The 57,486-nt window shown below is 72.7% G+C and carries 52 protein-coding genes, 2 pseudogenes and 2 riboswitches (2 of these 56 cut by a window edge); of the genes and pseudogenes, 36 read left to right on the forward strand and 18 right to left on the reverse strand.

Features of this window, described 5'->3' with window-relative positions; genetic code table 11:
- The 11 genes from carB to ABD832_RS18585 form a co-directional block, all read left to right on the forward strand.
- On the forward strand, positions 1-2,591 hold the 3' portion of the coding sequence (carB, locus tag ABD832_RS18535; RefSeq protein WP_344896614.1) for a carbamoyl-phosphate synthase large subunit. The gene continues 706 nt to the left of window position 1, outside the view; only the last 2,591 of its 3,297 coding nucleotides appear in the window; its start codon lies off the left edge, out of view; the stop codon is at positions 2,589-2,591.
- A gap of 46 nt (positions 2,592-2,637) precedes the next feature.
- Positions 2,638-3,513: a dihydroorotate dehydrogenase electron transfer subunit gene (locus tag ABD832_RS18540; protein ID WP_399192265.1), complete on the forward strand. Its 876-nt coding sequence runs from the start codon at positions 2,638-2,640 to the stop codon at positions 3,511-3,513.
- Positions 3,503-4,477 carry a dihydroorotate dehydrogenase gene (locus ABD832_RS18545; protein WP_344896620.1) on the forward strand — a complete coding sequence of 325 codons (975 nt, stop codon included), beginning with the start codon at positions 3,503-3,505 and terminating at the stop codon, positions 4,475-4,477. Before ABD832_RS18540 ends, ABD832_RS18545 begins: the two co-directional genes overlap by 11 nt.
- Positions 4,474-5,187 (forward strand): orotidine-5'-phosphate decarboxylase, encoded by a 714-nt coding sequence (gene pyrF / locus ABD832_RS18550; RefSeq protein WP_344896623.1) that lies wholly within the window; start codon positions 4,474-4,476, stop codon positions 5,185-5,187. Before ABD832_RS18545 ends, pyrF begins: the two co-directional genes overlap by 4 nt.
- Before the next feature lie 185 nt (positions 5,188-5,372).
- On the forward strand, positions 5,373-5,696 hold the full coding sequence (gene mihF / locus ABD832_RS18555) for an integration host factor, actinobacterial type (RefSeq protein ID WP_344896626.1): 324 nt from the start codon (positions 5,373-5,375) through the stop codon (positions 5,694-5,696).
- Between the two features lie 173 nt (positions 5,697-5,869).
- Entirely contained in the window at positions 5,870-6,460 is a 591-nt protein-coding gene (gene gmk, locus ABD832_RS18560; protein ID WP_344896818.1) for a guanylate kinase, read from the forward strand.
- An 11-nt stretch (positions 6,461-6,471) separates the two neighbouring features.
- Positions 6,472-6,735, forward strand: a complete 264-nt coding sequence (gene rpoZ, locus ABD832_RS18565; RefSeq protein WP_344896629.1) for a DNA-directed RNA polymerase subunit omega — start codon at positions 6,472-6,474, stop codon at positions 6,733-6,735.
- Positions 6,736-6,745: 10 nt separating this feature from the next.
- Positions 6,746-7,978 carry a bifunctional phosphopantothenoylcysteine decarboxylase/phosphopantothenate--cysteine ligase CoaBC gene (gene coaBC, locus ABD832_RS18570; protein ID WP_344896632.1) on the forward strand — a complete coding sequence of 411 codons (1,233 nt, stop codon included), beginning with the start codon at positions 6,746-6,748 and terminating at the stop codon, positions 7,976-7,978.
- An 85-nt stretch (positions 7,979-8,063) separates the two neighbouring features.
- Positions 8,064-8,468 carry a hypothetical protein gene (locus ABD832_RS18575; RefSeq protein WP_344896635.1) on the forward strand — a complete coding sequence of 135 codons (405 nt, stop codon included), beginning with the start codon at positions 8,064-8,066 and terminating at the stop codon, positions 8,466-8,468.
- Positions 8,469-8,628: 160 nt separating this feature from the next.
- Complete coding sequence (gene metK, locus ABD832_RS18580) at positions 8,629-9,816, forward strand: methionine adenosyltransferase (protein WP_344896638.1); 1,188 nt, start codon at positions 8,629-8,631, stop codon at positions 9,814-9,816.
- A 175-nt stretch (positions 9,817-9,991) separates the two neighbouring features.
- Positions 9,992-10,870: a MerR family transcriptional regulator gene (locus ABD832_RS18585; RefSeq protein ID WP_344896641.1), complete on the forward strand. Its 879-nt coding sequence runs from the start codon at positions 9,992-9,994 to the stop codon at positions 10,868-10,870.
- Between the two features lie 45 nt (positions 10,871-10,915).
- Here the strand turns inward: ABD832_RS18585 and ABD832_RS18590 are convergent, their stop codons facing one another.
- From ABD832_RS18590 to ABD832_RS18620, 7 genes are all read right to left on the reverse strand, one after another.
- Positions 10,916-12,451: an FAD-dependent oxidoreductase gene (locus ABD832_RS18590; RefSeq protein ID WP_344896644.1), complete on the reverse strand. Its 1,536-nt coding sequence runs from the start codon at positions 12,449-12,451 to the stop codon at positions 10,916-10,918.
- Between the two features lies 1 nt (position 12,452).
- Positions 12,453-13,127, reverse strand: coding sequence for a PadR family transcriptional regulator (locus tag ABD832_RS18595; protein ID WP_344896647.1), 675 nt, complete (start codon positions 13,125-13,127; stop codon positions 12,453-12,455).
- Between the two features lie 82 nt (positions 13,128-13,209).
- Positions 13,210-13,758, reverse strand: a complete 549-nt coding sequence (locus ABD832_RS18600) for a dihydrofolate reductase family protein (RefSeq protein WP_344896650.1) — start codon at positions 13,756-13,758, stop codon at positions 13,210-13,212.
- The gene (locus ABD832_RS18605) at positions 13,755-14,375 is read right to left on the reverse strand and encodes a TetR/AcrR family transcriptional regulator (protein ID WP_344896653.1); all 621 of its coding nucleotides are present in this window, start codon (positions 14,373-14,375) and stop codon (positions 13,755-13,757) included. The genes ABD832_RS18600 and ABD832_RS18605 overlap by 4 nt, the downstream gene beginning before the upstream one ends.
- Before the next feature lie 278 nt (positions 14,376-14,653).
- Entirely contained in the window at positions 14,654-15,607 is a 954-nt protein-coding gene (locus ABD832_RS18610) for a hypothetical protein (protein ID WP_344896656.1), read from the reverse strand.
- Positions 15,604-16,455 (reverse strand): ABC transporter ATP-binding protein, encoded by an 852-nt coding sequence (locus ABD832_RS18615; RefSeq protein WP_344896659.1) that lies wholly within the window; start codon positions 16,453-16,455, stop codon positions 15,604-15,606. Before ABD832_RS18615 ends, ABD832_RS18610 begins: the two co-directional genes overlap by 4 nt.
- Positions 16,452-16,844, reverse strand: a complete 393-nt coding sequence (locus ABD832_RS18620; protein WP_344896662.1) for a GntR family transcriptional regulator — start codon at positions 16,842-16,844, stop codon at positions 16,452-16,454. The genes ABD832_RS18615 and ABD832_RS18620 overlap by 4 nt, the downstream gene beginning before the upstream one ends.
- A 207-nt stretch (positions 16,845-17,051) precedes the next feature.
- On the opposite strand from ABD832_RS18620, the gene ABD832_RS18625 reads away from it, so the two are divergent.
- The 8 genes from ABD832_RS18625 to rpe all read left to right on the forward strand — a co-directional run bounded on the left by ABD832_RS18625 (position 17,052) and on the right by rpe (position 27,115).
- The gene (locus ABD832_RS18625) at positions 17,052-19,355 is read left to right on the forward strand and encodes a primosomal protein N' (RefSeq protein ID WP_344896665.1); all 2,304 of its coding nucleotides are present in this window, start codon (positions 17,052-17,054) and stop codon (positions 19,353-19,355) included.
- A gap of 64 nt (positions 19,356-19,419) precedes the next feature.
- Positions 19,420-21,060: a hypothetical protein gene (locus tag ABD832_RS18630; protein ID WP_344896668.1), complete on the forward strand. Its 1,641-nt coding sequence runs from the start codon at positions 19,420-19,422 to the stop codon at positions 21,058-21,060.
- A 40-nt stretch (positions 21,061-21,100) separates the two neighbouring features.
- Positions 21,101-22,477: a hypothetical protein gene (locus ABD832_RS18635; protein WP_344896671.1), complete on the forward strand. Its 1,377-nt coding sequence runs from the start codon at positions 21,101-21,103 to the stop codon at positions 22,475-22,477.
- Between the two features lie 76 nt (positions 22,478-22,553).
- The gene (def, locus tag ABD832_RS18640; RefSeq protein ID WP_344896674.1) at positions 22,554-23,102 is read left to right on the forward strand and encodes a peptide deformylase; all 549 of its coding nucleotides are present in this window, start codon (positions 22,554-22,556) and stop codon (positions 23,100-23,102) included.
- 5 nt (positions 23,103-23,107) lie between these two features.
- Positions 23,108-24,037 (forward strand): methionyl-tRNA formyltransferase, encoded by a 930-nt coding sequence (gene fmt, locus ABD832_RS18645; RefSeq protein ID WP_344896677.1) that lies wholly within the window; start codon positions 23,108-23,110, stop codon positions 24,035-24,037.
- Between the two features lie 5 nt (positions 24,038-24,042).
- On the forward strand, positions 24,043-25,644 hold the full coding sequence (locus ABD832_RS18650) for an RsmB/NOP family class I SAM-dependent RNA methyltransferase (RefSeq protein ID WP_344896680.1): 1,602 nt from the start codon (positions 24,043-24,045) through the stop codon (positions 25,642-25,644).
- 189 nt (positions 25,645-25,833) lie between these two features.
- A riboswitch (guanidine-III (ykkC-III) riboswitch) is annotated at positions 25,834-25,899 on the forward strand.
- A gap of 19 nt (positions 25,900-25,918) precedes the next feature.
- Positions 25,919-26,242, forward strand: a complete 324-nt coding sequence (locus tag ABD832_RS18655) for a DMT family transporter (protein ID WP_344896683.1) — start codon at positions 25,919-25,921, stop codon at positions 26,240-26,242.
- Between the two features lie 216 nt (positions 26,243-26,458).
- Positions 26,459-27,115, forward strand: a complete 657-nt coding sequence (rpe, locus tag ABD832_RS18660) for a ribulose-phosphate 3-epimerase (protein ID WP_344896686.1) — start codon at positions 26,459-26,461, stop codon at positions 27,113-27,115.
- Between the two features lie 217 nt (positions 27,116-27,332).
- Here the strand turns inward: rpe and ABD832_RS18665 are convergent, their stop codons facing one another.
- From ABD832_RS18665 to ABD832_RS18685, 5 genes are all read right to left on the reverse strand, one after another.
- The gene (locus tag ABD832_RS18665; RefSeq protein ID WP_344896689.1) at positions 27,333-28,391 is read right to left on the reverse strand and encodes an ABC transporter ATP-binding protein; all 1,059 of its coding nucleotides are present in this window, start codon (positions 28,389-28,391) and stop codon (positions 27,333-27,335) included.
- The gene (locus ABD832_RS18670) at positions 28,388-29,389 is read right to left on the reverse strand and encodes an ABC transporter ATP-binding protein (RefSeq protein ID WP_344896692.1); all 1,002 of its coding nucleotides are present in this window, start codon (positions 29,387-29,389) and stop codon (positions 28,388-28,390) included. The genes ABD832_RS18665 and ABD832_RS18670 overlap by 4 nt, the downstream gene beginning before the upstream one ends.
- A 13-nt stretch (positions 29,390-29,402) precedes the next feature.
- A complete protein-coding gene (locus ABD832_RS18675) occupies positions 29,403-30,383 on the reverse strand; it encodes an ABC transporter permease (protein WP_344896695.1) in 981 nt (326 codons plus the stop codon).
- Positions 30,384-30,510: 127 nt separating this feature from the next.
- Positions 30,511-32,271: an ABC transporter substrate-binding protein gene (locus tag ABD832_RS18680; protein WP_344896698.1), complete on the reverse strand. Its 1,761-nt coding sequence runs from the start codon at positions 32,269-32,271 to the stop codon at positions 30,511-30,513.
- 41 nt (positions 32,272-32,312) lie between these two features.
- The gene (locus ABD832_RS18685; RefSeq protein ID WP_344896701.1) at positions 32,313-33,266 is read right to left on the reverse strand and encodes an ABC transporter permease; all 954 of its coding nucleotides are present in this window, start codon (positions 33,264-33,266) and stop codon (positions 32,313-32,315) included.
- A 373-nt stretch (positions 33,267-33,639) separates the two neighbouring features.
- Here ABD832_RS18685 and ABD832_RS18690 point away from each other — a divergent pair, with 373 nt between their 5' ends.
- From ABD832_RS18690 to ABD832_RS18720, 6 genes and pseudogenes are all read left to right on the forward strand, one after another.
- Entirely contained in the window at positions 33,640-34,455 is an 816-nt protein-coding gene (locus ABD832_RS18690; RefSeq protein ID WP_344896704.1) for an oxygenase MpaB family protein, read from the forward strand.
- Between the two features lie 125 nt (positions 34,456-34,580).
- Positions 34,581-34,711, forward strand: a riboswitch (FMN riboswitch).
- A gap of 383 nt (positions 34,712-35,094) precedes the next feature.
- Positions 35,095-35,679, forward strand: a pseudogene (locus ABD832_RS18695) (riboflavin synthase); the annotation flags it as partial.
- Between the two features lie 185 nt (positions 35,680-35,864).
- Positions 35,865-36,528: pseudogene (locus ABD832_RS42175) on the forward strand (nicotinamide mononucleotide transporter family protein).
- A complete protein-coding gene (locus ABD832_RS18710) occupies positions 36,525-37,739 on the forward strand; it encodes a bifunctional 3,4-dihydroxy-2-butanone-4-phosphate synthase/GTP cyclohydrolase II (protein ID WP_344896824.1) in 1,215 nt (404 codons plus the stop codon). The pseudogene ABD832_RS42175 and the gene ABD832_RS18710 overlap by 4 nt, the downstream one beginning before the upstream one ends.
- A complete protein-coding gene (gene ribH, locus ABD832_RS18715) occupies positions 37,736-38,230 on the forward strand; it encodes a 6,7-dimethyl-8-ribityllumazine synthase (protein ID WP_344896707.1) in 495 nt (164 codons plus the stop codon). Before ABD832_RS18710 ends, ribH begins: the two co-directional genes overlap by 4 nt.
- A 486-nt stretch (positions 38,231-38,716) precedes the next feature.
- Positions 38,717-39,175, forward strand: coding sequence for a PH domain-containing protein (locus tag ABD832_RS18720; protein ID WP_344896710.1), 459 nt, complete (start codon positions 38,717-38,719; stop codon positions 39,173-39,175).
- Between the two features lie 75 nt (positions 39,176-39,250).
- Here ABD832_RS18720 and ABD832_RS18725 read toward each other — a convergent pair whose 3' ends face one another.
- Positions 39,251-39,919 (reverse strand): potassium channel family protein, encoded by a 669-nt coding sequence (locus ABD832_RS18725; protein WP_344896713.1) that lies wholly within the window; start codon positions 39,917-39,919, stop codon positions 39,251-39,253.
- Positions 39,912-41,252, reverse strand: a complete 1,341-nt coding sequence (locus ABD832_RS18730) for a TrkH family potassium uptake protein (protein WP_344896716.1) — start codon at positions 41,250-41,252, stop codon at positions 39,912-39,914. Before ABD832_RS18730 ends, ABD832_RS18725 begins: the two co-directional genes overlap by 8 nt.
- 159 nt (positions 41,253-41,411) lie before the next feature.
- On the opposite strand from ABD832_RS18730, the gene ABD832_RS18735 reads away from it, so the two are divergent.
- From ABD832_RS18735 to ABD832_RS18750, 4 genes are all read left to right on the forward strand, one after another.
- On the forward strand, positions 41,412-42,317 hold the full coding sequence (locus ABD832_RS18735; protein WP_344896719.1) for an AAA family ATPase: 906 nt from the start codon (positions 41,412-41,414) through the stop codon (positions 42,315-42,317).
- A complete protein-coding gene (locus ABD832_RS18740; protein ID WP_344896722.1) occupies positions 42,301-43,452 on the forward strand; it encodes a vWA domain-containing protein in 1,152 nt (383 codons plus the stop codon). The genes ABD832_RS18735 and ABD832_RS18740 overlap by 17 nt, the downstream gene beginning before the upstream one ends.
- On the forward strand, positions 43,445-44,551 hold the full coding sequence (locus tag ABD832_RS18745) for an XdhC family protein (RefSeq protein WP_344896725.1): 1,107 nt from the start codon (positions 43,445-43,447) through the stop codon (positions 44,549-44,551). Before ABD832_RS18740 ends, ABD832_RS18745 begins: the two co-directional genes overlap by 8 nt.
- A gap of 143 nt (positions 44,552-44,694) precedes the next feature.
- On the forward strand, positions 44,695-45,273 hold the full coding sequence (locus ABD832_RS18750) for a nucleotidyltransferase family protein (protein ID WP_344896827.1): 579 nt from the start codon (positions 44,695-44,697) through the stop codon (positions 45,271-45,273).
- A 131-nt stretch (positions 45,274-45,404) separates the two neighbouring features.
- Here ABD832_RS18750 and ABD832_RS18755 read toward each other — a convergent pair whose 3' ends face one another.
- Positions 45,405-46,298: an endonuclease/exonuclease/phosphatase family protein gene (locus ABD832_RS18755; RefSeq protein WP_344896728.1), complete on the reverse strand. Its 894-nt coding sequence runs from the start codon at positions 46,296-46,298 to the stop codon at positions 45,405-45,407.
- A gap of 180 nt (positions 46,299-46,478) precedes the next feature.
- Between ABD832_RS18755 and ABD832_RS18760 the strand changes: the two genes are divergently transcribed.
- The 7 genes from ABD832_RS18760 to ABD832_RS18790 all read left to right on the forward strand — a co-directional run bounded on the left by ABD832_RS18760 (position 46,479) and on the right by ABD832_RS18790 (position 52,429).
- Positions 46,479-47,519 (forward strand): LLM class F420-dependent oxidoreductase, encoded by a 1,041-nt coding sequence (locus tag ABD832_RS18760; protein ID WP_344896731.1) that lies wholly within the window; start codon positions 46,479-46,481, stop codon positions 47,517-47,519.
- A gap of 133 nt (positions 47,520-47,652) precedes the next feature.
- Positions 47,653-48,729 (forward strand): M24 family metallopeptidase, encoded by a 1,077-nt coding sequence (locus ABD832_RS18765; protein WP_344896734.1) that lies wholly within the window; start codon positions 47,653-47,655, stop codon positions 48,727-48,729.
- A gap of 25 nt (positions 48,730-48,754) precedes the next feature.
- On the forward strand, positions 48,755-49,315 hold the full coding sequence (efp, locus tag ABD832_RS18770; RefSeq protein WP_344896737.1) for an elongation factor P: 561 nt from the start codon (positions 48,755-48,757) through the stop codon (positions 49,313-49,315).
- Complete coding sequence (gene nusB, locus ABD832_RS18775) at positions 49,315-49,725, forward strand: transcription antitermination factor NusB (RefSeq protein ID WP_344896740.1); 411 nt, start codon at positions 49,315-49,317, stop codon at positions 49,723-49,725. Before efp ends, nusB begins: the two co-directional genes overlap by 1 nt.
- A 99-nt stretch (positions 49,726-49,824) precedes the next feature.
- A complete protein-coding gene (locus ABD832_RS18780; RefSeq protein ID WP_344896743.1) occupies positions 49,825-50,583 on the forward strand; it encodes a class I SAM-dependent methyltransferase in 759 nt (252 codons plus the stop codon).
- A gap of 37 nt (positions 50,584-50,620) precedes the next feature.
- The gene (gene dinB / locus ABD832_RS18785) at positions 50,621-51,859 is read left to right on the forward strand and encodes a DNA polymerase IV (RefSeq protein ID WP_413224701.1); all 1,239 of its coding nucleotides are present in this window, start codon (positions 50,621-50,623) and stop codon (positions 51,857-51,859) included.
- Positions 51,860-52,006: 147 nt separating this feature from the next.
- The gene (locus ABD832_RS18790; protein WP_344896746.1) at positions 52,007-52,429 is read left to right on the forward strand and encodes a DUF3040 domain-containing protein; all 423 of its coding nucleotides are present in this window, start codon (positions 52,007-52,009) and stop codon (positions 52,427-52,429) included.
- 354 nt (positions 52,430-52,783) lie between these two features.
- Here the strand turns inward: ABD832_RS18790 and ABD832_RS18795 are convergent, their stop codons facing one another.
- The 3 genes in view from ABD832_RS18795 to ABD832_RS18805 are tightly spaced (each overlapping or abutting the next) and all read right to left on the reverse strand, a layout consistent with a single transcriptional unit that may run on beyond the window.
- Complete coding sequence (locus ABD832_RS18795; protein ID WP_344896749.1) at positions 52,784-55,291, reverse strand: transglutaminase TgpA family protein; 2,508 nt, start codon at positions 55,289-55,291, stop codon at positions 52,784-52,786.
- Positions 55,288-56,544 (reverse strand): DUF58 domain-containing protein, encoded by a 1,257-nt coding sequence (locus ABD832_RS18800; RefSeq protein ID WP_344896752.1) that lies wholly within the window; start codon positions 56,542-56,544, stop codon positions 55,288-55,290. Before ABD832_RS18800 ends, ABD832_RS18795 begins: the two co-directional genes overlap by 4 nt.
- Positions 56,541-57,486, reverse strand: partial view of an AAA family ATPase gene (locus ABD832_RS18805; protein ID WP_413224707.1) — the 3' portion only. The gene runs 44 nt beyond the window's last position; the window shows 946 of its 990 coding nt (coding positions 45-990); its start codon lies beyond the right edge, outside the window — the gene reads right to left on this strand; its stop codon occupies positions 56,541-56,543. Before ABD832_RS18805 ends, ABD832_RS18800 begins: the two co-directional genes overlap by 4 nt.

Genomic DNA, 57,486 nt, shown 5'->3' on the forward strand with positions numbered 1-57,486 from the left:
TCGTGTGCTCGATCGAGAACATCGACCCGATGGGCGTGCACACCGGCGACAGCGTCACCGTCGCCCCCGCCCTGACCCTCACCGACCGCGAGTATCAGAACATGCGCGATGTGGCGATCGCGGTGATCCGCGAGGTCGGCGTCGACACCGGCGGCTGCAACATCCAGTTCGCCGTGGACCCGGCCACCGGCCGCATGGTCGTGATCGAGATGAACCCGCGGGTCTCACGCTCCTCGGCGCTGGCCTCCAAGGCGACCGGCTTCCCGATCGCGAAGATCGCCGCCAAGCTCGCCATCGGCTACACCCTGGACGAGATCCCCAACGACATCACCGCAGAAACCCCCGCCTCGTTCGAACCCAGCCTGGACTACATCGTGGTCAAGGTGCCGCGCTTCGCGTTCGAGAAGTTCGCCGGCGCCGACGCCACCTTGACCACGCACATGAAGTCCGTCGGCGAGGCCATGGCCATCGGCCGCTCCTTCCCCGAAGCACTGCAAAAAGCACTGCGATCCCTGGAGAAGAAGGGCTCCTCCTTCACCTGGTCGGGCGAGCCCGGTCCCAAACAGGACCTGCTGGAGGCCTGCCGCACCCCGCACGACGGGCGCCTGGTCACCATGCACCAGGCCATCCGCGCCGGCGCCACCGTCCAGGAACTGTTCGAGGCCACCAGTGTGGACCCGTGGTTCCTCGACCAGCTCATGGCGATCGAGGAGACGGCCACCGAGCTGCGCGAGGCGCCACAACTGACCGCCGAGATCCTCACCACGGTCAAGCGCCTGGGGTTCAGTGACGCGCAGATCGCCGAGCTGCGCGACATGGACGAAGCACGGGTGCGCGACCTGCGCCACGCCCTGGGAGTACGACCGGTCTACCACACCGTCGACACCTGCGCCGCCGAGTTCGCCGCCCAAACCCCCTACCTCTACTCCACCTACGACGAGGAGACCGAAGTCCCCACCGGGGATCGGCCCAAGGTCATCATCCTGGGTTCCGGACCCAACCGCATCGGCCAGGGCATCGAGTTCGACTACGCCTGCGTACACGCCTCCTTCGAACTGTCCAAAGCCGGCTATGAGACCGTCATGGTCAACTGCAACCCCGAGACCGTCTCCACCGACTACGACACCTCTGATCGCCTCTACTTCGAACCCCTCACTTTGGAGGACGTCCTCGAAGTCGTCCATGCCGAACAAAGCACCGGCCCGGTCGTCGGTGTCATCGTGCAGCTGGGCGGTCAGACGCCCCTCGGCCTGGCCCAGGCACTCAAGGACGCGGGTGTGCCGATCGTGGGCACCTCCCCGGAATCGATTCACCTGGCCGAAGAACGGGGGGCGTTCGGGCGGGTGCTGGCCGAGGCCGGGCTGCCCGCACCCAAACACGGCACCGCCGTCACCCCCGATGAGGCATTGGCCATCGCCGCCGAGATCGGCTACCCCGTCCTGGTCCGCCCCTCCTACGTACTGGGCGGCGCGGGCATGGCCATCGTCTACGACGACACCACCCTGACCACCTACATGGAACGAGCAGGCGCAGCCAGCACCCACCCGGTGCTGGTGGACAAGTTCCTGGACGAGGCCGTCGAGATCGACGTCGACGCCCTGTACGACGGCACCGAACTCTACCTCGGTGGGGTGATGGAACACATCGAGGAAGCCGGCATCCACTCCGGAGACTCCGCCTGCTCCCTGCCCCCCATGACGCTGGGCGGGTATGACATCAAACGCATCCGCGCCGCCACCGAGGCCATCGCCCGCGGCGTCGGCGTCCGCGGCCTGCTCAACGTCCAATACGCCATGTCGGCCAACATCCTCTACGTGCTGGAGGCCAACCCGCGCGCCAGCCGCACCGTGCCGTTCGTCTCCAAAGCCACCGCCGTCCCACTGGCCAAAGCCGCCGCCCGCGTCATGCTGGGTGCCACCATCACCCAGCTACGCACCGAAGGCCTGCTACCGGCCACCGGCGACGGCGGCACCCTGCCTTTGGACGCCCCCATCGCGGTCAAGGAAGCCGTGCTGCCCTTCAACCGCTTCCGCGGCGTGGACATCGTGCTGGGCCCGGAGATGCGCTCCACCGGCGAGGTGATGGGCATCGACGCCTTCTTCGGCACCGCCTACGCCAAATCCCAGGCCGCCGCCTACGGATCCCTGCCGACCAAGGGGCGGGCGTTCGTGTCGGTGGCCAACCGCGACAAACGCGCCATGATCTTCCCCGTCAAGGCGCTGGCCGACCTGGGCTTTGAGATCCTGGCCACCGAAGGCACCGCCGAGGTACTGCGCCGCAACGGCGTCCATGCCAAGATCGTGCGCAAACACAGCGAAGGCACCGGCCCCGAAGGTGAGGCGACCATCGTGGGACAGATCCTCGACGGCGAGATCGACCTCATCGTCAACACCCCCTTCGGCAGCCCCGGGCAAGCAGGCCCCCGCCTGGACGGGTACGAGATCCGCACCGCCGCGGTGCTGCGCGCCATTCCCTGCATCACCACCGTCCAGGGCCTGGCCGCAGCCGTCCAAGGCATCCAGGCGATCGTCCGGGGCGATATCGGCGTGCGGTCCCTGCAGGAGCACGCAAGGCGGCTGAGAGGCGACTGAGGGGCGGCCGGGAGGTTCGAAAACGGCGCCGGTGCCGTAGTCGGAGGTGAGGGAGACGCCTGTTACTCCGGTACAGGTGACGGGCACGGTGCTCACGACGCGCCGCGTCGACGCCTACCATGCGCTGACGGTGGTGGCGCCGGGCATCGCCGAGCGCTTCCGTCCCGGCCACTTCGTCGGGGTGGCCGTCGGCGGGCCGCAGACGTCGATGCTGACGCGCCGGGCCTTCTCCGTGCACGACGTCAAGCCCGACTACGGCGGCACGGTCGAGTTCGTCTTCGCGGTGCGCGGGCCCGGCACGGCCTGGCTGGCCGAGCGCCGCGCCCGCGACCCGCTGGACCTGGTGGGCCCGCTCGGCCGCCCGTTCCCGCTGCCCCGCGACCCGGTGACGTGCGTGCTGGTCGGCGCCGAGCACGGGTCGGCGACGCTGTTCACGGTGGCCGACGCCCTGCAGGGGCGCGGCTGCCGCGTCGACTTCGTCCTGGGCGGCGACTCCGCCGACCGGGTCTTCGGCGCCCTGCGCGCCCGCAGGATGGGGGAGACCACCACGCTGACCACCGAGGACGGCTCCCTGGGCATGCGCGGCCGGGTGACCGACGTGCTGCCCGGCGTGATCGCCGACGTGCGGGCCGACGCGGTCTACGCGTGCGGCCCGCTGGAGATGCTGCGCGGCGTCACCGCGGTGGCCGTCGAGTTCGACATCCCGGTCCAGGTGGCCGTGGAGGAGCGGATGGCGTGCGGGATCGGGGTGTGCATGACGTGCGTGCTCCCGGTCATCGGGGACGACGGTGTAACCCGGATGGTGCGCTCGTGCGTCGAAGGACCGGTCTTCCGGGGCGAGCGCGTCCGCTTCGACGACGTCGGGACCATCCCGTTCGACGCGCTGGGAGCACCCGGTGGGGGAACGCGGAATGTCGGTTGACATGCGGACGTACCTGGGGCACGTGGAGCTGGCCAACCCGGTCACCACGGCCGCGGGGTGCGCCGCGTCCGGTTCGGAGCTGGCCCAGTTCTTCGACCTCGCCCGGATCGGCGCGCTGACCACCCGGTCGATCACCATGGCCCCCAGGGCGGGCCGTCCGACCCCCAGGATGGCCGAGACGCCCTCGGGCATGCTCAACGCGGTCGGGCTGCAGGGGCCCGGCGTGGACGCCTTCCTGGAGCGCGAGCTGCCCTGGCTGGCCCAGCGGGGCGTGCGGACCGTGGTCTCCATCGGCGGCGGCACCGTGGCCGAGTACACCGCGCTGGCCCGCAGGCTCACCGACGCCCCCGGCGTCACCGCCGTCGAGGTCAACCTGTCCTGCCCCAACATCGAGGACCGCGGCCGGGTCTTCGCCCGCGACGGGGCGGCCAGCGCCGAGGTGATCGCCTCGGTGCGCTCGGTGATGCGCTACGACGTGCCGGTGGTGGCCAAGCTCTCCCCGGACGTGATGGACATCGTGAGCATCGCCCGCGCGTGCGTGGACGGCGGCGCGGACGCCCTCTCGATGATCAACAATCCGCTCGGCATGAGCATCGACACCGAGGCCATGCGGCCCTCGCTCGCGGCCGTCACCGGGGGCCTGTCCGGGCCGGCGATCCGGCCGCTGGCCGTACGCTGCGTCTGGCAGGTCCACGCGGCGCTGCCCAGCGTGCCCGTCATCGGCATGGGCGGCGTGCTGACCGGCAGGGACGCCTTCGAGCTCATCCTGGCGGGGGCCTGTGTCGTCGCCGTGGGCACGGCGCTGTTCCACGACCCCTACGCCTGCCTGCGCATCCTGCGCGAGCTGGAGGAGCTCCTGGCGGCCCGGGGGTTCCACCGGCTGGCCGACGCGGTCGGGCTGGCCCACCGCCCGCCGGGGGCGCCCACCCGGCACCGTACAGATCTTGAGGAGAGTTCCCTGTGACGCCCGCACCCATCGCCGTCGCCCTGGACGCGCCCGATCTCGAGACCGCGGCACGCTGGGCGAGCCTGGTGACCCCGCACGTCACCACCGTCAAGGTCGGGCTGGAGCTGTACCTGCGGTACGGCCCCGACGTGATCGCCTCGGTCCGCGGCGCCAGCGGGGTCAGGGTCTTCCTCGACCTGAAGCTGCACGACATCCCCAACACCGTCGCGGGCGCCGCCAGGGCCGTGGCGCGGCTCAAGCCGGCCATCCTGACCGTCCACGCGGGCGGGGGGCCGGCGATGATCCGGGCGGCGGTGGAGGCCATGCCGCACACCCAGATCGCCGCGGTCACCCTGCTCACCTCGCTCTCGGAGGCCGACCTGGACCAGATGGGCGTCAACGGCCCGCCCGAGGACGCCGTACGGCGCCTGTCGGCCCTGGCGGTCGGCGCGGGGGCGCAGGCCCTGGTCTGCTCACCGCGCGAGGTCGCCGCGGTACGCTCCGAGGTCGGCCCGGACATCACGCTGATCACTCCCGGGGTCCGGCCCGCCGGAGCCGCGAGCCAGGACCAGGCGAGGGTGGCCACCCCCGAGCAGGCGTTCGCCGACGGGGCCGATCTGCTCGTGATCGGCCGTCCGATCACCGGCTCCGCCGACCCCGGCGCGACCGCCGCGGGCATCGCCGCGGCGCTGCGGAGGACGTCCGCGGCCACCGGGCGCCACCACTGACGGATCCCCGGAAAACTCGGCCCTGAGCGTAGTTTCGTCCACACAGCGCGAGATCACGGGTACGGAAAGTCACGAAGGAGATTTTCTCGGGGGATAAAGTGGCCTTGACGTTGCTTGGAGCGCCATGACCAGCTAGTTTCCCTTCCCGTCCGAGTACATCGACAGGAAATTCGAGGTGACCCGGCGTGGCTCTTCCTCCCCTTACCCCTGAGCAGCGCGCCGCAGCCCTAGAGAAGGCTGCCAAGGCCCGCAAAGAGCGTGCCGAGGTGAAGAACCGCCTGAAGCACGGGGCGGTCTCTCTGGCTGAGGTGCTCAAAGACGGGCAGGCCGACGACGTCATCGGCAAGATGAAGGTTTCGGCTCTCCTGGAGTCGCTCCCCGGCGTGGGCAAGGTCCGCGCCAAGCAGCTCATGGAGCGGCTCGGCATCGCAGAGTCCCGCCGCGTGCGGGGCCTGGGTACGAACCAGCGGGCCTCGCTCGAGCGTGAGTTCGGCGGGGCCGAGAGCTAGTCTCGGTTCATACGACCACGCAGCCCCGTACGGGGACGCATCACGGGGGGTTTGGAGTGACCGGAACGTCGTGGTCCGACAGAAGTCGGGCTCCGGAGGCAACCGCCGAGGGCGGTGCCGGTCGCTCCACGTCCCCGGCCGGGAGTCCGAGGGGGGCCGCAGCCCTCACCGGCCTGCCGGAGGGCAGACGTCTGACGGTCCTGTCGGGACCGTCGGGCGTCGGCAAGTCCACGGTCGTCGCCGAGCTTCGGCGGGCACACCCCGAGGTGTGGCTGTCGGTCTCGGTGACCACCAGGAAGCCCCGCCCGGGCGAGACCCACGGCGTGGAGTACTTCTTCGCCGACGACGAGGAGTTCGACCGCCTCGCCGCCTCGGGGGAGCTGCTGGAGTGGGCCGAGTTCGCCGGCAACCGCTACGGGACGCCGCGCGGCCCGGTGCTGGACAAGCTCGCCGCCGGGGTCCCCACCCTGCTGGAGATCGACCTCCAGGGCGCCCGGCAGGTCCGCGCGACCATGCCGGAGGCGCTGCTGGTCTTCCTGGCCCCGCCGAGCTGGGCGGAGCTGGAGAAGCGGCTGCGCGGCCGGGGCACCGAGCCCGAGGACGTCATCGCCCGCCGGCTGGCGGCCGGCCGGATCGAGATGGCGGCCGAGCAGGAGTTCGACGTGACGCTCGTCAACACGTCCGTCCGGGACGTGTGCCATCGGCTGATAGCCTTGTTGGCTGATGCTCCCGAGGGTTCACGCCTCGGACGTTCACCTAGCTAGGGGAAATCCACGTGGCAAGCAGCGCCGCCTACTCCGAAGGCATCACCAACCCGTCGATCGACGCCCTGCTCGACATCGTCGACAGCAAGTACAGTCTCGTGATCTTCGGCTCCAAGCGGGCGCGTCAGATCAACGCCTACTACTCCCAGCTCGGCGAGGGCCTGCTGGAGTACGTCGGCCCGCTCGTCGAGACCCACGCGCAGGAGAAGCCGCTCTCCATCGCGCTGCGCGAGGTCAGCGAGGGCCTGCTCACCTCCGAGCCGATCGAGGGCTGACCCCCTTCCGATGCCGACCCCCGACCAGGACGGCCTGCCCGCGGTGCCGAGGGTCGTCCTCGGCGTGAGTGCGGGCATCGCCGCCTACAAGGCCTGCGAGCTGCTGCGCCTGTTCACCGAGTCCGGCCACGACGTGCGGGTGGTCCCGACGAGGGAGGCGCTCCGCTTCGTCGGCGAGCCCACCTGGGCCGCGCTGTCCGGCAACCCGGTCACCGTCGACGTGTGGGAGTCCGTGCACGAGGTGCCGCACGTCCGCATCGGGCAGGGCGCCGACCTGGTGGTCGTCGCTCCGGCCACCGCCGACGTGCTCGCCAAGGCCGCCCACGGGCTGGCGGGCGACCTGCTGACCAACACCCTGCTCACCGCGCGCTGCCCGGTGGTGTTCGCCCCGGCGATGCACACCGAGATGTGGGAGCACCCCGCCACCCGGGCCAACGTGGCCACGCTCCGCGAGCGCGGCTCGATCGTCCTGGACCCCGCGGTGGGCCGTCTGACCGGCGCCGACAGCGGCCGGGGCCGGCTGCCCGACCCGAAGGAGATCTTCGAGGTCTGCCGGCGCGTCCTGGGCGGGCGCCCCGCCGACCTGGCCGGCCGCCGCGTGGTGATCTCCGCCGGGGGGACCCGCGAGGCGATCGACCCGGTCCGTTTCATCGGCAACCGCTCCTCGGGGCTGCAGGGATACGCCCTGGCCCGTACGGCCCTCGCCCGCGGCGCCGAGGTCACCCTGGTGGCCGCCAACGTCGCCCTGCCCGACCCGGCCGGGGCCGAGGTGATCCGGGTCGAGTCGGCCCTGGAGCTGCGCGCCGCCGTGCTGGAGGCGGTGGAGGGCGCCGACGTCGTGGTCATGGCCGCCGCCGTCGCCGACTTCCGGCCCGCGGCCCGGAGCGGATCGAAGATCAAGAAGACCGCGGCCGACCCCGACGCCATCCATCTGGTGAAAAATCCGGACATCCTGGCGGAGCTGGGGGAGCGGCGCCGCGAGGGTCTCAAGCCGTCCCCGGCGGTGATCGCGGGCTTCGCGGCCGAGACCGACGACGTCCTCGCCAACGGGCGCGCCAAGCTGGCCCGCAAGGGCTGCGACCTGCTCGTCGTCAACCAGGTCGGCGAGAACCTCGCCTTCGGCACCCCCGACAACGCGGCCGTGGTCCTGTCCGCCGACGGCGGGCGGACCGACATCCCGCGCGGTCCCAAGGAGGCCCTGGCCGACACGGTCTGGGACCTCGTCGCCGCCCGCCTGGGCTGACGGGTCCCGCCCGCACGACCTCCCGCCGATCCGCCTCCCGTGCCCTCTTGCCCCGGCGCACCCGCCGACGGATACTTCCTCCGAGATGACCTGCAACGTCGCAGTCGGAGGGGTCTCGATCATGCCGGTCGCCGCCGCGGTCAGAGCCCGATGCCGCGCTCTGCTCCCCCCGGGGGAGGAGATCCACTACGTCCTGCCGGCGCTCTCCGCGGGCCCGCCGGGCATGGCGACCTTCCTCATCGTGATCACCGATCGCGCCATCTGCGTGCTGTCCACCAAGTTCTTCGACCGCGACGCGCCGACCTCGGTCTACGCCACCCACGCGCGGCGTACCCGGCTGGGGCCGCCGGAGTTCTCCGCGGGCACGGCCATCGAGCTCGGCGGGATGGTGTTCGAGATCGACGAGGAGTACGCCGCGGTGATCTCCGCCGCCGACGCCGAGATCTTCGCCCCCGAGACGCTGCCCCCCGACCCGTTGCCCGATCTATGACATCCCGGATTTTCCGGGCGGGCGAAATTTCCGGCGACACGATCCGGGACGGCTTCGCGACGTCGACACGGGTGCGGTTAGACTTCGCGAAGCGCTACTGGTGTCGTGCCGACGCCAGAGCCCCCAGACGCCAGCAGCCGCTGCATGAGGAGCCACTGACTTGTCCCGTCGTCTTTTCACCTCCGAGTCGGTCACAGAGGGCCACCCCGACAAGATCGCCGACCAGATCAGCGACGCGATCCTCGACGCCATGCTCAAGGGCGATCCCAGGAGCCGGGTCGCCGTCGAGACGATGATCACCACCGGTCAGGTTCACGTCGCCGGAGAGGTGACGACGGAGACCTACGTCGACATCCCGGGTCTCATCCGGGAGAAGATCCTCGAGATCGGCTACGACGCCTCGCACAAGGGCTTCGACGGCGCCTCCTGCGGCGTGTCGGTCTCCATCGGCGCGCAGTCGCCCGACATCGCCCAGGGCGTCGACGACGCCTACGAGAACCGCGAGGGCGAGGCCGACGACGAGCTCGACCGCCAGGGTGCGGGCGACCAGGGCCTGATGTTCGGCTACGCCTGCCGCGAGACCCCCGAGCTGATGCCGCTGCCGATCCAGCTCGCGCACCGCCTGGCCGAGCGCCTGTCGCAGGTCCGCAAGGACGGCACGGTCCCCTACCTGCGTCCCGACGGCAAGACCCAGGTCACCGTGGAGTACGACGGCGACCGGCCGGTCCGGCTGGACACCGTGGTCGTCTCCACCCAGCACGCGGCCGAGATCGACCTCAAGGAGATGCTCGCCCCCGACATCAAGGAGCACGTGGTCGACCCGGTCCTGGCCGGCCTGGAGCTCGACACCGAGGGCTACCGCCTGCTGGTCAACCCGACCGGCCGCTTCGAGATCGGCGGCCCCATGGGCGACGCCGGCCTGACCGGCCGCAAGATCATCGTCGACACCTACGGCGGCATGTCCCGTCACGGCGGCGGCGCCTTCTCCGGCAAGGACCCGTCCAAGGTCGACCGCTCGGCCGCCTACGCCATGCGCTGGGTCGCCAAGAACATCGTGGCCGCCGGCCTGGCCGACCGCGCCGAGGTCCAGGTCGCGTACGCCATCGGCAAGGCCCACCCGGTCGGCGTGTTCGTCGAGACCTTCGGCACCGAGAAGATCGAGATCGACAAGATCCAGGAAGCCGTGCTGAAGGTCTTCGACCTGCGCCCGGCCGCGATCATCCGTGACCTCGACCTGCTCCGCCCGATCTACTCGGGCACCTCCGCCTACGGTCACTTCGGCCGGGAGGGCTTCTCCTGGGAGGCCACCGACCGCGCCGACTCCCTGCGCGCCGCCGCCGGTCTCTGACCCGCGCCGTATCTCACGACGGCCCCCGTGAACCTCCCACGGGGGCCGTCGCACGTCCGGACCCCGGCGGGCCCTGGGTCCGACCGGGCCCCGGGTTCCGCCGGGCCGCGGGTCCCGCGGGGTTCTCGGGGGCGGGGTTTGACCCTCCCGCTGGAGGAGGTCCGATGCTGGATCCATGTTGAGCATCGGTGAGTTCGCGAACCTGACCGGTTTGAGCGTGAAGGCGCTGCACCACTACGACGACAAGGGCGTCCTCGTCCCGGCCGAGGTCGACGACGGGTCACGCTACCGGCGCTACTCCGAGTCGCAGGTCCGTGCCGGGGCGACCGTCCGGGTCCTCCGCGACGCGGGCGTCCCCCTTCCCCGGATCGCGGACGCGCTGCGCGACGGCGACGTCGCGGGCACGCTCGCGCGTCATCGCGAGGAGGTCCTGTCGCGACGGGTGGCGGAGGACGCCGCGCACACCGCGGCCGGGCTGGCCGTCGCCGCCTATGCCGCCCCGGTGGACGTGACGAGGAGGCGGGCCGCGGCGCAGCCGTACGTCGCGCGGGTCCTGCTGGTCGGTGTCGCCGACGACACCGACGCCGGCAACGAGCTCGCGAACGAGCTGTTCGGCGAGCTGTTCACGGCGTTGCACCGCGACGGCCTGGGCCCGGCGGGGCCGTTCTGGACGACGATCCAGGAGGGTCCCGGGCCCGAGACGGCGCGCCTGCTGTGCTGCTGGCCCACGCGGGAGCCGGTGCCGGAGGGCTGGGGCGGGGAGGGCGTCGTCACCGGGGAGCTGCCCGCGCGCACCGAGCTGGTGGCCTCGTGGCGTCCGGCCGGGAACGCGACCGTGCCGGAGGGGGTGGTGCACCCGGCCGTCGTGGGGCTGTTCGAGGCCGTCGCCGGCCTGGGCGTCGACCTGCGCGACACGGAGATCCGCCAGCGCGTCGTCGGCCCCGGTACCGACCCCGGCCCCGGCCCCGGCACCGACGCCGGTGGGCAGGCCGGTGGGGCCGGTCTCGACGAGGACGACGTCACCGTCGAGGTCGCCGTCACCATCGGGTCCTGACCGGCGCGTACTCCCGGCGGGGGTGAACGAGGGCGGGGGCCGCCCTCAGGGGCGTGCCGTCGTGCCCCCGCGATCCGCGGCCGGGGCCCGCTGCGGCGTGGTGTCGGTCCACTGGCCGCCGAAGGTCATCCGCCTGACCGGTGGCAGGGCGTCGCACAGGCGGAACCACGCCTTGGCGCCGCGCCGGACCAGCGACCTGTCGGAGATCATGAAGCTCGCCAGCCTCGCCGAGGTGCGGACGGCGCGGAAGCCGTACTCGCGCATCCGTTCCTCGTAACCGCCGACGGCCTCCGTCAGGGTGCCCTCGCCCCGGTGGAACGCCACCAGCCTGTCGGCCAGCAGGGCGGCGTCGCGCAGCGCCACGTTGGCGCCGAAGCCCATCGCGGGCGTCATGGCGTGGATGGCGTCCCCGAGCAGCGTCACCCTGGTCGCGGGCCAGGCCTCCACCGGGACGGAGGTCCTGAACGGCATGAGCCGGATGGTCGCGGGGTCGGCCTCGGCGACCAGGCGGCGCAGGACGGGGTGCCAGCCGGAGGTCATCGCCCCGGCCAGGTCCCTCAGCCCGTGGCCGTCGAGGTCGGCTGCTCCGGCGGGGTAGGCGCCGCGCCGGGCGACGAAGGCCCACAGCACGTAGTCCCGGAGGCCCGCGGTCAGGGAGCCCGGGTCGAGCCCGAGGCCGCCGAGACCCGGCTCCTGGGTGGCGGGCCCGGCATCCCGCCCGGCGGGATCCGCACCCGCGGCACCTGGCGGAACTCCGGGCCCGATCGGCGAAAGGGTGTCGCCCGCCGGGCCTTCCAGGCCTTCGGGGTCTGCCGGGTCTGCCGGGCCGGTCCGGTCTGCCGGTGGGACGGTGCCGCCGGGGTGCACGGCCGGAGGGTCCCCCGCCTTCCGTGCGGCGTTGAAGGTGGCGGTGAACATGGCCGATCCGGCCGGTGGCAGGACGAGGTTGAGCCCGTCGGCGAGGTGCCCGGGCATCCACGCTCGGGTGTGGTCGTCCAGCGGCGTACGGGCGCCGATCGCCAGGGCCCCGGTGTCGACGCGGCGGGCCCGGGGCAGGTACTGCCCGCGCACCCGGGAGGCCGTGCCGTCCGCGCCGACCAGGACGTCGCCGACGGCGTGGGTGCCGTCGGAGAAGAAGGCGACGACCTTGCCGTCCGGCCGCACCTCGTAGCGCTGGAACGTCCTGCCGTGGTGGACGACGTCCTCCAGACCGGCCAGCAGGATCCTGCGCAGGACGGTGCGGCTGACCGCGTACTGGCCGCCGGAGGGGGCGCCGCCGGTCATCACGCTCTCCTCCACGAACAGGAGCCTGCGCAGCAGGTGGGTGTGGAAGCCGAAGCCGGGTCCCGGGTGACCGGAGGTGGCGAGGAACACCTCCCACAGCGGACGCGGCAGGCAGCGGCGCAGCGCGCGGGCACCGGCCTGGTTCAGGTGGATGCGGTATCCCTGCACCCAGTCGGCGGCCTCGCGTTCGCGCTCGTAGACCTGGACGTTCACCCCGGAGGGGAGCAGTGCCTGGGCCAGTGCCAGGCCCCCTATCCCGCCTCCGACGACGAGGACGTCGAGTGCTCCGGCGGGCATCTCAGGCCCCGTCCCTGTCGCCGGTGGACGGCCGGGGATCGCCGTGAGGCGGTCCGGGGTCGCCGCCGGGGGGCGCCCCGGACGCCCTGGAGGTCCCGGACGTCCCGGACGTCCCGGACGTCTTGGGCGTCCTGTCGGTGCCGAGGAGGGCGGGCAGTTCCTCCAGGAGCGAGTCGTGCCAGGAGATCTCCGCCCGCAGGCGGACCAGGGTGTGGTCGAAGCCGAGGGGTTCGAGACCCCTGAGGTGCGGGGCCGCCGCCTCCCGCAGGCGTTCCCAGCTCTGCAGTTCGGCGGTGAGCCTGCGGAGGCGGTCCTCGATGACGGCCCGCAGCCGTTTCTCGCCCATGTCGGAGCTGAGCTGCAGGGCGAGGTCCACCGGATCGGGCCGCAACCGGGTGTCCTGCAGGGCCGCCTCCCGCAGTGACTCCAGCTCCAGCGCGCCGTCCTCGGTGATGGCGTAGACCGTCCGCGCCGGGAGGTTGCCCTGCTGCTCGGTGCGGACGGTCTCGATCACGCCTTCGGCCTCCAGCCGGTGCAGCGCTCCGTAGAGGGACCCGACCTTGATGTCGGTCCACAGCTCGGTCCGGTCCTGTTGAGCGCTCTGCCGGATCTGGTAGCCGTGCATGGGCCCGCGACGGGCCAGGGCCCCCAGGATGAAAAGTCGTGTGCTGCTCATGCGAGTACTCAAACACGACTAGGTGCGGCTAGTCAAACGCGACTACTCGTAAGCGAATTCGAATATCGGAGGAACCGGGCTCCTACTTCCCGTTCTCCACGGCATAGGTGGTCTGGACGAAACCGGCGTCGTGGACCGTGGTGGAGCGGTGGGCGAGGGAGATGTCCGCCTCCAGGGGGCCGAAGAGGGGCAGACCGCTCCCGATCAGCACCGGGGCCGTGGTGATGGTCAGTTCGTTCACCAGCCCGGCGCGCAGGAACGACCGGACGACCTGGCCGCCGTCGGCGTAGACGCTCTTGGTGCCGCGTTCGGCCAGGGCCCGTACCAGTCCGTCGAGGTCGCGGTGGACGGTGACGCGGGGGTCGGCGCCCTCCTCCAGGCGGGTGCTCAGCACCGCCACGTGCATGCCGTCGTAGGGCCAGTGCTCGGCACCGAAGGCGAGGACGGTCTCGTAGGTGGCGCGGCCCGTCACGACGGTGTCGATCCCGGCGATGAACTCCCGGTAGCCCATGTCACCGGCCTGTTCCCCCCGGCCGGTGAGCCAGCCGATGTCGCCGTCGGGGCGGGCGATGAACCCGTCCAGGCTGGTACCGATGAACACCGACACGGTGAACGGTGGCAGGGATGTCATGTCGTGGGTCTCCTCGGTGGGTCGTCGCTGTCGCCGGGCCGGTGGACCCGCAGCAGGTGGTCGATGTCGGAGTGCAGGACGCGGACGAGGTCGCCCTCACCGGTCAGGGCCCACAGGATGAGCGTGCCGTTGTAGGCGACCTGGACCGCGCGGGCCAGCCGTACGGGATCGGCGTCCTCGGTCAGCCCGCCGACGGCCACGGCCTCGGCGAGCAGGCCGGTGATCTCCTCCCGCATCCGGCGGGCCTGGGCGACGGCGTGCTCGCGGAACTCGGGATCGGTCAGGTCCAGCTGCAGAAAGGCCAGGCCGTTGGCCGCCTCCTCGGGCGTCCGCATGGTCGAGGCCAGCTCGTTCAGGGCCTCGTACAGGGCCGCCAGGGGAGCGTCGTGCCGCTGCCGTGCCCGCCGGAAGACCTCGCCCGTGCCGGAGGCGGACCACTCGGCGAAGGCAAGCAGCAGGCCGCGCTTGGATCCGAACCGCTGCACGAGCGCGGCCGGGGACAGCCCCGCCTCGGCGGCGACGGCGGCCAGGGTCAGGCCCGCAGGGCCGTGACCGCCGATCGCCCGCCCCGCGGCCCGCAGGATCGCCTCGTCGCTGGTGGTGCGAGGCCGTGCCATGGCCCTCCTCCGGTCGGGTCCTCGTCCGTTCGTGAATGAGCATTCACGAACCGCGTCGGGAGGAGGCTACCGCCTTGGGAGCAGTTTGTAAAAGAACGTTCATTTACTAACGGGTACGAGGTCGTCCGCCCCTGCTCCGGGACGTGCGGAGAAGCCTCGCCCTCCCCGCGCCGGAGCGTACGGGGACGCGGGCCTTCGAGCCGGAGCGCGCGGGCGAGGCTCACCCGAGCCGGAGCGTGCGGGCGAGGCTCACCCGAGCCGCGGCGTGCCGGGGAGGCTCACCCCTTGCGCCGGAGCGTGCGGTGGACGGTCACGCCGACCAGGACCAGCGACCCGGCGGTCAGCAGGGCGGCCTCGGTCCACTGGAAGCGCCAGAACCGCGACGGCGGGTGGTGGTAGAGCGCGTAGCGGTAGCCCTTGCCGAACAGGCACCGTTCGTGGGCCTCCTGGTTCCGGCTGCTGCGCCCGGCGTCCGGCGGGCGGAGACAGACCCCGGCCGGGGGAGCGGCTAACTCCCTCCCGGAGGGGTCGACCCAGGCGCCGCTCACCAGCCGCGAGTCCGGGTCCGGCGGGACGGTGGTGCCCGACAGCACGGTCCGCACCGGTTCGGCGTAGTGCTCGCTCAGGCCGAACAGGGTGAACGTCGTCACGGAGACCACGGCCACCACCAGTGCCATCGCGGGCAGCGTGCGCCGCAGCAACGCCCCGGCCGCCGTGCCCGCGGTGAAGGCGTACAGCCACCACGCCGCAGGGGCGACGCCCACCATGTTGAAGACGCCGACGTTGCCGAAGACGTCCTGCCGGAAGACCGGCCGCCACAGGCTGATCATCAACGACGTCAGCAGCCCGGCGGCGACCACCAGGGTGCCGAGCACGGCGAGCTTGACGGTCAGCCAGCGGCGCACGGAGACCGACTGGGTCCAGGCCAGCCGGTACGTGCCGCGCTCGTACTCGCGGCCCAGCAGCGGCGCGCCCCAGAACGCGCCGATCAGCGCGGGGGCGACGATCGGCAGCCAGCCGAAGATCGAGTAGACGGTGTCGTAACGGTCGCCGAGGGCTCTGGCCAGGTCCCAGCACGCGGCGGCCGTCCCGGGGCAGCCGGGTGGCGCGTGCCCGGAGATGTGGAGCCTGGCCTCCACCGCCGAGCCCAGCAGGAGCAGGCCGAGCGCGGCGAGCAGCCCGCCGGTGACGAGGATCTGCGCCCGGTGCTGGCGCCAGGTCGTCCAGATCACGCCCTCACCTCCGCGGGAGCGGGGAGCGCGGCCGCGTCGGGGCTGCGCAGGTAGGCCATCACCAGCTCCTCCAGGTCAGGGGGACGGGCGCTCCAGCGCGGGTCGGTCACGGACGTGCCCCGCACCAGCAGCCGGGTCCGCGTGCCGGTGCGGCTCGCCTCGACCACCCGGCTCCCGGCCGGTGGGGTGCCGGCCCCGGCCGGTCCGGTCAGCACCAGGTGGCCGGCGAGCAGGTCGTCGATGTCGCCGCTGACCTGCACCCGGCCGCCGTTGATCACGATGAGCCAGTCACAGGTGTCGCGCAGGTCGGCGACGACGTGGGAGGAGAGCAGGACCGTCAGCGGCTGCTCGGCGACCGCGGTCATCAGGGCGCGCATGACGTCGTGCCGGGCCAGCGGATCGAGGTTGGCCAGCGGCTCGTCCAGGACCAGCAGGCTCGGACGCCGGGCCAGCGCGACGGTGAGCGCGACCTGGGCCCGCTGCCCGCCCGAGAGCCCGGAGACCCTGCGGTCCAGCGGGACGCCCAGCCCCTCCAGGCGGGCGACGGCGTGGGCGTCGTCCCAGGTGGGGTTGAGCCTGCGTCCGAAGGCGAGCGTCTCGGCGACCGTGAAGGCGTCGTACAGCGGTTTGTCCTGGGCCATGAAGGCCACCTGGCCCGCGACGGAGATCGTCCCGGCGTCCGGGGCCAGCAGCCCGACGACCGCGTGCAGCAGCGTGGTCTTGCCCGCCCCGTTGGGGCCCAGCAGGGCCGCGACCCGGCCCGGCGGGACGGCCAGCGAGCAGTCGCGCAGCGCCCAGGTACGGCGGTAGCGGACCCCCAGGCCGGTCGTCCGCAGTGCGTCGGTCACGCTATGCCCTCCCGGAGGCGGCCGGCCAGCGCCGTGGCGAACAGCGCCTCCATGTCGTCACGGTCGAGACCGGCCGCGTGCGCGCGCCCCACCCATTCCTCCAGGTCCCGGTGCAGGACGGCGTGGTCGGCCAGCCGGGCGCCACCGATCGAGCGCTGGACGAAGGTGCCCAGCCCCGGCCTGCCCGTCACCAGCCCCTCGCGCTCCAGCTCGCGGTAGGCCTTGAGCACGGTGTTGGGGTTGATCGTCAGCGCCTCGACGACCTCCCGCGCGGTGGGCAGCCGGTCGCCGGGCCGCAGCGTGCCCAGGCGGAGGGCCTGTTTGACCTGGTGGACGAGCTGGAGGTACGTCGACACCCCCGACCCGCGGTCCAGGTGGAATTCGATCACGCAAAACACCCTTTCACTATATGAATAGCTGAATGGTGTTGGAGGCGATCTTCTTTGTCAATCGTCCCCGTTCCCGGGTGGGAGGGCGGGGCGTGCGACGTGACCTGACCGGAGCGGCCGGAGACTAGGATTCGGGATCGTCCCGCGTTCCCCTCTCCACCCGAAGGACCCGCAGGTGCCCCACCCCGAAGGACCGGCAGGCGCTCGGTGACCTACGCCGGCCCGACAGCGGACGACGGCGCGTTGCTGCCGCTCGACGCCGTACGCGAGCGCCCGGCGACCGGGGCACGCGGGGCGGCGCGGGGCGGTGCGCGGAACCGGGGGACCGGGGGAGTGCCGGGCCGCGGGACCGTGGCTGCAGGGATCCCGCCGACCCCGGCGACCCCGAAGGACCCGGCGACCCGGGCGACCCCGGCGGCCCCGATGACTCCCACGACCCTCGCGATCCCGGTGACCCCGGCGGTCGCCGTCCCGGTGGGCGGCGCGGGCCTGCTGGAGCTCGACGCGGCCCGTGCGACCCGGGGTGTGCCGGAGCTGGCCGCCGCCTCGCCGGTCGCGCGGGTCCTCGTGGACACGCCGCTGCCGCACCTCGACCGGCCGTTCGACTACCTCGTCCCGGCGCCGCTGGACGCCACCGCGGTGCCGGGCTGCCGGGTCCGGGTCCGGTTCGCCGGCAAGCTGGTCGACGGCTTCCTGCTGGAACGCGCGGAGACCACCGACCACCAGGGCAAACTGGCCCGCCTGGAGAGGGTCGTCTCGGCCGAGCCGGTGCTCACCCCGGAGATCGCCGCGCTGGCCCGCGCGGTGGCCGACCGCTACGCCGGGACCATGGCCGACGTGCTGCGCCTGGCCGTCCCGCCCCGGCACGCCAGGGTGGAGGCCGAAGATCACGACACGCCCGGGACGCATCCCGGGCCGAAAATCACACCGGAGTCCGGTCCGGACTCCGGGCCGTGGGCCGACTACCGCGAGGGGGAGGCGTTCCTGGCCGCGCTGGCCCGGGGGGACTCGCCCCGGGCGGTGTGGACCGCCCTGCCCGGGACCACCGAACACGGCCCGCAGTGGCCGGAGGCGGTCGCGGTGGCCGTACGGGAAGTCCTGCGAGGGGGCAGGGGGGCCCTGGTGGTCCTTCCCGACGGGAAGGACGTCACCCTGGCCGACGCCGCGCTGAGCGCGGTCCTGGGGCCCGGCGCGCACGTGGCGCTGACGGCCGACCTCGGGCCCGCCGAGCGCTACCGCCGGTGGCTGCGGGCGCTCAGGGGCCGGGTGCGCGTCGTCGTGGGCACCAGGGGGGCGGCGTTCGCCCCGGTCGCCGACCTGGGGCTGGCGATCATCTGGGACGACGGCGACGACCTGCACTCCGAGCGGCTCGCCCCGTACCCGCACGCCAGGGAGGTCCTGGCGCTGCGCGCGCACCAGGCGCGCGCCGGCCTGCTCATCGGGGGTCACGCCCGTACGGCGGAGGCCACCCGGCTGATCGCGGCCGGCTGGGCCGGGCCCGTCGTCGCGGCCCGCGCCACGGTCCGGGCCAGGGCGCCCAAGGTCCGGCCGGCCGGGGAGGACGCGGAGCTGGCCAGGGACGAGGCCGCCCGGGCCGCCCGGCTGCCCAGCCTGGCCTGGCGGACCCTGCGCGCCGGGCTGGAGACCGGGCCGGTGCTGGTGCAGGTCCCCCGGCGGGGGTACCTGCCCGCGCTGGCCTGCCAGAGCTGCCGGGCGCCCGCGCGCTGCGGGCACTGCGGCGGGCCGTTCGCGCTGCGCGCCGGCCACGTCTCGCCCTACTGCCGCTGGTGCGGCCGGATCGCGGCCGACTGGCGCTGCCCCTCCTGCGGCGGGGGCCGGGTGCGGGCCCAGGTGGTCGGTGCCCGCCGTACCGCCGAGGAACTGGGCCGGGCCTTCCCCTCGGTGCCGGTGAAGACCTCGGGCAGGGACGGGGTTCTCGCCACGGTCGGACCGGGCCGGGCCCTGGTGGTGGCCACGCCCGGGGCCGAGCCGGTGCCCCGGGGCGGGTACGCCGCGGCGGTGCTGCTGGACGGCTGGGCACTGCTGGGCCGGCCCGACCTGCGGGCCGCCGAGGAGACGCTGCGGCGGTGGATGAACGCGGCGGCGCTGCTGCGGCCCTCGGCCGAGCTGGTCGTGCTCGCCGACTCCTCGCTGCCCTCGGTGCAGGCGCTGCTGCGCTGGGACCCGGTCACCCACGCCGAACGGGAACTGGCCGACAGGACAGAACTCGGTTTCCCCCCCGCGATGAAAATGGCGACGCTCACCGGATCCCCCGGGGCGGTCAGGGAAATGCTCGGGGAGATCACCCTGCCCCCCGAGGCCCAGGTGCTCGGCCCCGTCCCCGTGCCCTCCTCCAGAGGCGATCACGTGCGGGAACGCGCCATGGTGCGGATCGCGCCGGACCTCGGACCGGCGCTCGCCGCGGCCCTGAAAGGGGCCGTCGGGGTGCGCTCCGCGCGCAAGGCTCCGGAGGTGGTCAAGGTATGCATTGACCCCCTGGATGTGATTTGAGGCGTTTCCCCGATTCGCGGTGCTGGCAGTAAGCCGTTAATTTTCCCCTGTGTCGATCGAATGGGTGAATCGGGCCGTAGACGACCTGCGCGCGTGGGGGCGTGCGCACGGCCTCGACGTTGACGTGGACGAGGTGCGGCTGCTCTGCGACTACGCCAGCGACTATCTGGACGTGAACGAGCTGGGTGACTTCACGCCCGTCGCCTTCGAGGAACTGCTGCTCAACATCTACCCGCGCAAGGTCATCGCCCCTCCGGAGAGCGCCGCCGAGACGGTCGCCGCCGCCCGTACCCTGGTCGACTTCCTGCTCGCGACCGAGGAGATCGGCGGCAAGATGGCCGTCCGGATGCGCACCGTGCTCGACCGGATCGAGCCCGAGATGCCCATCGCCCTCGCCGACACCTCCCGGTTCGGCATGGCCAAGAGCCTGTTCAGCGCGATGGGCGCCGACTCCCTGGAACAGGACGCGGTCCTGTCGGTCTCGGCGGTGCAGGAGGAGCCCGCCGTCGAGCACTGCGAGTGCCCCGGCTGCTCGCCGCTGCCCCCGGTACGGCTGGCGCCCCACGAGACGCTCGCCGCGAGCGTGCCGCGGGTGCCGCTGCTGACCGACGCGCGCAGGCTGGTGCAGTGGATGCTCGCCGGGGGCCGCACCCCGACCGTCAAGGGACGTCTGCGGGTCCGCGACGCCGCCGAGGCCGCAGCCCAGCTCGCCGTGGCCGACCCGGGCCTGCTGTGGGACCTGGCGGTGCACACCGGCCTGGTCGAGGTCGAGGGCACCACGGTCTTCGAGGGCGAGGACCTTGACCCGCTCGAGGTCTGGGCCGCGACCGTGGAGTTCGTCGTGGACACCGACACCGGTGGCGCGATCACCGGCCACGTCTCGCTCGACGAGGAGCTCTACGGCCTGTGCGACATGCTCTACCGCCTCCAGGCGCCCGTGCCGGTCCCGCTGGTCGGCGACTACCTGGAGGAGATCGGCCTGGCCGAGGAGGGCGAGGGCGGGATCGACGTCCCCGAGGCCGTACGGCGGCTGGCCTACTGCGGGATCGCCGAGCCCGGCACCGAGACGCTGCGGCTCACCCCGCTGGCCCTGTGGGGGCTGCGCGAGCTCTACACCGACCTGGGCATCGAGGCGCCCGAGGCGGCCGACCTGAGCGCCGCCGACGCGCCCGAGCTCATCGAGGGACTGCTCTCCGGGATGCCCGCCGAGGCGGCCGAGGCCGACATCGAGGGCTGGCTGGGAGGCAGGACCCCGGCGCGGGCCGCCACCGAGCTGCTGGGCTCGGTCTCCGGCGCGCCCGCGGCCGCCCGGGGCGTCGCGGTGACGATCGTCGACCGTCTCGGCCCCGAGGCCGAGGAGGCCGTACGCGCCTTCCTGGAGGACTCCGAGCTGCGCCCGCACGCCATCCACTGGCTGACCGCGCGCGGCCTGTCCGCGCCCGACCTGACCCAGCAGGAGGCGCTGTGGATGAGCGTGGACATGCTGGCCCTGGCGATGCCCGCGGCCGAGGAGGACCCCGAGGCGTTCGCCGAGAACATGTCGGCCTCGGGCCCCGCCTCGCAGGTGATCGAGGAGATGTGGCGGGTCGACCACCCCGACGTCGTCGACGTCCTTGAGCTGCTCGGACGCTCGCTGAGGGACCGCGACGCGGCCAAGGCGGCCCGCAAGGCGGCGTTCAAGGCACGTTCCCGCGCCATCGGCTGAGCCGTGTATGCGTGAGGCGCGAGTGCAGTAAGTTTCACGGGTGGCAAAGAGCGGGAACAGTGGGAACGTCTTCGACATCGGCGAGCTCCGCAGGCTGGTCGACGAGCTGGGAGCGGCGCCCCGCGAGCTGCGGGCGGCCGTCCTGGAGGAGTCCGTCACCGCTCCACGCTGCGACTGCGCCGCGCGCGGCGACGCGCTGAGCTTCCCGCCGGTCGACCTGGCCCCGGACGCAGAGCTGGCCGAGGCCGTGCTCCGGGTGCCGCTGGTGGTCGACGCCCGGCGGGTGGCCGCGTGGACCGGCGCCCGCGTGGTGACCCCCGAGGGCCTGCTGCCCGACCCGTTCGCGCCGTGCGAGGAGCTCGGTCTGCCGGGCCCGGCGCGGCTGCACCTGCTCTGGGTCGTCGCGGTCAACACCGGCATGCTCCGCATCTCCCGCGGCCGGGTCGTGCCCGGCCCGCTGACGCTCTCGCCGGACCTGCCGCCCGGGACGCTGCTGGAGTTCTGGGACGGCGTGGTCATGGACGTCCTGGACCGTGCCGACGACGACCTGACCGGCTCCGAGCTGATCGACGACCACCTGGCCGAGATGCTCGCCACGCTGTACGCGGTGCGCGAGGGCCTGTCGGCCTCGACCCTGGTCAAGGGCATCCTGCAGTCCCACCAGGTGGCCTGCGGGGCCCGGCCGGCCCAGATGCGCGGGCTGGCCGCCGCGCTCCCGGCCCAGCTGGAGTCGGCGCTGGAGCTGCTGGCCTACTGCGGCCTGGTCGAGACGTCCCGGGCCGGGTGGCCCCGGCTGACCCCGCTCGGCATGTGGGCCGTGCGTCAGGACCTGATGCGGGAGGGCCACGACGCGCCGACGGGCGCCGAGGCCGCGGTCTTCGCCGACCTCGGCGCGGCCGAGCTGGTCGAGGCGATCATGAAGGGGGCCGCCGCCCCCAGCGCGGTCACCGTCTGGCTGGAGTCGCGCCACCCCGAGGCCGCCGCCCGCGAGCTCGTCAAGGTCGCCGCCTCGGGCACGGCCGGGCGGCGCGGAGCGGTCGGCACCATCCTGGAGGAGCTCGGCCCCGAGGCCGAGGCCCCGCTGCGGGAGGCGCTGTCGGAGCCCGCCATGTGGCGCTACGCCGCCTCCTGGCTGCACATCCGGGACCTGCCCGCGCCCGCGCTCACGCCCGCCGACAACACCTGGCTCGCCGTCGACTCGCTCGCCTCGCTGCTGGAGAACGGCGACGCCTCCGAGGCGATCTGCGAGTTCGACGCGCTCGAACCCGGCGAGGACCTGCTGCGCGTGGTCGAGGAGATGGCCCTGGTGGACCACCCCGACACGATCGCCGTCCTGGACCTGCTGGGCTCCCGGCACACCGACGCCGCGGTGGCCAAGTCCGCCCGCAAGGCCGCCATGAAGGCCCGCTCCCGCTGACCCGGCCAGGTGGCCCGGGCAGGGCGGCCGTCGCCCTTAGACTGGGGTGATCCCCTGAAGCGTGAGGAGACCCCTGTTGGCCATCCAGCCGATCCGCCTCTTCGGCGACCCGGTGCTGCGCACTCCGGCCGAGCCGGTCAAGGACTTCGACAAGGAACTGCGCAAGCTCGTCAAGGACCTCACCGACACGATGATGGACGCCCCCGGGGCCGGGCTCGCGGCACCGCAGATCGGGGTCGGCCTGCGGGTCTTCACCTACTACGTGGACGACCAGCTCGGACACCTGATCAACCCCGACCTGAACCTGTCGGACGAGTGCGACGAGGAGGGCGAGGAGGGCTGCCTGTCCTTCCCCGGGCTGTCCTTTCCCACCCCCCGCGCGATCCGGGCCGTGGCGACCGGCTTCGACATGCACGGTGAGCCGGTGACCCTGGAGGGCACCGACCTGATGGCCCGTTGCTTCCAGCACGAGACCGACCACCTGGACGGCGTGCTGTTCATCGACCGGATGGACGCGGCACAGCGCAAGCTCGCCATGAAGGCGATCCGCGAGGCCCCCTGGAGCGGCCTGTCGGCCCCCGCGTTCAAGTTCTCCCCGCACCCCACCCAAGGGAAGGCTCTGTAGGAACCTTGCGTTTGGTCTTCGCCGGAACCCCGGACACCGCTCTGCCCGCGCTGCGGGCCCTGATCGACTCGCCACGGCACGACGTCGTCGCCGTCGTCACCCGTCCGGACGCCCAGTCGGGCCGGGGCCGCAGGGTGCAGCCGAGCCCCGTCGCCGAGCTCGCCGGGCAGGCGGGCATCGAGGTGCTCAAGCCGCCCAAGGCGGGCGACCCCGCCTTCCTGGACCGGCTCCGCGAGCTCGCCCCCGACTGCTGCCCGGTGGTCGCCTACGGCGCGCTGCTGCCCCAGTCCGCCCTGGACGTCCCCGCGCACGGCTGGGTCAACCTGCACTTCTCGCTGCTGCCCGCCTGGCGCGGCGCGGCACCGGTGCAGCACGCCGTGCTGCACGGCGACGCCATCACCGGCGCGACCACCTTCCGGATCGTCAAGGAGCTGGACGCGGGCCCGGTCTACGGCGTCCTCACCGAGGAGATCCGTCCCGCCGACACCGCGGGCGAGCTGCTGGCCAGGCTCGCCGGGTCCGGCGCGGGACTGCTGACGGCCACCCTCGACGGGATCGAGGACGGCAAGCTGGAGGCCGTACCGCAGCCCGCCGAGGGGGTGAGCCTCGCCCCGAAGATCAACGTGGAGGACGCCAGGGTGGACTGGTCGGCGCCCGCCATGCGGGTCGACCGTCTCGTCCGGGCCTGCACCCCCGCGCCGGGCGCGTGGACGGAGTTCCGCGACCTGCGGATCAAGCTCGGCCCGGTACGGCCGGTTCCCGACGCCCCCGGCCTGGAGCCGGGCCGGATCGCGGCGTCCAAGAACTCCGTGCTGGTCGGCACCGCGACCTACCCGGTCGAGCTGGGCGAGGTGCAGCCGCAGGGCAAGCGCCCGATGGGGGCGGGGGAGTGGGCCCGCGGCGTGCGGCTCACCGACGAGGATCGGCTGGCCTGAGGATCATGAGCAGTGGTGGCGACGGCCGTGACGCACCGCGCGGTCACGGCCAGGGTGGCGATCGGCGTCAGGCCCGGCGCCCCGGCCAGGGACAGGGGCAAGGCCAGGGACAAGGGCAGGGACAGGGCCGCGGCAGGGGTGGCGGCCGGGGCGGCAGACCGCCCAGGCCGGTCCGCGACGAGGCGCGCAACACCGCCTACGACCTGATGCGCGCCGTCGACGAGCGGGACGCGTACGCGAACCTGCTGATGCCCGCGCTGCTGCGCGAGCGCCGCCTGTCCGGGCGTGACGCGGGCCTGGCCACCGAGCTGGCCTACGGCACCCTGCGCGGCCTGGGCACCTACGACGAGATCATCGCGGCCTGCAGCGACCGGGCGCCGGAGCAGGTGGACCCGCCGCTGCTCGACGCCGTCCGCCTGGGGGTGCACCAGCTCCTGCGCACCCGGGTGCCCCCGCACGCCGCCGTCGGCACCACCGTCGACCTGGTCCGGCTGCGGGTCGGCATCGGCGCCTCCAAGTACGCCAACGCCGTGCTGCGCAAGGTCTCCACCCGCTCCCTGGAGCAGTGGATCCCGATCGTGGCGCCCGATCCCGCCGACGACCCGGTCGGCCACCTGGCGGTCGCCCACAGCCATCCCCGGTGGATCGTGGACGCGCTGCGCGACGCCGTGGGCGGCGACTTCGACGAGACGGCCGCCCTGCTCGCCGCGGACAACGAGCGTCCCCGGGTGACCCTGGTCTCCCGCCCGGGCCGTTCCTCGACCGAGGAGCTGCTCGCCGCGGGTGCCGAGCCCGCCCGCTACTCCCGCTACGCCGCCTACCTGTCCGAGGGCGATCCCGGGTCGATCCTCGCGGTGGCCGAGTCGCGCGCCGCCGTGCAGGACGAGGCCAGCCAGCTCGTCGCGCTGGCCCTGACCCGGGTCCCGGTGCGCGGTGCCGACTCCCGCTGGCTCGACCTGTGCGCGGGGCCCGGCGGCAAGGCGGGCCTGCTCGACGCCCTCGCGTCCGACGGCGACGTGGCGGGCCTGCCGGCGACCTCCCCCGCCCCGGCGCCCTCCCCCGCCCCGGGGGCGGGAGACGGCACGGGCGGCGACGGGCCGGTGGCCTTCGGCGGCGGGGCGCACCTGCTCGCCAACGAGCTGCAGTACCACCGGGCGCGGCTGGTACGCCAGACGACCCGGCGGGCCGCGGTCGTCACCGCGGACGGGACCCGGCCCGCCTGGCGGCCCGGCGTCTTCGACCGGGTCATGCTGGACGCCCCCTGCACCGGCCTGGGCGCGCTGCGCCGGCGCCCCGAGGCCCGCTGGCGCCGCGATCCGCGAAGCCTGCCCGAGCTGACCGCGCTCCAGCGCGGCCTGCTGACCTCCGCGCTGGAGGCCGTCCGTCCCGGTGGCGTCGTGGCGTACGTGACATGCTCGCCGCACCTGGCCGAGACCGTCGCCGTGGTCGGCGACGTGCTGCGCCGCCGCGACGACGTGGAGGCGCTGGACGCCCGCGCGTACCTTCCCGAGGTCACCGAGGGGCTGGGCGAGGGGCCGTACGCGCGGCTCTGGCCGCACCGGCACGGCACCGACGCGATGTTCCTCGCCCTGCTGCGCCGTCACTGAGCCGCCCCGAGCCGCCCCGAGCCGTCCCTGAGCGGTTGCCGAGCCGTCCCTGAGCGGTCTCCGAGCGGTCGCGGCTCCTGCGCCGGGGCCCGGAGCAGGAGCGGTCCGGCCGGTCGGCGTGATCGTCGCCTGCCGTGGTCCCGGGTGCGGCCGGGGGAATCCCGGGAGGGCCACGGCCGTTGTCGCCGGTACGGGACCCGACCGGGGCCCGTCCGGACGAGACGCGCCGTACCCGGCCAGCGAAGACGACGCTCCTTCACGGAAGGGGTCTGTCATGGCCTGGATCCTGGTCGTCGTCGCGGGTCTGTTCGAGGTCGTCATGGCCTACTCGCTCAAGCTCAGCGACGGGTTCTCCGTACCGCTGCCGGCCGCGGGCTTCGTCGTCTCGGCCGTCGCCAGCTTCGGCCTTCTCGCGCTCGCCCTGAAAAGCCTCGACGTGGGGACGGCCTACGCCGTCTGGACGGGCATCGGGGCCGTCGGCACCGCCGCGCTGGGCATGGTCCTCCTGGGCGAGAACGCCTCCCCCCTCAAGATCGCCTCCATCCTCCTCATCCTCTGCGGCGTCGTCGGCCTCAACCTGGCGGGCGGCGGTCACTGAGCGGCCCCGCCGCGCCCGCGACCCGGCCCCATCGCGCCCGCGACCCGGCCCCGCCGGGACCGGCCGGAGCCGGGCCGGACCTCGCGCCGGATCCGGGCCGGGCCGGACCCGCCACGGCAGGGCCGGAGCCGGGTGGCGTCCGGCCGGGTCCCGGGCGGAGCGGGAGTGGGGAGGCGGGAGACCCACGGAAGCGGGGACCCATAGAATCGGCCCATCATGGCCGTACAGATCTCGCCCAGCATCCTGTCCGCCGACTTCGCCCGCCTCGCCGAGGCGGCCGCGGCGGTCCCCAACGCCGACTGGCTGCACGTGGACGTCATGGACAACCACTTCGTGCCCAACCTGACCCTCGGGCTGCCGGTCGTCGAGTCCCTGCTCAAGGCGACCTCGACGCCGCTCGACTGCCACCTCATGATCGAGGACCCGGACCGCTGGGCCCCCTCCTACGCCGAGGCCGGGGCCGGGAGCGTCACCGTCCACGCCGAGGCCGCCAAGGCCCCGGTGCGCACGCTGCGCCAGATCCGCGGCGCCGGCGCCCGGGCCGGTCTGGCGCTCAACCCGGCCACCCCGGTCGAGCCGTACGAGGACCTGCTCGGCGAGCTCGACATGCTGCTGCTGATGACCGTCGACCCCGGTTTCGGCGGGCAGAAGTTCCTCGACGTGGTCCTGCCCAAGATCCGCCGGACCCGCGAGCTGCTCGACCGGCACGGCGGGCAGGTCTGGCTCCAGGTGGACGGCGGCGTCTCCGAGACGACGATCGAGCGCTGCGCCGAGGCGGGTGCCGACGTGTTCGTGGCGGGCAACGCCGTCTACGGCGCCGAGGACCCGGCCCGCGCGGTCGACGCCCTGCGCGCCCTGGCGAAGAGCCGCTGACCCCGGCCTTCCCCGCCTGACCCCGGCCGTCCCCAGTGACCGGAAGACCCCCGGGTGACACCGGAAGGCCCCCGGTGGCATCCAAGAGACCTCCGGTGGCGCCCGGGAGGCCTCCGGTGAAGCGAAAGGCCGCCTTCCTCCCGGAAGGCGACCTTTCGGCAAGGCCGCGCCGCCCCGGGCGGACCGGGCAGGGCGCATCGGCGGGAGGGCTATCCCCTCACGGCTGCAGGGCCGGGTCCAGCACCACGTCCTCGCCGTGCACGGTCGGCTGCTCGGGGAAGTGGCAGGCGGTCAGGTGACCCGCCGCGTTGCCCTCCAGCCTGACCAGCGGGGGCTCCTCGACCGCGCACTTCTCCTGGGCCTTCCAGCAGCGGGTGCGGAAGTGGCAGCCGGTCGGCGGGTTGATCGGGGAGGGCACGTCCCCGGCCAGCCGGATGCGCTCGCGCGGTACCTCGTCCTCCAGCACCTCGGGCACCGCCGACAGCAGCGCGTGCGTGTACGGGTGGCGGGGGCGCTCGTACAGGGAGGCGCGGTCGGCGATCTCCACGATCTTGCCGAGGTACATGACCGCGACCCGCTGCGAGAAGTGCCGCACGATCGCCAGGTCGTGCGCGATGAACAGGAACGCGATCCCCATGTCCCGCTGGAGCTGCTGGAGCAGGTTGACGACCTGGGCCTGGATGGAGACGTCCAGGGCCGAGACCGGCTCGTCCGCGATGATCAGCCGGGGGTTCAGGGCGAGCGCGCGGGCCACCCCGATGCGCTGGCGCTGGCCGCCGGAGAACTCGTGCGGGAAGCGGTTGTAGTGCTCGGGGTTGAGCCCGACGATCTCCAGGAGCTCCTGGACGCGCTTGGTCCTGCCGCCCGGCGGGTCGATGCCGTTGATCTCCATCGGGCCGCCGACGATGGTGCCCACGGTGTGCCGCGGGTTGAGCGACGAGTACGGGTCCTGAAAGATCATCTGGATCTCGGAGCGGATCGGCTTCAGCTCCTTGCGCCCGGCGTGCCCGATCTCCCGCCCGGCGTAGCGGATGCTGCCCTCGGTGGGCTCCAGCAGGCGGGCGGCCAGCCGTCCGGCCGTGGACTTGCCGCAACCGGACTCGCCGACCAGGCCGAGCGTCTCCCCGCCGTGCACGGTCAGGTCGATGCCGTCCACCGCGTGGACCTTGCCGACCTGCCGTTTGAAGACGACACCGCCCATCACCGGGAAGTGCTTCTTCAGCCCGGACAGCTCCAGCAGCGCCTCGCCGCGGGGTTCGCCGGTCGTCTCGGTCATTTCACGATCTCCCGCTTCTGGGCGAGGGTCAGGTAGCACGCGTCGCCGTGGCCGCGGTGCGGGGACAGCTCGGGCCGCTCGGAACGGCACAGCTCGGGACCGGCCAGTTCCTTGTAGTCGCACCGGGGATGGAAGGGACAGCCCGGCGGGACGTTGAGCAGGCTGGGCGGGGTGCCGCGGACCGGCCGCAGCGGCACGTCCACCGGGCCGGTCAGCCGGGGCATGGAGGCCATCAGGCCCCAGGTGTAGGGGTGGCGGGGCTCGTGCAGGACCTCCCGCACGGTGCCGCGCTCCACCGCCCGCCCGGCGTACATCACCAGCACCTCGTGCGCGGTGTTGGCGACCACGCCGAGGTCGTGGGTGATCAGGATGATCGAGGTGCCCGCCTGGTCCTGGAGCTCCTTGAGCAGGTCCAGGATCTGGGCCTGCACGGTCACGTCCAGCGCGGTGGTGGGCTCGTCGGCGATCAGCAGGTCGGGGTCGCAGACCAGCGCCATCGCGATCATCGCGCGCTGCCGCATGCCGCCGGAGAACTGGTGGGGGTAGTCGTCGACCCGGGTCTTCGGCTGCGGGATGCCGACCCGCGTCAGCATCTCGATCGCGCGGGCCCTGGCCTCGCCGCGGCTCGCGCCGGTGTGCTTGCGGTAGACCTCGGAGATCTGCTTGCCGATGGTGTGGTACGGCGAGAGCGAGGTCAGCGGGTCCTGGAAGATCATCGCGACCTTGTTGCCGCGCAGCCTCTCCATGGTGGACCGGGAGGCGCCGATCAGCTCCTCGCCGTCCAGCCGGATCTCCCCGCCGACCTTGGTGGTCTCCGGGTTGTGCAGGCCGAGCACGGTCAGGTTGGTCACCGACTTGCCGGACCCGGACTCGCCGACGATGCCCAGCGTGGTGCCCTTCTCCACGTCGAAGGAGAGCCCGTCCACCGCGTGGACGACGCCGTCCTCGGTGTGGAAGTCGACGGTCAGGTCACGGACCGAGAGGAAAGGGTTCGACACTTCTTCAGAACTCCTAACCCAGCCGCACGCGGGGGTCGATGAAGGCGTACAGGACGTCGACGATGATGTTGAAGAAGACGATCGCCCCGGCCGCCACGAGCACCGTTCCCATCAGCATGGGCAGGTCCGAGGTGTCCACCGCCTTGAGCGAGAGGCGCCCGAGCCCCTGCAGGCCGAAGGTGGTCTCGGTGATGATGGCCCCGCCGATCAGCGTGCCGAGGTCCACGCCGAAGATGGTGATGATGGGGGTGAGGGTACCTCGCAGGGCGAACCTCATCACCACGCTCCGGCCGGACATGCCCTTGGCGCGCGCGGTGCGGACGTAGTCCTCGCCGAGCTGCTCGACCATGGTCGAGCGCGTCATGCGGGTGTAGTTGGCGGTGAAGATGATCGCCAGCACCAGCCAGGGCAGCAACAGCCCACCGGCCCAGGCGATCGGGTTCTCGGTGAACGGCAGGTACTTGGGCTGGGCGAGGATCTGGCCCTTGTAGACGAGGAAGTACAGCGCGAGCGTGCCGATGAAGTAGATCTGCACGGAGGCGCCGATCAGGGACGACACGCTGGCGATCTTGTCCAGCGGCTTGCCCTGGCGCAGCGCGGCGACGATGCCGGTCAGGACGCCGAAGACCAGGAAGATGGCCGCGGCGCCGACGGTGAGGGAGACGGTGACCGGGAGCCGGTCCAGGATCGTCTCGAACACCGGCTCGCGGTTGACGAACGAGTACCCCAGGCAGGGGGCCGGGCAGCTGCCCAGTCCCTCGTACTCGCGGCCGACGAAGATGCCGGCCAGCCAGGCCACGAACTGGGCGAACAGCGGCTGGTCCAGTCCCAGGTTGTGCCGCGCCTGCTCCAGCAGGTCGGGCGGGCACACCTTGCCGCAGGCGAGCCTCGCGGGGTCGGCGGGCACCGCGAAGAAGAGGAAGAAGGTCACCGCGGAGATGATCACGAGGGTGACCACGGCGCCGAGCGTACGGCGAGTGATGAATGGAAGCATTGCCTGTTTCCCGAGATGACTGGGACCGCTGTGGGGGGCCGTGCGGCCCCTGGCCGCGGCCCCGCGGGAGGTCGTCTCCCCTCCCGCGGGACCGCGGCCGTCGGTGTCTCCTACGGCTTCGCGAGCGTCACTGCTTCACGAAGATCTGGTTCGGCGGGACGACCCACTGCTGCGGGTCGATCTCCACGCCGCCCACCTTGGAGCCGTGCAGGGTGTTGGCGATCCTGTTCTCGGCCACGACCAGCGGGGTGATGGTCTCCTGGATCTTCTTGTCGAGCGCCATCCACGCCTTGTTCTGGGCGTCGATGTCGGTCATCGCCATGATCTCCTCCATCTCCTTGGTCAGCGCCTCGTCCTTCAGGTGCGAGTAGTTCGGCGCTCCGTCGGCCACCGGGCCGAAGATGACGGGCATCACGGTCGAGCCGGACGGCCAGTCGGCACCCCAGCCGCCCCAGTAGAGGTCGAACTCGTTCTCGATCTTGCCGATCGAGTCGTAGTACGTCTTGCGGTCCAGCGGCTTGGCGACGACCTTGATGCCGGCCTTCTCCAGGGCGTTCTTGATCACCACGGTGACCTGCTCCTGGACCGGGGTCTGGTTGTAGGCGTAGACGATGGTCGGCGTCGGGTTGCCCGACTCGGCCAGCAGCTGCTTGGCCTTCTCCACGTCACCCTCGGGCTTGGTGGTCTTGCCGAACAGGTCGTAGGGCTCGTAGCCGACCGTGGTGTTCTCGTTGAGGATCGTGGTCGGCAGCGCGGCGGCCTGCGGGCCACCCATGACCTGCTGGATCTGCTTCGACGGCCACGCGTGGTTGATCGCCTGACGGACCTTGATGTCCTTCATGCGGTCGAGGTTGAAGTAGTAGTAGTTGCCGTACGGCGAGGGGCTCTTGAGCAGACGGCCGGCCAGGGACTGGTCGCCGAGCACCTGCTGCAGCCGCTCCGGGGGAACGGTCGCGTAGAAGGTGAAGGCGGTCTGGTCGGCGCCCGCGTCCGCCATCAGGCGGTCGGTGATCTGCAGGGCCTCCTGGCCGAACTCCAGGTGCCACTTGTCGGGGTAGGCGCCGCGGATCGGGTCGGTCGCCGGGTCCCAGTTGGGGTTGCGCTCGAGGTCGATGGTCTTGTCGACCACGTGGCTCTTGATGATGTACGGGCCGCTGGAGAAGGGCTCCTTGTCGTACTTCTCCTTGGTGTCCTTGGCCTTGGGCACGATGCCGTAGCCGCCCATCGCGAAGGCGTAGTTGGCGTCGGCGTGCGGCGTCTTGAACTTGTAGACGATCGTCTTGTCGTCCGGCGTCTCGATGTTGTCGAGGCGCTTGCCGTCATAGGGGCCCTGGTAGGCCTTCTTGTGGTCGACCTCGGTCAGCCACTGCTGGATGTAGGTGGGGCCCTGGGTGACGAACGAGGCGAACGTCCGCTCCATGCTCCACTTGACGTCCTCGGACGTGATCGGCGTGCCGTCCTGCCACTTCACGCCGTCCTTGAGGGTGAAGGTCCAGGTCTTGCCGCCGTCGGAGGCGGTGCCCGCGTCGGTGGCCAGGTCGCCGACCAGCTTGTAGTCGCCCTTGGCGACCCGCTTGTAGCCGGTCAGGCCGCGGTTGATCAGGAGGGAGAAGTTGGTCTCGGTGTTGACGTAGAGCTGGGCCGGGTCCATGTGGGAGAAGTCGTCACGGTCCATCATCGTGACGGTGCCGCCCTTGACGACGCCCTCCGGCTCGACGGCGGGACCTTTGGAGTCGTCCGCCGTGCCGACCGTGATCGTCGGCGGCTTGAACGGCTCGGCCGAGGGGGCGGCCGCGCCGGAGGAGCCGCTGGGGGCGGCGGGGGCCCCCTGGTTGCCCTCGGCGCACGCGCTGGTGAATGCGAGCGCGCTTATGGCGAATACGGCCATCGCTGACCGCGTACGGACTGTCATCTCACTCCTATTCGGATCTAACGCTTGAGCTTGGGATCGAAGGCGTCGCGGATCGAGTCACCCAGAAGGTTGAACGCGATCACGAAGATCAGCAGAGCTGCGCCCGGGAAGATGAGGTAGGTGATGTCGTTCCGGTAGACCTCGGTGCCGCGCAGGAACATCCGGCCCCAGTCGGGGATGGGCTCGATCATGCCGACGCCCAGGAAGGAGAGCGCGGCCTCGGACGTCACCAGCGCCGGCAGCAGCAGCGTCGACTGGATCAGGATGGGCGTCCACAGGTTCGGCAGCAGCTCCTTGAAGATGATCCGGAACGGGGAGGCGCCGGTGACCCGGGCGGCCTCGACGAACTCCCGCTCGCGCAGCGAGAGCACCTGGCCGCGCAGCAGCCGCGCCAGCCCGGCCCAGCCGAAGACGGTGAGCACGATCACGAGCGTGACCGCGCGCAGCCAGACCGGCGTCTCCTCGTCGGAGGCGACGAAGAGGTTCTCCACCACCGGCATGAACGCGATGATGAACAGCACCGAGGGGAACGACAGCAGGATGTCGATCAGGCGGCCGATCAGGTAGTCGGTCCTGCCTCCGGTGTACCCGGCGACGATGCCCATCACGATGCCGATGCAGGTCGTGATGATCGTGGCGGCCACCGCGATCGACAGTGAGGTCCTGATGCCGTAGACGAGCTGCATGAACACGTCCCGGCCCAGGTTCGGCTCGATGCCGAACCAGAACTCCGAGCTGATGCCGCCGTTGGGCCGGATCGGGTAGCCGAAGTCGTTCAGCAGGCCCGGGGTGTCCTGGCCGTACAGGACGTAGGGGTCCTTGCCGTAGAGCCAGGAGATGACCGGCGCGAGGATGGCCACGAGGAAGAAGAAGATCACCACGCCGGCCGAGACGAGCCCGGTGCGGTCGCGGCGGAAGCGCAGCCACATCAGCTGGCCGGGGGAGCGGCCCACCGTCTCCGGTGTCTTCACCGCGGAGGGCTCCCCGATCGTGGTCGCGGCTGGTGCAGGGATGGTCATCGTTCGGGTGCCCCCAACGAGCATGGCTGAGCGGGATCCTTGGAACCATCGCAAAACAGTCGAGGTCAAATCAATGGTCTACCCGTTACTCATTTTATTGTTGTGCAATTTCCACCTGTTTGTAGCTTCAATTCCGTTGACGTACCCAGGGGGTGAGATGCCACAATTAAGGCACCTAAAGGCTGCTTTTCACGGATCTGTGACACACCCATGACGTGGTGGTGACACCCCGGTCCCGATCCCGTCCCGCTCGTGTCACGGACCCGGGACAAAGGTGTCCGGCCCTCCGGGTAGGGTAACTACCCGCTTACGAGGGAGGTGGCGCATGGATCACGGACTGTTCGGTCCGGAGTCGGCGACCTGGAAGGTGATGGGGGAGCCGATCCTGCTCGTCGGGGGTTTCCGGGCGTTGCTGATGCAGGGGCTGCATCCTCGTGCCATGCGCGGGGTCGCGCAGAACTCCGCGCTGATGGACCCCGCGGAGGCGTGGTCCCGCTTCCTGCGCACCACCGAGTTCGTACGGGTACGCACCTACGGTACGACCGAGGAGGTCGCCCGCGCAGGGGCCAGGGTCAGAAAGATTCACGCCGGCCTCACCGCCCTCGATCTCGACACCGGCGAGCGGTTCCGTCTCGACGACCCGGCCGCCCTGCTGTGGGTGCACGTCGGGGAGGTCGACTCCTACCTCTCGGTGGCCCGCAGGGCCGGGGTGCGGCTGAGCGACTCCGAGGCCGACCGGTTCGTGGCCGAGTGGCGCCGCGCCGCCGAGGTCGTCGGCCTGCGGCCCGAGGACGTGCCCGGCTCGGTCGGCGAGATGGACGACTACATCCGGGCCTGCCGGCCGGGGCTGTACTTCGCGCCCGAGGTGCCCCACCCGCTGCGGCAGTCGCTCAACGCCCCGCTCCCGGCCAAGCTGACCGCGCTCAAGCCGATGTTCCCGCTGATCACCCTGCTCGCCTTCGCCACCCTGCCGCGCTGGGCCCGCAGGCTGTACGGGCTGCCCGGCAGCCCGCTGGGCGACCTGTGGGCGACGGCCTCGCTGCGGGCGCTGCACACCGGGATCGGCCTGGTGCCCGCCCCGGTGCGCTACTCCCCGGACGCGCGCAGGGCCCGCAGGACGATCTCCGAGCGCGCGGCCTGACGTCCTCCGGCGTGCTCTCCTGGTCCGAATCCTGGACTCTCGTGTGGCGTGGTTTGCCGTACATGGCACACTGGTGTACGGAAAGGCCGGGCCGCTGCGCGGTCCGCCTTCCGTGACAGTGCGAGCAGCGTGCTCCGGGGTCGGTGAAATTCCGAGCCGGCGGTTACAGTCCGCGACCCGGTCGATGCCATCGACCGGTTGACCTGGTGGAACTCCAGGACCGACGGTTAAAGTCCGGATGGGAGGAAGCGCGCGAGCGGAGTGTGCCTTCGGGCACCCTCCGCTTATCGGGTGTACGCACCCGTCGATCCCCGGGGCCGCCGTGGCAGAAAGCTACTGGCGAGTAGGAGACCTCGGGTGACTGATCCGGCGCTGAGGCGCCGGGCGGCCGGGCACGTCCCTCACGGACACGGCACCGCCGCCCCCCACCACCGTCCGCCCGGCCGCACAGGCCCCGGCGCCCTTCGCACGTGGCGCGTCCGCCCGTGGCCCCGCGGCGTCCCCGGCGTCCCCGGCGTCCCCATTGCCTCCGGCGCCCTCGTCGCGCCGTGCCCGGAGCCCTCCGGGGCCGGCGGCCGCCCCCCGCTTCCGCCCCCGGGCGTTCCCCCGTTCCCCGACGGCCCCCCGAAGGAGTCGTGAATGTTCACCGGAATCGTCGAAGAACTCGGCGAGATCGCCGGGATCGAGCCGCTGACCGACGCGGCCCGGCTGTCGATCCGCGGCGGGACGGTCACCGCCGACGCCGGGCACGGTGACTCGATCGCGGTCAACGGCGTCTGCCTGACCGTGGTGGACGTGCGCGGCGAGGTGTTCACCGCCGACGTGATGAAGGAGACCCTGGACCGCAGCTGCCTGGGCGCGCTGGAGACCGGCTCCCCGGTCAACCTGGAGCGCGCGGTCCGCGCCGACCAGCGACTGGGCGGCCACATCGTGCAGGGCCACGTGGACGGCACCGGGATGCTGCTCGCGCGCGAGCCCGCCGAGCACTGGGAGATCGTCCGGATCTCCCTGCCGCCCGGGCTGGACCGCTACGTGGTCGAGAAGGGCTCGATCGCCGTCGACGGCGTCAGCCTGACCGTGATGGACGTCGACCGCGACGGCTTCGCCGTCAGCCTGATCCCCACCACCCTGCGCCTGACCACCCTCGGCGCCAAGGGCCTCGGCGACCCGGTGAACCTCGAGGTGGACGTGATCGCCAAGCACGTGGAGAAGCTGGTCGGCGCCTACACCGCGGCTCCCTCCCCTGAGGCCCCCTCGTCCGCGGCTCCCTCACCCGGGGCTTCCTCGTCCGCGGCTCCTTCGTCCGGGGCTTCCTCGCCCGCGGCGGGCGGGCGCAGCGGCGGCAACGGCGGCAGCGGCGGCAACGGCGGCAACGGCGGCAACGGCGCGACCGTGCGGGGAGGCGTGTCGTGAACTGGGCCCAGGCGGGATTCATGGTCCTGGGGACCAAGGTGCTCTGGACCGACCTGGTCGGGAACGTGGCCGCGCTGGCCACGGTGCTGCTGGCGATGCGCAAGTCGCTGTGGACCTGGCCGGTCCAGCTCACCGCCTCGGTGCTGCTGCTGGCCGCCTCCATCAGCGCGAGCCTCACCGGCAACGCCCTCAAGCAGGTCATGTTCGGCGCGCTGGCCGTGTACGGCTGGTGGCGCTGGTCGCGCGGCACCCGGGACGGCCAGGAGCTGCCGGTACGCCCCGCCACCGGGCACGAGCGGCTCGTCCTGGCCACGGTCATGATCGCGGGCACCGCCGTGGTGGCCGTGTTCTTCTTCCTCACCGGCCTGTCCTGGGGCGCGCACGCCCCCCCTGCCCAAGGGCTACTTCCTGGTCGCCGCGGACGCCTACATCTTCGTCGGCAGCGCCGTCGCCACTTGGGCCCAGGGCCGCGCCCTGGTCGACTTCTGGATCATCTGGGTCGCCGTGGACCTGGTGGGCGTGCCGCTGGCCTTCAGCTCCGGGCTCGTCGTCTCGGGGACCGTCTACGGACTGTTCTTCGTGCTCGTCCTGATCGGATTCGTCAACTGGCTCAAGGAGTACCGGTCCCGGACCGTGCTCGTCCCCGAGGAGGCCGTGTGACCACGCTGGACCCCATCGAGCGCGCGATCGCCGACATCCGCGAGGGCAGGGCCGTCGTGGTCGTCGACGACGAGAACCGCGAGAACGAGGGCGACCTCATCTTCGCCGCGTCCGCGGCCACGCCGGAGCTGCTCGCCTTCACCGTCAGGCACAGCAGCGGCGTGATCTGCGTGTCGATGCGCGGTGACGACCTCGACAGGCTCGGCCTGCCGCTGATGGTGCGCGACAACCAGGAGAGCCTGCGCACCGCGTACACGATCAGCGTGGACGCACGCGACGGGGTCGGCACCGGCATCTCCGCCGCGGACAGGGCCAGGACCATCCGCACCCTGTGCGACCCGGAGACCGGGCGGACCGACCTGGTACGGCCCGGCCACGTCTTCCCGCTGCGCTACCGCGAGGGCGGCGTGCTGGCCAGGCGCGGTCACACCGAGGCGGCCGTGGACCTGGCCAGGCTCGCCGGGCTGAGCGAGGCGGGCGCGCTCGCCGAGGTCGTCAACGACGACGGGACCATGATGCGCCTGCCGGAGCTGCGCGTCTTCTGCGACGAGCACGACCTGGCGCTGGTCTCGATCGAGCAGCTCGTGGAGTTCAGGCGGCGGACCGAGCGGATGGTGACCCGGGTCGCCGAGACGAGGCTGCCCAACAGGTTCGGCGTCTGGCGGGCCTACGGCTTCGCCAGCTCCCTGGACGGCGGCGAGCACCTGGCCCTGGTCTTCGGCGACATCGACGACGGCGAGAACGTCCTGGTCCGGGCGCACTCCGAGTGCCTGACCGGGGACGTGCTCGGCTCGCTGCGCTGCGACTGCGGGGTCCAGCTGGAGCACGCGATGTCGCGGATCGCCGCCGAGGGACGGGGTGTGATCGTCTACCTGCGCGGCCACGAGGGACGCGGGATCGGGCTGCTGGCCAAGCTGCGGGCCTACAGCCTCCAGGACGGCGGGAGCGACACCGTCGACGCCAACCTGGAGCTCGGGCTGCCGGTGGACGCGCGGGAGTTCTCCAACGCCGGGCAGATCCTCGCCGACCTGGGCGTGAAGTCGGCCCGGCTGCTGACCAACAACCCGGCCAAGCTGCGCGGCATGGACGGCTACGGCGTCAAGGTGCTCGGCCGTGAGCCCATGCCGGTGGCGATGAACCCGTACAACGAGAAGTACCTGTCGGCCAAGCGCGACCGCCTCGGCCACGACATTCCCCGGGAGGACACATGAGCGGTACCGGACGACCGGCGGCGTCGGCCGTCGAGGCCGGCGGGCTGACCCTCGGGCTGGTCGCCGCCCGCTGGCACGGGCAGATCACCGATCAGCTCGTGGCGCGGGCCGTGCAGGCCGGACGGGACAGCGGCGCGGAGGTGACGGTGGTCCGGGTGGCCGGATCGCTGGAGATCCCGGTGGTGGCCCAGGCGCTGGCCCGGCGGTGCGACGCGGTCGTGGCCCTGGGCGCGGTGATCCGCGGTGAGACCGCCCATTTCCAGTACGTCTGCGACTCCGTCACCTCCGGCCTGACCCGGATCTCCCTGGACGAGGAGGTGCCGATCGGCAACGGCGTGCTGACCTGCGACTCGCTGGAGCAGGCCGTCGACCGGTCGGGCGTGCCCGGCAGCCACGAGGACAAGGGGTACGAGGCCACCGTCGCGGCGCTGGAGACGGCGCTGCTGCTGAGGGAACTGCGCTCGCAGAAGACCGTCACGGCGGGCTTCTGACGCGACGGCCGGAGATCCGCGCCACCGGCCCGGTCACGCGACCGGGCCGGAGGCCGAGGGACCGGGGCGGTCGGGACGGCCGAGGTAGCGGGGGTGGCCGGGGTGGCCGACGCGGCCGGGGCGGGGTGGCAGGGGACCGAGGTGGCCGAGGCGGGGTGGCAGGGGCCGGGGCGGCCGGGGCGGGGCGCGTGACCGGGCGGTCACCGGTGGCCGTGCCCCCGCGTGCCCCCGTGTGCTCCGGTGTGCCGTGCGGTGCCGTGCGGTGCCGTGCGGTGCCGTGCGGTGCCGCTCCCGTCGTGCCGTGCGACGGGGCGGGCACGGCCGTGCGATAGGTTTCCATCGGCGCCGTGACCGGCCGTCGGCGCCACGACCGGTCGTCGCGGCCGTCGCGGCCGTTCCGGCCGCCGGTCCGCCGAGGGCGCCCGTTCCCCCGAGGACGCAGGTTTTCCGCAGGCGCCGGTTCTTCCGAAGGATCGTGATCTGACAGTGAGCCCGGAGAGCGTCTCCCCGCCCCCGCTGCCCGTCGTGTGGCGGCCGAGGAACGGGCGGATCGCGGCCTACGGCTTCGCGAGCGTGATCGTCGTCGGCGCGGTGCTGATGGCGGTCTTCCTGCCCGATCCGTTCACCCTGGCCGACAGGATCGCGATGACCTTGCTCGGCCTCGTGATCGCCGGGGTCCTCCACCTGCTGGGACGATGCCGCGTGGAGGCCGACGAGCGGGGGATCGCCGTCGTCAACCCGCTGCGGGTGCACCGCTACGAGTGGTCGCAGGTGCTGGGGGTCAGCCTGACCGAGAGCGAGCCGTGGGCGAAGATCGACTTCACCGACGGCGTCACCGTGGGGGCCATGGGCATGCAGGGGTCGGAGAAGGAGCGCACCGCCCGCCAGGTCCGTGAGCTGTCCGCCCTCATCAGGCGGCACGGGGAGGCCCCGGAGGCCCGCTGAGTCGTCCGGGCCGTCCGGGTCGTCCGGGTCCCGCCGGTCCGGGTCGTCCGGGTCCCGCCGGTCCGGGGACGGTGCTCAGGTCTCCTCGGCGAACCGCTCCGCGCTGGTGGTCTCGCCCGCCACGAGCAGGGTGTCGCCGTTCTGGATCAGGGTGTCGGAGGCGGCGTAGGTGAACCCGGTGCCGGGTTTCTTGATCCCGACCACGGTGACTCCGTACTCGCTGCGGATCCCCAGCGAGCCGAGGGTCTTGCCGTCCGCCCAGCGCGGCGCCATGGTCTTGATCATGGCGTACCCCTCGTCGACCTCCACGTAGTCGAGCATCCGCCCGGTGACGAGGTGCGCGACCCGCTCGCCCATGTCGTGCTCGGGCTGCACCACGTGGTGCGCGCCGACCCGCCGCAGGATGCGGCTGTGCTGCAGGCTGATCGACTTGGCCCAGATGGAGGTCACCTCCAGGTCGGCCAGGATCGAGGTGGTCAGGATGCTCGCCTCGATGTCGGTGCCGATACCGACCACGGCCCTGCCGAACTCGCCGATGCCGAGCTGGGCCAGGGCGTCGGGATCGGTGGAGTCGGCGCTCACCACGTGGGTGAGGCGTCCGGAGAAGTGCTGCACGTTCTTGGGGTCGTTGTCCACCCCCAGCACCTCGATGTCCCGTCCCACCAGCTCCATCGCCAGGGCGCCGCCGAACCGGCCCAGGCCGATCACCGCGACCGCTTCGTGGCGGTTTCTCTTGTCAACCAACGAGGGGACCCTCCTCCGGGTATCGGAACCGACGGGTCTGCACGTGCAGTGCCAGCGCGGCGCCCAGCGTCACCGGCCCGAGCCGTCCCACGAACATGAGGATGGTCAGGACCAGGTGCCCCTCGGTGCCCATCTGGGTGGTGATCCCCGTCGACAACCCGACCGTGCCGAAGGCGGAGACCACCTCGAACAGTACGCGGTCGAGGTTGAACGGGGTGACCGCCATCAGGACGAGCGTGCCGACGGTGACCGACGCCACGCTCAGCAGGGCGATCGTCAGGGCCTGGCGCTGCAGCTGCTCGGGGATGCGGCGGCGGCCCGCCGTGACGTCCGGCTCGCCGCGCAGCTCGGCGAGGATCACGAACCCCAGGAGCGCGAACGTGGTCACCTTGATGCCGCCCCCGGTGCTCGCGCTGCCCGCCCCGATGAACATCAGCACGTCGCTGATCAGCCAGGACTTCTCGTCCATCTGCGAGGTGTCCACCGAGTTCAGCCCGCCGCTGCGGGTCATCACGCTGTGGAAGAACCCGGCCATGACCCGCAGGCCCGGAGGGAGGTCGCCCATCGTCCTCGGGTTGTTCCACTCGGTGGCGGTGATGGCCAGTGCGCCGCCGAACAGCAGGACGGCGGTCATCCCCAGTGTGATCTTGGTGTGCAGGCTCCAGCGCGCCGGGCGGCGCCAGTGCTCGCGCAGCACGGCGTACACGGGGAAGCCGAGACCCCCGGCGACCACCGCCAGCATGAGCGGGATGCAGATCCACGGATCGCGGGCGAACCTCATCATGCTGTCCGGCCAGAGCGCGAACCCGGCGTTGGTGAACGTCGAGACCGCGTGGAAGACCCCGTAGTACACGGCCCGGCCGACCGGCTCCCCGTACCCGACCACGAAGCGGACGGCGAGCACGGTGGCGGTCAGCACCTCGGCGACCAGGGTGACCTTGGCGACCCCCACGATCACCTGGCGCACGTCGCCGGGCCCCAGGGTCTTGGTCTCGGCCTGGGTGTTCAGACGCGCCCGCAGGCCGAGCTTCCCGGAGACGATCACCGCGAGGATCGAGGAGAGCGTCATGATCCCGAAGCCGCCGATCTGCATCAGCACCATCAGCACGACCTCGCCGAAGACCGACCAGTGCGCCGCGGTGTCGTGCACGGCGAGCCCGGTCACGCACACCGCCGAGGTCGCGGTGAACAGCGCGGACGTCAGCGACGCCGCCGCGCCCCCCTCGGTCGCGATCGGCAGCGCGAGCAGCCCCGCCCCGGTGAGGACCGCGGCCAGGAACGCCAGCACGACGACCCGGGACGGGGTGTTGATCTGGTCGAGCAGGTTCTTCACAGACGGCGACAATACTTCTTCGAAGGGACCGGCAGAACGCCCGCCGTCATCCCGTTCCCACGATCGTCCGGCCGCGTCCGGCGCCGCCGGCCCGTGATCTGGTCCGGCCGGTTCGCCGGCGGGGCACGCCGGGACGTGTGACCGGCGTAGCCTGAGGTGGTGGTGAGGCGGACAATCGAGGCATCCGACGTGGAATCGCCCGAGCAGCTTGCGGAGCTGCTCGCCGGGCAGGCCTATCTGGCGGGCGAGGGGCTCGTCACGGCGGCCTTCCTGGCGCTGAGGATGGGCCGCCCGCTGCTGCTGGAGGGCGAGGCGGGCGTCGGCAAGACCGAGCTGGCCAGGACCCTGGCGGCGGTGCTCGGGGCCCCGCTGATCCGCCTGCAGTGCTACGAGGGGCTCGACGCCTCCCAGGCGCTCTACGACTGGGACTTCGCCCGCCAGCTCCTGCACCTGAAGGCCGCCGAGGCGGGCGGGGTGACCGACGCCGCCCGGCTGGAGGGGGAGGTGTACGACCGGCGCTTCCTGATCGCCAGGCCGCTGCTGAAGGCGATCGAGACGCACCCCGCGGTGCTGCTCATCGACGAGGTGGACCGGGCCGACGTGGAGTTCGAGGCGATCCTGCTGGAGGTGCTCTCGGACTTCGCGATCTCCGTCCCGGAGCTCGGCACGATCCGCGCCGACGTCCCCCCGGTGGTGGTGCTGACCTCCAACCGCACCCGCGAGGTGCACGACGCGCTCAAGCGGCGCTGCCTCTACCACTGGCTGGAGCACCCCTCCTTCGAACGGGAGGTGGCGATCCTGCGCAGGCGGCTCCCGGAGTGCTCGCGGATCCTGGCCGAGCAGGTGGCCACGGCGACCGGGCGGCTCAGGAAGGCCGATCTGATCAAGCCGCCGGGGATCGCCGAGACCCTCGACTGGACCGAGGCCCTGATGGCCCTCGGCGCGCGCGAGCTCCGAGAGCTCGACCCCGGCCTGGCCGCCGCCAGCCTGGGCGCCCTGCTCAAGCACCGGGAGGACCACGAGACGGTGCTCGGGAACGGACTCCTCGGTGCGTCCCGCGGCTGAGGGACCCGGGCCGGACCTCGCCGGGCCGGACCTCGCCGGTGCCGGGCCGGACCTGGTGCGGGTGATGACCGGTTTCGCCAGGACCCTGCGGGCCGCCGGGGTGCCGGCCGACCACGAGCGCACCCAGGGGCTGCTCCGCGCCCTGTCGCACCTGGACGCCTCGCGTCCCGGCGACGTGTACTGGGCCGGGCGCCTCACCCTCTGCGCCTCGGCCGACGACCTTCCCCGCTACGACCGGGTCTTCGCGGCCTACTTCGGCGGGCGGAGCGCGTCCCGGGCGAGACCCGCGACGATCACCGTCACCCGGCACACCGCGGCCCATCCCGGGGCCGCTCCCGAGCCGGACGGCGGCGCCGAGCCCCCCGCCCTGGCGGCGACCGCGAGCGCGACGGAGGTGCTGCGCACCCGGGACGTGGCCGCGATGACGGGACCGGAGCTGGCCGAGGTGCACCGGCTGCTCGCCCTGCTGCGGGCGGGACGGGAGCGGCGCCGGTCGCGCCGGTTCAGGCCCTCGCGCCGGGGACGGCTGGACGGCAGGGCCACGGTCCGCGAGAGCCTGCGCCGGGGCGGCGAGACCGCCGGGCTCCGCCACCGCGAGCACCGCACCAGGCCCCGCCGGGTCGTGCTGCTGGTCGACGTCAGCGGCTCCATGACCCCGTACGCGGACACGCTGCTCCGCCTGGCCCACGCGCTGGTCAGGTCCGAGCCCCGGGCCACCGAGGTGTTCAGCGTGGGCACCCGGCTGACCCGGCTCACCGCCGAGCTGCGCCACCGCGACCCGGCGGCCGCGATGAACGCCGTCTCCCGGGCCGTCCCCGACTGGAGCGGCGGCACCCGGCTGGGCGAGGAGCTGCGCCGGTTCCTGACGCGGAGCGACGCCGCCGGGGCGACGGTGGTGATCGCCTCCGACGGCTGGGAGCGCGGCGGCGCGGAGCTGCTGGGGACGCAGATGGCCCGGCTGTCCCGTACGGCGCACCGGGTGGTGTGGGTGAACCCGCACAAGGGCCGGGACGGCTACGAGCCGCTCACGGCCGGGATGCGGGCCGCCCTGCCGTACATCGACGACTTCGTGGCCGGGCACAGCCTGGCCGCCTTCGAAGAGCTGGCGGCACTGCTGGGAGGCACCCGTGCGTGATGTGTTGTCGCAGGTCCTGAGCTGGTGGGAGGCCGGGGAGACGTTCGGCCTGGCCACCGTGGTGGACACCTTCCGCAGCGCGCCCCGCCCGCCGGGGGCGTCCATGGCGGTGCTCGGCGAGGAGGCCGAGGGCAGCGTCTCGGGCGGCTGCGTCGAGGGCGCCGTCTACGAGCTGGCCCGGGAGGTGGTCTCCTCGGGCACCCCCGTGCTGCAGCGGTACGGGGTGAGCGACGACGACGCCTTCTCCGTCGGGCTGACCTGCGGCGGCATCCTGGACGTGTTCGTCGAGCCGGTCTCCCGGCACACCTTCCCCGAGCTGGGGTCGGTCGCCGCGTCGGTGCTCGGGCACGAACCGGTGGCGGTCGCGACCGTCCTGTCCGGACCGGGCACGGTGGGCGCCCGCCGGGTGATCTGGCCGGACCGCTCCGGCGGGTCGCTGGGCGTGGCCCGGCTGGACGCCGCGGTGGACGACGACGCGCGCGGCATGCTGGCCCAGGGCCTGACGGGCGTGCGCAGGTACGGTGCCCAGGGACAGCGGCGCCTCGACGAGCTGGCGGTCTTCGTCCAGTCCTTCGCGCCGCCGCCCCGGATGCTGATCTTCGGCGCGATCGACTTCGCCGCCGCGGTCGCCCGGGTCGGCAAGTTCCTCGGGTACCACGTGGTCGTCTGCGACGCCCGGCCGGTCTTCACCACGGCCAAGCGCTTCCCCGAGGCCGACGAGGTGATCGTCAAGTGGCCGCACGACTACCTCGTCTCGGCAGCGGTGGACGAGCGGACCGCGATCTGCGTGCTCACCCACGATCCGAAGTTCGACGTCCCGCTGCTGGAGGTGGCCCTGCGCACCCCGGCCGGGTACGTCGGCGCGATGGGCTCGCGCCGCACGCACGAGGACCGGCTGGCCCGGCTCGCGCGGGCGGGCCTGGGGGAGGCCGAGCTCGCCCGGCTCCGCTCGCCGATCGGCCTGGACCTGGGTGCGCGTACGCCCGAGGAGACCGCGATCTCCATCGCCGCCGAGCTGATCCAGCTGCGCTGGGGAGGTTCGGGCCGCCCGCTCACCGACGGCTCCGGCCGGATCCACCGGGACGGGCCGGGGACGTGAGCGCGGCGCGGGAGCCCGGGGGGCAGGCGGGCGCGGAACCGGCCGACATGACCGGCCCGACCGGCCCGGACGAGTCGGACGGGTCGGCCGAGGACGCCCGGGAGGCCAGGGGGACCGGGGAGGCCGGCGACGCCGGGGAACGGGTGAGCGTGGGCCTGCTGCTGGCCGCCGGGTCGGGTTCGCGGCTCGGCACGCCCAAGGCGCTGGTGGAGTTCCGCGGGGAGCGGCTGGTGGACCGGGGGGTCAGGGCGCTGCGCGAGGGCGGCTGCCGGTCCGTGATCGTGGTGCTCGGGGCCGCCGGTACGCGGGTGCCGGGCGCGGTCACCGTCCACAACCCTGAGTGGGCCTCGGGGATGGGCTCCTCGCTGCGCACCGGCCTGGAGGCGGTCCCCGGCACGGCCGCGCACGTGGTGATCGCCCTGGTGGACCAGCCGTTCGTCGGGTCGCGGGCGGTGCGGCGGCTCATCCGGGCCGCCGGGCGGGGCGCCTCGGTCGCCGTGGCCACCTACGCGGGGGAGCGGCGCAACCCGGTGCTGATCGCCAGGGAGCACTTCGCGGAGGTCGCCCGGCTCGCGACCGGCGACGCCGGTGCCCGCCCCTTCCTGCGGGCCCGTGCCGGGCTGGTCGTCGCGGTGCCCTGTGACGACGTCGCCGACCCCGCCGACATCGACACCCCCGCGGACCTGGCCGCCCTGCGGGCCCGCGCCGGCCCCGCGACCTGACCCCGGCCCGCTCCGGTCTCACGCCACGGACGCCCGTACCGGCCCCGCGATCTGACCCTGAGCCGCTCCGGTCTCACGCCACGGACGCCGGGACCGATCTCGCCGCTCCGGCCGGACCCCGGTGGGGGCGGTCAGGTGCCCAGCCGCAGGGAGGCGACGGCGGCCCGGTGGTCGCTGCCCGTGGCGGGCTCGACGCCCGCGCTGGTCGCGGTCATCCCCCGGTAGAGGATGTGGTCGGGCCGGGTGACCGGGAAGGCGGACGGCCAGGTGAACCCGAACCCCCTGCCGGCCTCCTGCTGGGCGTCCGAGAGCGGCGGCACCAGGCCGGTCCGCTTGCGGTCGGTGGTGGCGGTGTTGAGGTCGCCGAGCAGCAGCAGGCGCGGGCTGTCGTCCTTGTCGATCATCCGGCGCGCGTAGGCCAGGGTCTCGTCGCGCTGGCTCGTCCGGCCCGGCCGGGCCGAGGCGAGGTGCATGACGTAGACGGTGACCCTGCCCTTGGGGGTGACGACCACCGCGCGCAGCGCGCGGGCCCAGTCCAGGCCGATGTCGGCCTTGCGCGCCTCGGCGATCGGGAAGCGGCTCCACAGGCCGACCGTGGCGATCCGGTAGCGGTGCGGGAAGCGGGCGTCGAGCTCCTCGGCCGCCGGGCCGCCCGCGGTCAGCTCCTGCGCCGCGACCAGGTCACGCCCCCTGGAGACCGCCCGTATCGCGTCGGCCGAGTCGCCGTTGGTCGCGCCCACGTTGATGGTGGCGACCGACAGGTCGCTGGGGCCTCCGGGCGGGGTGCGCAGGAACGCCGGGCCGAACATGACCCCCCACACGGTCGCGGGGAGCAGCGCCGCGCAGATCACCCGCCAGGACCGGGTGGCCAGCGCGCAGACCAGCAGGACCGGCACGGCCAGGCCGAGCCAGGGCAGCAGGCTCTCCAGCACGGGGGTGAACCCGCCCAGCTCGGGCAGGAGGCGATGCCCCCCGAGGGTCAGCGCCAGTGCCCCCGCCGCCACGACGATCGATTGCCTCAGCACACCGCTCCTCGTCCGTTCCCGCCGGGTTCCGCCGGGGCCGCCCTGCCCCGGAATGCGTAGGCTACCGGCCCGGAGGCGAGGGTGCGGGGCTTGGTGTGCGGGCGGTGAGTCGATAGCCTTTGTTGCCGAGACAACGGAACAACATTCGGTTTTGTCGCGCTGCGGAAGGACGATCCCACCATGCGTATCGGTATGGCCCTGAACTACTCCGGAGGGTTCAAGGAGACGGTGGCCGCGCTGGCCGACTACGAGAGGGCGGGCCTCGACATCGTCTTCGTCGCCGAGGCCTACAGCTTCGACGCGGTCAGCCAGATGGGGTACATCGCCGCCAAGACCGAGCGGCTGCAGATCGCCTCCGGCATCCTGCCGATCTACTCCCGCACCCCGGCCCTGCTGGCGATGACCGCGGCCGGGCTGGACTACGTCTCCGACGGCCGTTTCACCCTCGGGCTCGGCGCGTCGGGACCGCAGGTCATCGAGGGCTTCCACGGCGTCCCCTACACCGCCCCGCTCGGCCGTACCCGCGAGGTCATCGAGATCTGCCGCCAGGTGTGGCGGCGCGAGCGCGTGACCTACGACGGCAGGCACTACACGATCCCGCTCCCGGCCGACCAGGGGACCGGCCTGGGCAAGCCGCTGAAGCTCATCAACCACCCGGTCCGCGACCGCATCCCGATCGTCGTCGCCGCCATCGGCCCCAAGAACGTCGAGCTGTCCGCCGAGCTCGCCGAGGGCTGGGAGCCGATCTTCTACGTCCCGGAGAAGGCCGCCGACGTCTGGGGCGCCTCCCTGGCCGCGGGCAGGGCCAGGCGGGACCCGGCACTGGGCGAGCTGGACGTGATCGCCCAGGCGCCGCTGGCCATCGGCGACGACGTCTCGGACTGGCTGGAGCTGGGCCGCCCGATGGCCGCCCTGTACATCGGCGGCATGGGCGCCAGGGGGAAGAACTTCTACAACGACCTCGCCCGCCGGTACGGCTACGAGAAGGAGGCGGAGCAGATCCAGAACCTCTACCTCGACGGCAGGAAGGACGAGGCCGCCGCGCTCGTCCCGGACGAGCTGCTGCACAGGACGTCCCTGATCGGCCCGGAGGGGCACGTCCGCGAGCGCCTGCAGGCCATGCGCGAGTCGGGCGTCACGACCGTCAACGTCAGCCCGCTGGCGCGCACCCACGAGGAGCGCGTCCGGCTGATCGAGCGGGTCAGGGAGCTCGCCGCCTGACCCCGGCCGGATGCGAGGCCGGGCCCCGCGTCCGGTCCCGCGCCGGGCGAGGGACGGCCGCGACCACACGGGAGACGGGCGAGGGACGGTCGCGGTGGCGACACGGGGCATGGCGGTCAATAGCATGCCTGGCATGACCGTCCTTCACGCCCGGCGCCGCGAGAACCTCGCCGCCCTGCTCCCCGCTCACGAGGCGGACGCGATCCTGGTCACCCACGCCGTGAACGTGCGCTACCTGACCGGCCTGGCCAGCTCCAACGCGGTCGTCCTGGTCCGGGCCGACGCCACCGCCACGCTGGCCACCGACTCCCGCTACATCGGCGCGGCCCGGGACGTCTGCGCCGACATCGAGGTGGTCGAGGAACGCGACGTCGCCGGCGCGCTGCTCGCCGCGTCCGGCGGCACCGGCGGTGTCGGCATCGAGGCCGACCACCTGCCCGTCGCCGCCTACTTCCGGCTGGGAGGCGACCTGCTCCGCCTGTCGGGGACGGTGGAGTCGGTGCGCATGGTCAAGGACGAGGACGAGATCGACCTGCTGCGCACCGCGTGCGAGCTCACCGACCGGGCCTTCGAGCAGGTGCTGCCCGACCTGCGTCCCGGGGTGACCGAGAAGGAGATCGCCAGGGCGCTGGAGCGGCGGATGGCCGACCTCGGCGCGGACGGGCCCGCCTTCGACCCGATCGTGGCGAGCGGACCCAACGGCGCGATCCCGCACCACTCGCCCTCGGACCGGCCGCTGCGGCGCGGGGACCTGGTCACCATGGACTTCGGGGCCCGCCACCGGGGCTACCACGCGGACATGACCAGGACCGTGGCGATCGGCGAGCCCGCGGCCTGGCAGCGCGAGCTGTACGACCTGGTCCACGCCGCCCAGGGCGCGGGCCTGGTGGCCGCGCGGACCGGCGCCGCCCTGCACGAGGTGGACGCCGCCGCCCGCGACCTGATCGCCGAGGCCGGGTACGCGGAGTTCTTCGAGCACGGCCTGGGGCACGGCGTCGGGCTGGAGATCCACGAGGTGCCGTTCCTGTCTCCTCGGCATCCGGAGCGGGACGCTGGGCACGGTAGACTAGAGGATCGAGTTCCGATCACCGTCGAGCCCGGGGTGTACCTGCCCGGCAGGGGCGGCGTGCGCATCGAGGACACTCTCGTGGCGCGCGACGGCGGGCCGGAGCTTCTCACACGGACGACCAAAGAGCTGCTCGTCCTTTAAGAGCGGCCGTACGCAGGAGAGACTAGTGGCGACGACGAACGACCTCAAGAACGGCCTTGTGCTCAAGCTCGACGGCGGCGAGCTCTGGGCCGTCGTGGAGTTCCAGCACGTCAAGCCCGGCAAGGGCGGCGCGTTCGTCCGCACCAAGCTCAAGAACGTGATGTCGGGCAAGGTCGTCGACAAGACCTTCAACGCGGGCGTGAAGGTCGAGGTGGCCAACGTCGACAAGCGCGAGATGCAGTTCTCCTACATGGACGGCGACGACTACGTCTTCATGGACACCGAGACCTACGACATGCTCCACGTCTCCCGGGTGGCGGTCGGCGACTCGGCCAACTACCTCCTGGAGAACATGCTGGCCACCGTGGCGATCAACGAGGGCAACGTCCTCTACGTCGACCTGCCCGCGGCCGTCGAGCTGATCGTCTCCGAGACCGAGCCGGGCCTGCAGGGAGACCGCTCCACCGGCGGCACCAAGCCCGCGACGCTGGAGACCGGCGCCGAGATCAAGGTGCCGCTGTTCATCACCACCGGCGAGAAGGTCAAGGTCGACACCCGCACCGGCGATTATCTCGGCCGCGCCTGATGTCGGCACGGGGTAAGGCGCGCAGGCGCGCGCTGGACATCCTCTTCGAGGCCGAGGCACGGAGCGAGGACCCCAGGAACGTCCTGGCCGAGCGCCTGGAGCGGGCCGATCCGCCCGTCAACGAGTACACCACCACGATCGTCGAGGGGGTCTGCCGTCACCGGTCGCGCATCGACGAGCTGATCACCGCCTACGCCGAGGGCTGGACGCTGGACCGCATGCCCGCGGTGGACCGCAACCTGCTGCGCGGCGGCACCTACGAGCTGCTGTGGATGCCCGACGTCCCCGAGGGCGTGGTCATCAGCGAGTGGGTCAGCCTGGCGTCGGAGCTGTCGACCGACGAGTCACCGCAGTTCGTCAACGGCCTGATGGCCCGCTTCAAGCAGCTCAAACCCTCCCTGGCGCTCTAGCCGTGCCCGGCGGGGAGCCGTTCGCCCCGGCTCTCCGCCCGCACCGCGCGGGACGCGGCGTAGGCTGGACTCGTCACCGTACGAGGAGGCGATCTGAAGTTGCACGCCGTAGGCATCTCACGGCAGGCGGGTACCCCGGCGGTCCGCACCGCGGTCGTGTGGGAGGCCCTGAGCGCCGTGCTGGCCGATCGGGCGGCCGCCACGGGCCGTGAACGGCTGGACATCGTCGACGCCGGGGGAGGCACGGGCGGTTTCGCCGTCCCCCTGGCCGATCTGGGCCACTCCGTGACGGTCGTCGACCCGAGCCCCGACTCGCTCGCGGCGCTGGAGCGCAGGGCGGCCGAGGCGGGAGTGCGGGTGCGTGCCCTGCAGGGCGACGCCGCCGACCTGGGAGAGCTGCTCCCACCCGGGGACACCGATCTGGTGCTCTGCCACAGCGTGCTGGAGTACGTGGAGGACCCGGCCGGTGCGGTGACCGCCATGGCCGGGCTGCTGCGTCCCGGAGGCGTGATCAGCGTGCTCGCCGCCAACCCGCTGGCCGCCGCGCTGCACCGTTCCATCGCCGGCCGGTTCGACGAGGCCCGCGAGGTCCTCACCGACCCCGACGGCCGCTGGGGCGACCGCGACCCCACCCCCCGCCGCTTCACCCGGGAGAGCCTGGAGCTGCTGCTGGCCGCGACCGGCTTCACCCCCGGCGAGGTGCACGGCGTGCGGATCTTCGCCGATCTGGTGCCCAGCAGGGTGCTGGACGGCGAGCCCGGAGCCGCCGGCGCCCTGGTCGCGCTGGAGCAGGCGGCGGCGGCGCACCCCGTCCTCCGCGACATCGCCACCCAGCTGCACGTCCTCGGACACCGGTGAACGCCGCATCGAACGAGTGTTCCCGTAGAATGACGCCGTGTCGAGAAAGCAGCAGATGCCGCGCCCCGGTCCGGCCCTGGGGTCGGACGACACGGGCTGCCCGATCCTGCACGTCGACATGGACGCCTTCTACGCCGGTGTCGAGCTGCGCACGCGCCCGGAGCTACGGGGCAGGCCCGTCATCGTCGGCCTCTCCGCGGGCCGCGGGGTGGTGCTCAGCGCCACCTACGAGGCCAGGGAGTTCGGGGTGCACTCGGCCATGCCCATGACCCGGGCCCGGCGGCTCTGCCCCCAGGCGGTGATCCTCCCGCCCAGCCGCGAGAAGTACGCCGAGGTCTCCCGGCAGGTCATGGAGATCTTCCAGAGCTTCACCCCCGAGGTCGAGCCCATCGCGTCCGACGAGGCCTTCCTGGACGTCGCCGGGGCCCGCAAGCGGCTCGGCCGCCCGGCCGAGATCGCCGCGATGATCCGCGAGCAGGTCGCGCGCGAGCAGGGCGTCACCTGCTCGGTCGGGGTGGCCCGCAACAAGTTCGTGGCCAAGCTCGCCTCCCGGCACGCCAAGCCCGACGGGCTGTTCGTGGTGCCGGCCGACAAGGTGGTCGACTTCCTGCACCCGCTGCCGGTGGCGGCGCTGTGGGGCGTCGGGGAGCGCACCGAGCGCTCCCTGGCCCGGCTGGGCATCGCGACCGTCGGCGACCTCGCCGCGGTCCCGGTGGACACCCTGCGGCGCGAGCTGGGGCAGGCGGCGGGCACGCACCTGGCCGAGCTCGCCTGGGGACGCGACGACCGCCCCGTCACCCCGCACACGCCGGACAAGAGCATCGGGGCCGAGGAGACGTTCGCCACCGACATCGACGACCCGGTGCGGATCCGCCGGGAGCTGCTCCGGCTGTCGGAACGGGTCGCGGCCCGGCTCCGGGGGGCCGGCGCGGTCGGCCGCACGATCAGCGTCAAGCTGCGCCGGGCCGACTTCACCACCCTGTCCCGCTCCCGGAGCCTGCACGACCCCACCGACGTCGCCAAGATCGTGTACGACGTCGCCTGCGATCTCTACACCGCCTCCGGCCTGGAGAACGTCCCGCTGCGGCTGGTCGGTGTGCGGGTGGAGAACCTCGGCCCGGCCGAGGGCGCGACCCGGCAGCTCGGTCTCGGTGAGCGCGAGACCGGCTGGCGGGAGGCCGAGCAGGCGATGGACCGGGCGACCCGAAGATTCGGCCGGGATGCGGTACTCCCGGCCTCCCTTATCCGCCCGCCGTTTGATGGAATGGAACCATGACGTCGCCTCCGGTTTGGACTACGTTGGACGTTTTCTTTCGTCTACGTCTACAGCCTCGTATTCTGGGGATAACCGACCGCGAGGTTCGGACACCCCGTGTCGTCCGTCACCGTCTTCCCCGTCCTGGGGCTGTCCTTGGGAGGCGCCGTGCCGCTCTCTGAGCACGAGCAGCGCTTGCTCGACCAGATCGAGCAGGCCCTCTACGCCGAGGACCCGAAGTGGGCCAATACCGTCAGGATCAGTGATCCGCGCAGCCACTACAGGCGTCGTCTGGTGAAGGCCGGCATCGGCTTCATCCTGGGCATCGTCCTGCTGATGGTCGGCGTAGTGATCAACAACGTCCCGCTCGGCATCCCGCTCGGCGTCGGCGGTTTCGTGGTCATGCTCGCCTCATGTCTGTGGGGCCTGTCGAGCTGGAAGCGGATGAACGGGTTCGGTGAGGCCGGTCCGGCCGCCCCGACCGATCAGCCGCCCGGCAGGGCAGGGGGCGGCGGCCGCAGGCCCGGCCCCCGCCAGAGCTTCATGGAACGCATGGAGGAGCGCTGGCGCCGTCGTCACGACGAGCGCTAGGCCGCCGGGGCCGCCGCCGTCCGCGGCGGCGGGTCCCTCCCCGGTGACATTTCCCTTCCCTGCGCCAGGGGCCGCCTCCCGCGTGCCCCGGCGACGGCCCGGCGATCTCCGGCGCCCCGCCGACCCTCGTGCCCGGACGTCCTCGCGCCCGTGATCCTTCACCCCCGGCCCCTCACGTCCCGTGACCCCTCGTGCCCGGACGTCCCGACGCCCGGCTGATCCCTTCTGCCCGCCGGCCCACCGGGTCCGGCCGCCTGCGCGTCCCGTGATCCTTCACACCCGGCCGTTCCCGGGCGGGAACGCGTCCGGCCGCTCCCCGGGCGGGGAGCGGCCGGAGGCGATCCGTGCCCGGGCTCAGGCGCCCTTCCTGGCGGGCCTGCGCAGCCGGATGTTCTCCAGCAGGTCGAACCCGTCCAGCACCCGCCCGCCCATCGCCCGCATCCGCAGGAGCGTCGAGGGGGGCAGCAGCACCGCCCTGATCCGCCTGCCGCGGGTCACGGTGGCCGCCAGCGCCCGCCGTACCCGGGACAGGTCCTCGCGGAGTGTCCCGATCTCCCCGCCGCTGCGGGCGTAGAGCATCCGCTCCACCGCGGCGGCGATCCTCGCCAGCGCGGCGGTGGCCTCCGGGTCGAAGGCGTACTGCTTCGCCAGCCGGCGGGCCAGCGAGCGCGGGCTCTCGCTCGGCTCCCGGGCCATCCCGTAGTCGCACAGGGCGTCGTCGAGCTCGGCCCAGGCCGCCATCACCGCGGGCTCCCGGCGGCTCCCGTCCGGCGACGCGATCCCGGCCGGCCTCGGACCCGGCACCCTGCCCGGCCCTTCACCCCCAAAGGCACCCCCGGAGACCGGGACCGGCCCGGACGCAGGGACCTCGGATCCAGGGACCGGCCCTGGTGCCGGGACCGGCCGCGAGTAGGCCCTGCGGCGGCGGATCCGCAGCTGCCAGCGGATCAGGCCGGGGATCAGCATGACCAGCAGCGCGACGGCCACCCCGATGCCGATCTTCGCGGCCGTCGGCACGCCCTCCTCGGGCGCGATCGGCAGGCCGCCCAGATCACGTTCGAGCATCCGGTCACGGCGGTTCGCCGCGGTCCCGCCCGGTCCGGTCGTCGAGTCGCCGGCCTCCGCCGACGGGGCGGCGCTCGGCTCGGCGCTGGCGGTCGGGGCCGCCTGCGGCCGGGTGTACTCCGGCACCGTGGCGCTGCCCTGACCGGCCCCGCCCGCCGGGGTCGGCTCGAAACGCAGCCACCCGGTCCCCTCGAAGTACAGCTCGGGCCAGGCGTGCGAGTCGTGGGTCCGCACCTGCCAGGCCCCGGCGACCCTGCCGCCGCCGGTGTAGCCGATGGCCACCCGGGAGGGGATGCCCAGGACGCGGGCGAGCACCGCCATGGAGGCGGCGAACTGCTCGCAGTACCCGGTGCGGTTACGGATCAGGAAGTCGGTCAGCGCCGGCCCGTCGTGCCCCTGGGTCGACAGGTCGTAGGTGAACCCGCCGTCCTCGGTGAAGAACTTCTGGAGCTGGATCGCCTGCTCGTACGGGCTCGCGCCGCGCTCGGTCACCCGGGTCGCCAGCTGCCTGATCTCGCCGGGCAGGTTCTCCGGGAGCACCAGGTAGCGCTCGCCGATCGCCGCGGACGGCGGGCCCGCCGCCTTGAGCCGCTCCGCCGTGGACCTGGGCTCGGCGGTGGTCACCCGGTACGACAGGCCCTCGGCGGTGTCGCGGGTGGAGAAGACCATCAGCGTGTCCCGGTCCGGCCGCCAGTCGCCCGCGGCCGTGACCCGGGCCGCGGGGTAGGGCAGCGGCAGGAAGCTCAGCCTCCTGACCTGGTCGCTCACGTTCACGTCGAGCGTGGCCGAGGTGACCGACAGGGACGGGTTCTGGCCCGGGGGAGGCGGCATGGCCGCCTCGGACGTGCGGTCCTCGGGGCGGCCCTTGGGCTCCGACATCGTCCACTGCTCGCCGTCGAAGACGTCGAGGGAGTACATCCGCAGGTAGCGCGAGTCGCCGTCGCTGACCCGGTAGGTCAGCACCGTGGAGTTCTCCGGCAGCGAGAGCTGGCCGCGCAGGTTGACGATGGGGTTGGGGATGCTGACCGAGTTGCCGCCGCCCCTGCCGTTGCCCACGCCGAACCCGAACAGCGGGTCGGGCTCCAGGGTCGGCAGCAACGCGGGCAGCAGGATGGCCAGCGCGACCGCGGTGAAACCGATGCGCTTGCCCGACAGCCGCAGCGGCCCGGCGTCGGAGGAGGCGGGACGGGCGGTCATGGCGGCCGACGTGCGGCGTACCAGCACCGCCCGGCCCCAGTGGGTGACCCGCTCGCGGCCGTCGGCCACGAGCAGCCCCAGGTAGCCCGCGGCGCCGACGATGAACGCCGGCCAGCCGATCGGCTCGGCGACCACCGCGGCCGGGACGGTGAACAGCGCCAGCAGCGGCAGCCCGGCGAGCGCGGCCCTGTGCAGCCGCGCGGCCAGCAGGTCCACGGCGATCGCGATCACGCCGACGCCGCCGCAGGTGAGCAGGACGATGCCGGTGCTGTCGGGCACCGGCGCGGCGAACCGCTGGATGTCGGCGAAGCCCTTGGTCAGCAGCCTGGCCAGCTCCACCACCGAGTCCGCGGTGGGCACCACCCTGCCCCAGGCCTCGTCACCGGCGAAGGTGGCGGTGAGGTAGATCCACGTGGCGAACACCTGCACCGGCGTCACCAGCCAGCCGGGCAGCGCGTAGTACCCGGCGACCGTGCCGATCCCGGTGACCACGAGGATGGCCCCCAGGCTCGCCCAGAACCAGTCGCCTCCCTGGAAGAGGGGATAGAGCGCGATCGCGACCGCTCCCGTGGCCATCCCCGAGGCGATGGGAAGTCTCATGTGTCACCTCTGCTCGCTGCGAATCGGCCGCCTCGCGCGGCCTCCTGCCAGACGCTCGCGACGGAGGCGCCCGCGGCCAGCCGCACGACGCGCCAGCCCGTCCCGGCGAGCATCGCGCGCGCCGCCTTGAACTCCTCGTTCTCGCCCAGCTCGGGATGCTCCCATCCCGACACGTCCAGCATCACGGCCACGCCGGTCACGTTGCCGTGCCTGGCCCTGGCCAGTTCCTGGGCCTGCTCCAGGTCCAGGTAGCCGAGCACGGCCACGATCAGGCCGTCGCCGCCGCCCTGGCGCAGCGCGCCGACGCCGAACTCCAGGGACCGGGCGGTGCCGGCCCGTACCACGGCCAGGGTGTCCAGCAGGGACCGGCTCAGCCCGCTGTCGGTGAGGTGCTCGGCCCCCTGGTCGGTGATCAGCCGCAGGCCGAGCCCCTCGTGGGCGAGGTGCACGCCGATGGAGGCCGCGGCCGAGACCGCCGCCTCGAACGACGAGCGCGGGCCCTCGCCGCGGTGGGCGTAGCGCCGGGTGTCCAGCAGCAGCGCGCCCCTGCTCTGCCACTGCTGTTCCTCGCGCCGCACCATCAGCTCGCCGCGCCTGGCGGTGGAGCGCCAGTGCACCCGCCGCAGGTCGTCGCCCTGGCGGTACTCGCGCGGCGCGACGTCGTCGTCCCCCGCCGCCGCCACGCTCCTGGTACGGCTCTCGCCCCCGCCGCTCCACTCGCCGGCCAGCCGCACGTGCGGCAACGCCACCACCTGGGGCGTCACCACCAGGGTGTCGGTGATGGTGAAGGCCCTGGTCAGCTCGACCAGGCCGAACGGGTCGCTGATCCGGATGGCCAGCGGCCCGATGGTGAACCGGCCGCGCAGGTCGGAGCGGACCCGGTAGTCGATCTCCCGGACGCCCTTGGCCTCCACCCGGTCGAGGACGAACCGGGGCCGGGCGCCCAGGGCGTACGGGACGGTGTCCTCGATCATCAGCAGGCCGGTCGGCAGCCGGGTGACGTTCTCCAGGCGCAGGGTGACGGTGGCCTCGCTGCCCACCTCGGCCCGGGGCGGGTCCAGGCGCCGCGCGCAGCTCAGCCGGTAGCGGGTCCGGGCGACCACCATGGCGGCGAGCAGCGGCAGCGACAGGATCAGCACGCCGATCCTGAGCAGGTCGTGCTCGCCGAGGATGAAGGCGCACAGCAGCGCCGCGACGCCGGACGCCAGGAAGGACCGGCCGCGGGCGGTGAGCGCCTTGAGGCCGGAGGTCACCGCGGCTGGGCCTCGGGAACGGGTACCCGGCGGACCAGGTCTGCGATCACCTGCTCGGGCGGGCGGCGCTGCCCCTGGGCCTCGATGCTGGGCAGCAACCGGTGCGCCAGCACCGGGACGCACAGGTCCTGCAGGTCGTCGGGGATGACGTAGTCGCGGCCGGCCAGCGCCGCGTGCGCCCGCGCGGCCCGGACCAGCTGCAGGGTCGAGCGCGGTGAGGCACCGAGCCTCAGGTCGGGGGACTGGCGGGTGGCGGTCACCAGGTCGATCGCGTACATCTTGATGGGCTGGGAGACGTAGACGCCGCGCACCGCCTCGATGAGCGCCTTGACCTCCTCGGTGGTGGCGACCGGCTCCAGCTTGTCCAGCGGGGAGGCGGCGCCGTGCACGTCGAGCATCTCCAGCTCGGCGGACGGGGCGGGGTAGCCCATCGCGATCCGTGCGGTGAAGCGGTCGCGCTGCGCCTCGGGGAGGGGGTAGGTGCCCTCCATCTCGATGGGGTTCTGCGTCGCGATCACCATGAAGGGGGAGTCCAGCCGGTAGGTCGACCCGTCCACGGTGACCTGGTGCTCCTCCATGCACTCCAGCAGGGCCGACTGGGTCTTGGGCGAGGCCCGGTTGATCTCGTCGCCCACCACGATGTTGGCGAACACCGGGCCGGGCTTGAACTCGAACTCCATGGTCTGCTGGTTGTAGGCGCTCACCCCGGTGATGTCGCTGGGGAGCAGGTCGGGGGTGAACTGCACGCGGCGCACGGGGCAGTCGATGGACCTCGCCAGCGCCTTGGCGAGCATGGTCTTGCCGACTCCGGGCACGTCCTCGATGAGAAGGTGGCCCTCGGCGAGCAGTACGGTCAGGGTCAGGCGGACCACGTCGCTCTTGCCCTCGATCACCGATTCGATCGACTCACGGATCCGGTGCGCGGTGACGACGAGATCATCA

The organism is Streptosporangium longisporum (genome assembly GCF_039534895.1).
Classification (GTDB): domain Bacteria; phylum Actinomycetota; class Actinomycetes; order Streptosporangiales; family Streptosporangiaceae; genus Streptosporangium; species Streptosporangium longisporum.

Excerpts from the sequence above, each read along its gene's own strand:
- ABD832_RS18650 (WP_344896680.1), top strand. The coding sequence starts at position 24,043 with ATGAGCAGTGGTGGCGACGGCCGTGACGCACCGCGCGGTCACGGCCAG.
- ABD832_RS18795 (WP_344896749.1), bottom strand. The coding sequence starts at position 55,291 with ATGAGACTTCCCATCGCCTCGGGGATGGCCACGGGAGCGGTCGCGATC.
- ABD832_RS18690 (WP_344896704.1), top strand. The coding sequence starts at position 33,640 with ATGGATCACGGACTGTTCGGTCCGGAGTCGGCGACCTGGAAGGTGATG.
- ABD832_RS18680 (WP_344896698.1), bottom strand. The coding sequence starts at position 32,271 with ATGGCCGTATTCGCCATAAGCGCGCTCGCATTCACCAGCGCGTGCGCC.
- ABD832_RS18575 (WP_344896635.1), top strand. The coding sequence starts at position 8,064 with ATGACCTGCAACGTCGCAGTCGGAGGGGTCTCGATCATGCCGGTCGCC.
- ABD832_RS18665 (WP_344896689.1), bottom strand. The coding sequence starts at position 28,391 with ATGACCGAGACGACCGGCGAACCCCGCGGCGAGGCGCTGCTGGAGCTG.
- ABD832_RS18605 (WP_344896653.1), bottom strand. The coding sequence starts at position 14,375 with ATGGCACGGCCTCGCACCACCAGCGACGAGGCGATCCTGCGGGCCGCG.
- ABD832_RS18595 (WP_344896647.1), bottom strand. The coding sequence starts at position 13,127 with ATGAGCAGCACACGACTTTTCATCCTGGGGGCCCTGGCCCGTCGCGGG.
- ABD832_RS18655 (WP_344896683.1), top strand. The coding sequence starts at position 25,919 with ATGGCCTGGATCCTGGTCGTCGTCGCGGGTCTGTTCGAGGTCGTCATG.
- ABD832_RS18760 (WP_344896731.1), top strand. The coding sequence starts at position 46,479 with ATGCGTATCGGTATGGCCCTGAACTACTCCGGAGGGTTCAAGGAGACG.
- ribH (WP_344896707.1), top strand. The coding sequence starts at position 37,736 with ATGAGCGGTACCGGACGACCGGCGGCGTCGGCCGTCGAGGCCGGCGGG.
- ABD832_RS18675 (WP_344896695.1), bottom strand. The coding sequence starts at position 30,383 with ATGCTTCCATTCATCACTCGCCGTACGCTCGGCGCCGTGGTCACCCTC.
- rpe (WP_344896686.1), top strand. The coding sequence starts at position 26,459 with ATGGCCGTACAGATCTCGCCCAGCATCCTGTCCGCCGACTTCGCCCGC.
- ABD832_RS18600 (WP_344896650.1), bottom strand. The coding sequence starts at position 13,758 with ATGACATCCCTGCCACCGTTCACCGTGTCGGTGTTCATCGGTACCAGC.
- ABD832_RS18765 (WP_344896734.1), top strand. The coding sequence starts at position 47,653 with ATGACCGTCCTTCACGCCCGGCGCCGCGAGAACCTCGCCGCCCTGCTC.
- nusB (WP_344896740.1), top strand. The coding sequence starts at position 49,315 with ATGTCGGCACGGGGTAAGGCGCGCAGGCGCGCGCTGGACATCCTCTTC.
- ABD832_RS18585 (WP_344896641.1), top strand. The coding sequence starts at position 9,992 with ATGTTGAGCATCGGTGAGTTCGCGAACCTGACCGGTTTGAGCGTGAAG.
- ABD832_RS18590 (WP_344896644.1), bottom strand. The coding sequence starts at position 12,451 with ATGCCCGCCGGAGCACTCGACGTCCTCGTCGTCGGAGGCGGGATAGGG.
- coaBC (WP_344896632.1), top strand. The coding sequence starts at position 6,746 with ATGCCGACCCCCGACCAGGACGGCCTGCCCGCGGTGCCGAGGGTCGTC.
- ABD832_RS18545 (WP_344896620.1), top strand. The coding sequence starts at position 3,503 with ATGTCGGTTGACATGCGGACGTACCTGGGGCACGTGGAGCTGGCCAAC.